The 55217-nt window shown below is 58.3% G+C and carries 64 protein-coding genes (2 of these 64 running past the window's edge); 23 read left to right on the top strand and 41 right to left on the bottom strand.

The genetic code is table 11. The features are described from left to right. Positions 1-85: the 5' portion of a peptidylprolyl isomerase gene (locus QQL78_RS05730; protein ID WP_284371489.1), read on the bottom strand. It extends 473 nt beyond the left edge of the window; the window shows 85 of its 558 coding nt (coding positions 1-85); the start codon lies at positions 83-85; its stop codon lies beyond the left edge, outside the window. After that, entirely contained in the window at positions 78-584 is a 507-nt protein-coding gene (locus tag QQL78_RS05725) for a peptidylprolyl isomerase (protein ID WP_284371487.1), read from the bottom strand. The genes QQL78_RS05730 and QQL78_RS05725 overlap by 8 nt, the downstream gene beginning before the upstream one ends. A gap of 126 nt (positions 585-710) precedes the next feature. On the opposite strand from QQL78_RS05725, the gene QQL78_RS05720 reads away from it, so the two are divergent. The 5 genes from QQL78_RS05720 (at position 711) to QQL78_RS05700 (ending at position 6214) form a co-directional block, all read left to right on the top strand. Further along, positions 711-1913, top strand: coding sequence for a phosphoglycerate kinase (locus QQL78_RS05720; RefSeq protein ID WP_284371485.1), 1203 nt, complete (start codon positions 711-713; stop codon positions 1911-1913). Positions 1914-2040: 127 nt separating this feature from the next. Further along, positions 2041-2340 (top strand): FtsB family cell division protein, encoded by a 300-nt coding sequence (locus tag QQL78_RS05715; RefSeq protein WP_284371483.1) that lies wholly within the window; start codon positions 2041-2043, stop codon positions 2338-2340. Positions 2341-2498: 158 nt separating this feature from the next. Beyond that, the gene (pdhA, locus tag QQL78_RS05710) at positions 2499-3512 is read left to right on the top strand and encodes a pyruvate dehydrogenase (acetyl-transferring) E1 component subunit alpha (RefSeq protein WP_284371481.1); all 1014 of its coding nucleotides are present in this window, start codon (positions 2499-2501) and stop codon (positions 3510-3512) included. Further along, positions 3512-4891, top strand: coding sequence for a pyruvate dehydrogenase complex E1 component subunit beta (locus tag QQL78_RS05705; RefSeq protein WP_284371479.1), 1380 nt, complete (start codon positions 3512-3514; stop codon positions 4889-4891). The genes pdhA and QQL78_RS05705 overlap by 1 nt, the downstream gene beginning before the upstream one ends. Before the next feature lie 12 nt (positions 4892-4903). Beyond that, positions 4904-6214, top strand: coding sequence for a pyruvate dehydrogenase complex dihydrolipoamide acetyltransferase (locus QQL78_RS05700; RefSeq protein ID WP_284371477.1), 1311 nt, complete (start codon positions 4904-4906; stop codon positions 6212-6214). Between the two features lie 88 nt (positions 6215-6302). Here the strand turns inward: QQL78_RS05700 and cysE are convergent, their stop codons facing one another. From cysE to fabD, 26 genes are all read right to left on the bottom strand, one after another. Next, complete coding sequence (cysE, locus tag QQL78_RS05695) at positions 6303-7115, bottom strand: serine O-acetyltransferase (RefSeq protein WP_284371475.1); 813 nt, start codon at positions 7113-7115, stop codon at positions 6303-6305. Positions 7116-7210: 95 nt separating this feature from the next. Further along, positions 7211-7513: a DUF7742 family protein gene (locus QQL78_RS05690; protein WP_284371473.1), complete on the bottom strand. Its 303-nt coding sequence runs from the start codon at positions 7511-7513 to the stop codon at positions 7211-7213. Next, positions 7513-11502: a baseplate multidomain protein megatron gene (locus QQL78_RS05685; RefSeq protein ID WP_284371471.1), complete on the bottom strand. Its 3990-nt coding sequence runs from the start codon at positions 11500-11502 to the stop codon at positions 7513-7515. Before QQL78_RS05685 ends, QQL78_RS05690 begins: the two co-directional genes overlap by 1 nt. Further along, the gene (locus tag QQL78_RS05680; RefSeq protein ID WP_284371469.1) at positions 11502-11942 is read right to left on the bottom strand and encodes an NlpC/P60 family protein; all 441 of its coding nucleotides are present in this window, start codon (positions 11940-11942) and stop codon (positions 11502-11504) included. Before QQL78_RS05680 ends, QQL78_RS05685 begins: the two co-directional genes overlap by 1 nt. Then, positions 11939-12826: a DUF2163 domain-containing protein gene (locus QQL78_RS05675; RefSeq protein ID WP_284371467.1), complete on the bottom strand. Its 888-nt coding sequence runs from the start codon at positions 12824-12826 to the stop codon at positions 11939-11941. The genes QQL78_RS05680 and QQL78_RS05675 overlap by 4 nt, the downstream gene beginning before the upstream one ends. Then, a complete protein-coding gene (locus QQL78_RS05670; RefSeq protein ID WP_284371465.1) occupies positions 12826-13458 on the bottom strand; it encodes a DUF2460 domain-containing protein in 633 nt (210 codons plus the stop codon). Before QQL78_RS05670 ends, QQL78_RS05675 begins: the two co-directional genes overlap by 1 nt. Before the next feature lie 45 nt (positions 13459-13503). Next, the gene (locus QQL78_RS05665; protein WP_284371463.1) at positions 13504-14163 is read right to left on the bottom strand and encodes a phage tail tape measure protein; all 660 of its coding nucleotides are present in this window, start codon (positions 14161-14163) and stop codon (positions 13504-13506) included. Then, positions 14156-14350, bottom strand: coding sequence for a rcc01693 family protein (locus tag QQL78_RS05660; RefSeq protein ID WP_284371461.1), 195 nt, complete (start codon positions 14348-14350; stop codon positions 14156-14158). Before QQL78_RS05660 ends, QQL78_RS05665 begins: the two co-directional genes overlap by 8 nt. 17 nt (positions 14351-14367) lie before the next feature. After that, complete coding sequence (locus tag QQL78_RS05655) at positions 14368-14682, bottom strand: gene transfer agent family protein (protein WP_284375464.1); 315 nt, start codon at positions 14680-14682, stop codon at positions 14368-14370. A gap of 2 nt (positions 14683-14684) precedes the next feature. After that, positions 14685-15107: a phage major tail protein, TP901-1 family gene (locus QQL78_RS05650; RefSeq protein ID WP_284371459.1), complete on the bottom strand. Its 423-nt coding sequence runs from the start codon at positions 15105-15107 to the stop codon at positions 14685-14687. Between the two features lie 25 nt (positions 15108-15132). Then, positions 15133-15543 (bottom strand): DUF3168 domain-containing protein, encoded by a 411-nt coding sequence (locus QQL78_RS05645; RefSeq protein ID WP_284371457.1) that lies wholly within the window; start codon positions 15541-15543, stop codon positions 15133-15135. After that, positions 15540-15878: a head-tail adaptor protein gene (locus QQL78_RS05640; RefSeq protein ID WP_284371455.1), complete on the bottom strand. Its 339-nt coding sequence runs from the start codon at positions 15876-15878 to the stop codon at positions 15540-15542. The genes QQL78_RS05645 and QQL78_RS05640 overlap by 4 nt, the downstream gene beginning before the upstream one ends. Continuing rightward, positions 15875-16474, bottom strand: coding sequence for a head-tail connector protein (locus QQL78_RS05635; RefSeq protein ID WP_284371453.1), 600 nt, complete (start codon positions 16472-16474; stop codon positions 15875-15877). The genes QQL78_RS05640 and QQL78_RS05635 overlap by 4 nt, the downstream gene beginning before the upstream one ends. A 159-nt stretch (positions 16475-16633) precedes the next feature. Next, on the bottom strand, positions 16634-17797 hold the full coding sequence (locus QQL78_RS05630) for a phage major capsid protein (RefSeq protein ID WP_284371451.1): 1164 nt from the start codon (positions 17795-17797) through the stop codon (positions 16634-16636). Then, positions 17794-18357 (bottom strand): HK97 family phage prohead protease, encoded by a 564-nt coding sequence (locus QQL78_RS05625; protein WP_284375462.1) that lies wholly within the window; start codon positions 18355-18357, stop codon positions 17794-17796. The genes QQL78_RS05630 and QQL78_RS05625 overlap by 4 nt, the downstream gene beginning before the upstream one ends. A gap of 113 nt (positions 18358-18470) precedes the next feature. Further along, positions 18471-18695 (bottom strand): GTA head formation protein, RCAP_rcc01685 family, encoded by a 225-nt coding sequence (locus tag QQL78_RS05620; protein WP_284371449.1) that lies wholly within the window; start codon positions 18693-18695, stop codon positions 18471-18473. Continuing rightward, positions 18688-19863, bottom strand: a complete 1176-nt coding sequence (locus QQL78_RS05615) for a phage portal protein (protein ID WP_284371447.1) — start codon at positions 19861-19863, stop codon at positions 18688-18690. Before QQL78_RS05615 ends, QQL78_RS05620 begins: the two co-directional genes overlap by 8 nt. 189 nt (positions 19864-20052) lie before the next feature. After that, positions 20053-21423, bottom strand: a complete 1371-nt coding sequence (locus tag QQL78_RS05610; RefSeq protein ID WP_284371445.1) for a DNA-packaging protein — start codon at positions 21421-21423, stop codon at positions 20053-20055. Further along, a complete protein-coding gene (locus QQL78_RS05605) occupies positions 21332-21676 on the bottom strand; it encodes a hypothetical protein (RefSeq protein WP_284371442.1) in 345 nt (114 codons plus the stop codon). Before QQL78_RS05605 ends, QQL78_RS05610 begins: the two co-directional genes overlap by 92 nt. Positions 21677-21921: 245 nt before the next feature. Continuing rightward, the gene (gene mltG, locus QQL78_RS05600) at positions 21922-23109 is read right to left on the bottom strand and encodes an endolytic transglycosylase MltG (RefSeq protein ID WP_284371440.1); all 1188 of its coding nucleotides are present in this window, start codon (positions 23107-23109) and stop codon (positions 21922-21924) included. A 3-nt stretch (positions 23110-23112) separates the two neighbouring features. Then, positions 23113-24369, bottom strand: coding sequence for a beta-ketoacyl-ACP synthase II (fabF, locus tag QQL78_RS05595; RefSeq protein WP_284371438.1), 1257 nt, complete (start codon positions 24367-24369; stop codon positions 23113-23115). 82 nt (positions 24370-24451) lie between these two features. Beyond that, positions 24452-24985 (bottom strand): GNAT family N-acetyltransferase, encoded by a 534-nt coding sequence (locus tag QQL78_RS05590; RefSeq protein WP_284371436.1) that lies wholly within the window; start codon positions 24983-24985, stop codon positions 24452-24454. 170 nt (positions 24986-25155) lie between these two features. Further along, entirely contained in the window at positions 25156-25389 is a 234-nt protein-coding gene (locus QQL78_RS05585; protein ID WP_025044456.1) for an acyl carrier protein, read from the bottom strand. 203 nt (positions 25390-25592) lie between these two features. Then, positions 25593-26330, bottom strand: a complete 738-nt coding sequence (gene fabG / locus QQL78_RS05580) for a 3-oxoacyl-[acyl-carrier-protein] reductase (protein WP_284371433.1) — start codon at positions 26328-26330, stop codon at positions 25593-25595. A gap of 16 nt (positions 26331-26346) precedes the next feature. Further along, the gene (locus tag QQL78_RS05575) at positions 26347-26910 is read right to left on the bottom strand and encodes a COG3904 family protein (RefSeq protein WP_284371431.1); all 564 of its coding nucleotides are present in this window, start codon (positions 26908-26910) and stop codon (positions 26347-26349) included. Further along, positions 26910-27842, bottom strand: coding sequence for an ACP S-malonyltransferase (gene fabD, locus QQL78_RS05570; RefSeq protein ID WP_284371429.1), 933 nt, complete (start codon positions 27840-27842; stop codon positions 26910-26912). Before fabD ends, QQL78_RS05575 begins: the two co-directional genes overlap by 1 nt. A gap of 141 nt (positions 27843-27983) precedes the next feature. Here fabD and QQL78_RS05565 point away from each other — a divergent pair, with 141 nt between their 5' ends. Continuing rightward, on the top strand, positions 27984-29186 hold the full coding sequence (locus QQL78_RS05565; protein ID WP_284371427.1) for a cytochrome b/b6 domain-containing protein: 1203 nt from the start codon (positions 27984-27986) through the stop codon (positions 29184-29186). Positions 29187-29326: 140 nt separating this feature from the next. Here the strand turns inward: QQL78_RS05565 and QQL78_RS05560 are convergent, their stop codons facing one another. Continuing rightward, positions 29327-29896 (bottom strand): YceI family protein, encoded by a 570-nt coding sequence (locus tag QQL78_RS05560; RefSeq protein WP_284371426.1) that lies wholly within the window; start codon positions 29894-29896, stop codon positions 29327-29329. Positions 29897-30117: 221 nt separating this feature from the next. Then, the gene (locus tag QQL78_RS05555; protein ID WP_284371424.1) at positions 30118-30612 is read right to left on the bottom strand and encodes a hypothetical protein; all 495 of its coding nucleotides are present in this window, start codon (positions 30610-30612) and stop codon (positions 30118-30120) included. Between the two features lie 316 nt (positions 30613-30928). On the opposite strand from QQL78_RS05555, the gene QQL78_RS05550 reads away from it, so the two are divergent. The 5 genes from QQL78_RS05550 to QQL78_RS05530 all read left to right on the top strand — a co-directional run bounded on the left by QQL78_RS05550 (position 30929) and on the right by QQL78_RS05530 (position 34240). Then, the gene (locus QQL78_RS05550; protein WP_284371422.1) at positions 30929-32305 is read left to right on the top strand and encodes an MATE family efflux transporter; all 1377 of its coding nucleotides are present in this window, start codon (positions 30929-30931) and stop codon (positions 32303-32305) included. Positions 32306-32459: 154 nt separating this feature from the next. Next, positions 32460-32822: a 30S ribosomal protein S6 gene (rpsF, locus tag QQL78_RS05545; protein ID WP_025044448.1), complete on the top strand. Its 363-nt coding sequence runs from the start codon at positions 32460-32462 to the stop codon at positions 32820-32822. Positions 32823-32851: 29 nt separating this feature from the next. Further along, the gene (gene rpsR, locus QQL78_RS05540) at positions 32852-33079 is read left to right on the top strand and encodes a 30S ribosomal protein S18 (protein ID WP_005852865.1); all 228 of its coding nucleotides are present in this window, start codon (positions 32852-32854) and stop codon (positions 33077-33079) included. Positions 33080-33090: 11 nt separating this feature from the next. After that, on the top strand, positions 33091-33729 hold the full coding sequence (gene rplI / locus QQL78_RS05535; RefSeq protein WP_284371351.1) for a 50S ribosomal protein L9: 639 nt from the start codon (positions 33091-33093) through the stop codon (positions 33727-33729). Between the two features lie 130 nt (positions 33730-33859). After that, complete coding sequence (locus QQL78_RS05530) at positions 33860-34240, top strand: hypothetical protein (protein ID WP_284371349.1); 381 nt, start codon at positions 33860-33862, stop codon at positions 34238-34240. Between the two features lie 48 nt (positions 34241-34288). Here the strand turns inward: QQL78_RS05530 and QQL78_RS05525 are convergent, their stop codons facing one another. The 3 genes from QQL78_RS05525 to QQL78_RS05515 all read right to left on the bottom strand — a co-directional run bounded on the left by QQL78_RS05525 (position 34289) and on the right by QQL78_RS05515 (position 36570). Then, the gene (locus QQL78_RS05525; RefSeq protein ID WP_284371347.1) at positions 34289-34606 is read right to left on the bottom strand and encodes a hypothetical protein; all 318 of its coding nucleotides are present in this window, start codon (positions 34604-34606) and stop codon (positions 34289-34291) included. A gap of 223 nt (positions 34607-34829) precedes the next feature. Continuing rightward, on the bottom strand, positions 34830-36164 hold the full coding sequence (tig, locus tag QQL78_RS05520) for a trigger factor (RefSeq protein WP_284371346.1): 1335 nt from the start codon (positions 36162-36164) through the stop codon (positions 34830-34832). A gap of 109 nt (positions 36165-36273) precedes the next feature. Continuing rightward, the gene (locus tag QQL78_RS05515) at positions 36274-36570 is read right to left on the bottom strand and encodes a DUF2312 domain-containing protein (protein WP_276149820.1); all 297 of its coding nucleotides are present in this window, start codon (positions 36568-36570) and stop codon (positions 36274-36276) included. Between the two features lie 116 nt (positions 36571-36686). On the opposite strand from QQL78_RS05515, the gene QQL78_RS05510 reads away from it, so the two are divergent. The 3 genes from QQL78_RS05510 to QQL78_RS05500 all read left to right on the top strand — a co-directional run bounded on the left by QQL78_RS05510 (position 36687) and on the right by QQL78_RS05500 (position 38367). Continuing rightward, positions 36687-36926: a hypothetical protein gene (locus tag QQL78_RS05510; RefSeq protein ID WP_284371344.1), complete on the top strand. Its 240-nt coding sequence runs from the start codon at positions 36687-36689 to the stop codon at positions 36924-36926. 81 nt (positions 36927-37007) lie between these two features. Next, positions 37008-37886 (top strand): MBL fold metallo-hydrolase, encoded by an 879-nt coding sequence (locus QQL78_RS05505; RefSeq protein ID WP_284371343.1) that lies wholly within the window; start codon positions 37008-37010, stop codon positions 37884-37886. 58 nt (positions 37887-37944) lie between these two features. After that, complete coding sequence (locus QQL78_RS05500) at positions 37945-38367, top strand: protein tyrosine phosphatase family protein (RefSeq protein WP_284375460.1); 423 nt, start codon at positions 37945-37947, stop codon at positions 38365-38367. A 4-nt stretch (positions 38368-38371) separates the two neighbouring features. On the opposite strand, the gene QQL78_RS05495 is transcribed toward QQL78_RS05500, so the two are convergent. The 5 genes from QQL78_RS05495 to QQL78_RS05475 all read right to left on the bottom strand — a co-directional run bounded on the left by QQL78_RS05495 (position 38372) and on the right by QQL78_RS05475 (position 44444). Beyond that, the gene (locus QQL78_RS05495; protein ID WP_284371341.1) at positions 38372-39529 is read right to left on the bottom strand and encodes a FliM/FliN family flagellar motor switch protein; all 1158 of its coding nucleotides are present in this window, start codon (positions 39527-39529) and stop codon (positions 38372-38374) included. Positions 39530-39670: 141 nt separating this feature from the next. Next, positions 39671-42376 (bottom strand): sensor histidine kinase, encoded by a 2706-nt coding sequence (locus QQL78_RS05490; protein WP_284371338.1) that lies wholly within the window; start codon positions 42374-42376, stop codon positions 39671-39673. Further along, on the bottom strand, positions 42373-42639 hold the full coding sequence (locus QQL78_RS05485; RefSeq protein ID WP_284371336.1) for a hypothetical protein: 267 nt from the start codon (positions 42637-42639) through the stop codon (positions 42373-42375). Before QQL78_RS05485 ends, QQL78_RS05490 begins: the two co-directional genes overlap by 4 nt. A 15-nt stretch (positions 42640-42654) precedes the next feature. Next, entirely contained in the window at positions 42655-43020 is a 366-nt protein-coding gene (locus tag QQL78_RS05480; RefSeq protein WP_284371335.1) for a response regulator transcription factor, read from the bottom strand. A 128-nt stretch (positions 43021-43148) separates the two neighbouring features. After that, the gene (locus tag QQL78_RS05475; RefSeq protein WP_284371333.1) at positions 43149-44444 is read right to left on the bottom strand and encodes a helix-turn-helix domain-containing protein; all 1296 of its coding nucleotides are present in this window, start codon (positions 44442-44444) and stop codon (positions 43149-43151) included. A 235-nt stretch (positions 44445-44679) separates the two neighbouring features. On the opposite strand from QQL78_RS05475, the gene QQL78_RS05470 reads away from it, so the two are divergent. From QQL78_RS05470 to QQL78_RS05450, 5 genes are all read left to right on the top strand, one after another. Next, a complete protein-coding gene (locus QQL78_RS05470) occupies positions 44680-46026 on the top strand; it encodes a substrate-binding protein (protein WP_284371331.1) in 1347 nt (448 codons plus the stop codon). Between the two features lie 105 nt (positions 46027-46131). Further along, a complete protein-coding gene (locus QQL78_RS05465; RefSeq protein ID WP_284371329.1) occupies positions 46132-47163 on the top strand; it encodes a branched-chain amino acid ABC transporter permease in 1032 nt (343 codons plus the stop codon). Between the two features lie 4 nt (positions 47164-47167). Then, positions 47168-48367: a branched-chain amino acid ABC transporter permease gene (locus QQL78_RS05460; protein WP_284371327.1), complete on the top strand. Its 1200-nt coding sequence runs from the start codon at positions 47168-47170 to the stop codon at positions 48365-48367. A gap of 11 nt (positions 48368-48378) precedes the next feature. Then, on the top strand, positions 48379-49143 hold the full coding sequence (locus tag QQL78_RS05455) for an ABC transporter ATP-binding protein (protein WP_284371325.1): 765 nt from the start codon (positions 48379-48381) through the stop codon (positions 49141-49143). A gap of 95 nt (positions 49144-49238) precedes the next feature. Beyond that, positions 49239-49991, top strand: a complete 753-nt coding sequence (locus QQL78_RS05450; RefSeq protein ID WP_284371324.1) for an ABC transporter ATP-binding protein — start codon at positions 49239-49241, stop codon at positions 49989-49991. 71 nt (positions 49992-50062) lie between these two features. Here the strand turns inward: QQL78_RS05450 and QQL78_RS05445 are convergent, their stop codons facing one another. Continuing rightward, positions 50063-51571, bottom strand: coding sequence for an AMP-binding protein (locus QQL78_RS05445; protein ID WP_284371323.1), 1509 nt, complete (start codon positions 51569-51571; stop codon positions 50063-50065). 143 nt (positions 51572-51714) lie between these two features. On the opposite strand from QQL78_RS05445, the gene accB reads away from it, so the two are divergent. From accB to aat, 3 genes are read left to right on the top strand one after another with little or no spacing between them, the layout of a single operon-like run. Then, positions 51715-52221 (top strand): acetyl-CoA carboxylase biotin carboxyl carrier protein, encoded by a 507-nt coding sequence (gene accB, locus QQL78_RS05440; protein ID WP_284371321.1) that lies wholly within the window; start codon positions 51715-51717, stop codon positions 52219-52221. 11 nt (positions 52222-52232) lie between these two features. Continuing rightward, the gene (gene accC, locus QQL78_RS05435) at positions 52233-53585 is read left to right on the top strand and encodes an acetyl-CoA carboxylase biotin carboxylase subunit (protein ID WP_284371319.1); all 1353 of its coding nucleotides are present in this window, start codon (positions 52233-52235) and stop codon (positions 53583-53585) included. Positions 53586-53591: 6 nt separating this feature from the next. Then, positions 53592-54227, top strand: a complete 636-nt coding sequence (aat, locus tag QQL78_RS05430; protein WP_284371318.1) for a leucyl/phenylalanyl-tRNA--protein transferase — start codon at positions 53592-53594, stop codon at positions 54225-54227. On the opposite strand, the gene QQL78_RS05425 is transcribed toward aat, so the two are convergent. Next, positions 54191-54568, bottom strand: coding sequence for a DUF2155 domain-containing protein (locus tag QQL78_RS05425; RefSeq protein ID WP_348540749.1), 378 nt, complete (start codon positions 54566-54568; stop codon positions 54191-54193). The two genes, aat and QQL78_RS05425, sit on opposite strands and share 37 nt — an antisense overlap. Further along, a complete protein-coding gene (locus QQL78_RS05420) occupies positions 54565-54948 on the bottom strand; it encodes an NADH:ubiquinone oxidoreductase subunit NDUFA12 (RefSeq protein ID WP_284371316.1) in 384 nt (127 codons plus the stop codon). The genes QQL78_RS05425 and QQL78_RS05420 overlap by 4 nt, the downstream gene beginning before the upstream one ends. A 177-nt stretch (positions 54949-55125) precedes the next feature. Between QQL78_RS05420 and QQL78_RS05415 the strand changes: the two genes are divergently transcribed. Continuing rightward, positions 55126-55217, top strand: partial view of an FkbM family methyltransferase gene (locus tag QQL78_RS05415; RefSeq protein WP_284371314.1) — the start only. The gene runs 1705 nt beyond the window's last position; 92 of the gene's 1797 nt are visible here — the first part of the coding sequence; it begins with the start codon at positions 55126-55128; its stop codon lies off the right edge, out of view.

The raw sequence follows: 55217 nt of genomic DNA, 5'->3' as shown, positions 1-55217 counted from the left end.
CCACTTCGATCTTGATTCCCGAAGCCGCAGCCGCAGATCCCATGAGCGCCGCCACGAGGCCGCCGGTCAAAGCCGATTTAAACATCTGCCGCAACCTTGACGCTGATCATACGGTCCGGGTTCGCAGGCGGCTCGCCCCGAGTGATGGCATCAACATGTTCCATGCCAGAAATAACCTGACCGTAGACCGTGTATTGGCCATTCAGGAAATCATTGTTCGAGAAGTTGATGAAGAACTGGCTGTTGGCCGAGTCAGGGTTGGCGGAACGTGCCGCGCCGATAGAACCCCGTGCGTGGGGCACTTTGGAAAACTCCGCTGGCACATTGCCAAGGTCAGAGCCACCGGTTCCCGCGCTGCGCAGGTTAAACCCGTCTTCCATGTTGCCGTGCTGCACGTCACCGGTCTGTGCCATGAAGCCATCGATCACACGGTGAAAGCAAACGTTGTCATATTTACCGGCACGGGCCAGCTCTTTCATCCGCGCCACATGCTTGGGGGCCAGATCTGGCATAAGCTCGATGGTGACGGTGCCATCTTTCAGCTCCATCAGGATGGTGTTTTCCGGGTCTTTGATCTCGGCCATGTGGCGCTCCTTTAACTGATTTCCCCCTAACTAGGCATGATCTGCCCAATTGCCAAGCGAGTGCATTGACCATTCGGCCCAGAAAGGCAAAACCCTTGGGTAAATATGCACAATGGGATGAATTCGATGGGCTGGAAATCGCTGGACGATCTGGAAATGGCAGAAAAGCGCGTGTTGGTGCGGGTGGACATTAACGTTCCGGTTGAAGATGGCCGCGTTACCGATGCCACGCGGATTGAGCGGATTGCGCCAACGGTACGCGACATTCTGGACAAAGGCGGCAAGCCAATGCTGTTGGCGCATTTCGGACGCCCCAAAGGACAGGTGAACCCCGAGATGAGCCTTGCGCAGGTTCTGCCCGCTTTGGAACAGGCGCTGGAACGCAAGGTTGTGTTGCTGGAAACGCTGGAGGCGGCAGAGACCCTCTCAGCCGAGGCAGAGGCCGCTGATGTGCTGCTGCTTGAGAACATCCGTTTCTATCCGGGTGAAGAAGGCAATGACCCTGATTTTGCCCGACGTCTGGCCGCGCTGGGTGACATCTATTGCAATGATGCGTTTTCTGCCGCCCACCGCGCCCATGCCTCGACCAGTGGCATTGCACAGCACCTGCCCTCCTGCGCGGGTCGCTTGATGCAGGCGGAACTACGCGCATTGGAGGCAGCCTTGTCCACGCCAGAGCGTCCCGTGGGGGCCGTTGTGGGCGGTGCAAAAGTATCGACCAAAATCGCCTTGCTGGAAAATCTGGTGAACCGTCTGGATACGTTGATCATCGGCGGAGGCATGGCCAATACCTTTCTGGGCGCGCTGGGTGCAGATATGGGTGCCTCGCTGCAAGAGCCTGATTTTTATGACACCGCCCGCGATATTCTGGCACAGGCAGAACGCGCGGGATGTCGTGTGATCCTGCCGCAGGACGGTTTGGTCACCCGTGAGTTCGCCGCTGGCGCCGCCCATGAGGTGGTGCAACTGGGCGCAGAGACAAAGCTCGACAGCGACCAGATGGTGCTGGATGCCGGCCCTGCCAGCGTCGAGATTGTACGCGCTGCTTTTGAGGGGCTCAAAACCCTGATCTGGAACGGCCCGCTTGGGGCCTTTGAAATTGCGCCATTCGACACCGCCACGGTTGCCGCGGCACAGATTGCCGCCAAACAAACCATTGATGGCGCATTGGTTTCGGTCGCCGGTGGCGGTGATACGGTTGCTGCCCTGAACAAGGCCGGTGTTGCAGACGATTTCACGTATATTTCCACGGCGGGCGGTGCCTTTCTGGAATGGATGGAGGGCAAAACCCTGCCCGGTGTCGCCGCATTGAACGGCAGCGCAGCCTAGACCCGCAAAAATGCGCCTAAACCCCGGAAAACAAGGGATTTAGGCGCAAAGGGGATTCACATGGCGAATCACCTGTGCCATACTGTCTAGACACGTCCATCAAGAGACGCATCAAGGCAGACCCATTATGAACCGCACCCCGCGCCCGGCATTTGGCACATTGTTTTTCTTTGCAATCGCCTTTGCGCTTAGTCTTTATTTTACCTTTGCCGCTGTGCAGGGTGATTTCGGTCTGTTCCGCCGAGCGGAGATTGTCGCCGAAAGCGAAGACCTGCGTCACAAGCTGGCACAGGTGGAAAGCGACGTTGCGCGGATGGAAAACCTGACCAAACGGATGTCGGATGACTATCTGGATCTTGATCTGCTCGACGAACAGGCCCGCCGTGTTCTGGGCATGGTGCGCAGCGACGAGATTGTAATCCGCTGATCCCACGCGCCCCGGATCACGGGGTCCGCCAAGGCTCTTTCCTCCCTGACGCATGGCGGATCAAAAGCCCCTACCCTTTGGTGTACGAATCCGATAGGATATAGTTTAACGCTAAACTATTTTAGTGAATACACCTGTATTTCGGGAGGATACGCCCCATGGCGGCAAAGAAAACCACCAAGAAGCCAAATGTCTCTGCTGACGAACTCAAGGCCTTTTACAAGGATATGTTACTGATCCGAAGGTTCGAGGAAAAAGCCGGCCAGCTTTATGGCATGGGACTGATTGGCGGGTTTTGCCATCTTTATATCGGTCAGGAAGCCGTTGTTGTCGGGCTAGAGGCAGCCGCCGAAGAAGGCGACAAGCGCATCACCTCTTATCGCGACCACGGTCACATGCTGGCGTGCGGCATGGACCCGAACGGTGTGATGGCAGAGCTGACCGGCCGCGAGGGGGGATACTCAAAGGGCAAGGGCGGCTCCATGCATATGTTCAGCAAGGAGAAGCACTTTTACGGCGGCCATGGCATTGTGGCTGCGCAGGTGCCTCTGGGTGCCGGGCTGGCCTTTGCGGATAAGTACAAGGATAATGGGCGCGTGACCTTCACCTATTTCGGCGATGGGGCTGCGAACCAGGGGCAGGTTTACGAAACTTTCAACATGGCCGCACTTTGGGGATTGCCCTGCATCTTCGTGATTGAAAACAACCAATACGCCATGGGCACCTCGCAACAGCGTTCGACCTCCTCTGCCGAGATCTGGGAACGTGGCAAGGCCTTTGGCATTCCGGGTGAAGCGGTGGATGGCATGGATGTGCTGGCGGTGAAGGCCGCAGGTGAGACCGCCGTGGCGCACTGCCGGTCCGGCAAGGGGCCCTATATTCTGGAAATCAAAACCTACCGCTATCGCGGCCATTCGATGTCTGACCCGGCGAAGTACCGCACCCGCGAAGAAGTACAGAAGATGCGCGATGAACGCGATCCGATCGAAGCGGTACGCAGCCTGCTGCTGACCGGCAAACATGCCACCGAAGATGACCTGAAAGCCATCGACAAGGACATCAAAAAGATCGTCAACGAAAGCGCCGATTTCGCCAAGGAAAGCCCGGAGCCGCATCTGGATGAGCTTTGGACCGATATCTATGCAACCGAAGTCCCGCAGGAGGCTGTGTAATGGCTACTGAAATTCTGATGCCCGCCCTGAGCCCGACTATGGAAGAAGGCACCCTGGCCAAATGGCTGGTCAAAGAGGGTGACACTGTCTCCTCTGGTGACATCATGGCAGAGATTGAAACCGACAAGGCCACGATGGAATTCGAAGCCGTCGATGAAGGGGTGATTGGCAAGATCCTGATCGCAGAAGGCACCGAAGGGGTGAAAGTGAACACCGCCATCGCCATTCTGCTGGAAGACGGCGAAAGCACCGATGACATCGACACGGCCAAACCGGAAAAGGCCAGTGCCCCCGCCCCTGCGGAAAAAGCGCAATCCTCCGAGGATGCCCCTGCCGCCGGGATGAGCCACCCGGAACCACAGGTCGACACATCGCCTGATTGGCCGGAAGGCACCACATTGAAACAGCAAACCGTGCGCGAAGCCTTGCGTGACGGCATGGCCGAAGAAATGCGCCGTGACGAAAGCGTTTTCCTCATGGGCGAGGAGGTTGCCGAATATCAGGGGGCCTATAAAATCTCCCAGGGGATGCTGGACGAGTTCGGCCCCAAGAGGGTCATCGACACGCCCATCACCGAACATGGTTTTGCCGGGATCGGTGTCGGTGCAGCCTTTGGCGGTCTGCGCCCGATTGTTGAATTCATGACCTTCAACTTCGCGATGCAGGCGATCGACCATATCATCAACTCTGCGGCCAAGACGCTTTATATGTCTGGCGGTCAGATGGGGGCACCGATGGTCTTCCGTGGTCCCAATGGTGCCGCCGCCCGTGTAGGCGCCCAGCACAGCCAGGACTATGCCGCATGGTATATGCAGATTCCCGGCCTCAAGGTTGCGATGCCCTATTCCGCGTCAGACTATAAGGGTCTGATGAAGACGGCGATCCGTGACCCGAACCCGGTGATTTTCCTTGAAAATGAAATCCTCTATGGGCGCAGTTTTGATGTGCCTGAACTGGACGATTACACCGTTCCCTTCGGCAAGGCCCGGATCTGGCGCGAGGGCGATGATGTCACCATCGTCAGCTTTGGCATCGGCATGAGCTATGCTCTGGAAGCGGCGGATAAACTGGCCGAAGACGGGATCAACGCAGAGGTCATCGACCTGCGTACCCTGCGCCCGATGGACACTGGCGCGATCCTGAAATCAGTGATGAAAACCAACCGTCTGGTGACGGTTGAAGAAGGCTGGCCACAAGGCTCTGTCGGTAATTATATCTCTTCGGTCGTGATGCAGGAGGCGTTTGATTACCTCGACGCGCCGGTCATCAATTGTACCGGAAAGGATGTGCCGATGCCCTATGCAGCGAACCTTGAAAAACATGCCTTGCTGACCACCGACGAGGTCATCGAAGCGGTCAAAAAAGTAACCTATAAATAAGGAGCGGACACGATGCCTATAGAAATTCTCATGCCCGCACTGTCCCCCACAATGGAAGAAGGCACGCTTGCCAAATGGGTGGTTAAAGAAGGGGACACCGTTTCCTCCGGCGATGTCATGGCCGAGATCGAGACCGACAAGGCCACGATGGAATTCGAGGCGATTGACGAAGGGGTGATTGGCAAGATCCTGATTGCCGAAGGCACCGAAGGGGTAAAGGTCAATGCCGTTATCGCCATATTGCTGGAAGATGGCGAAAGCGCGGATGATATCGGTGAGACCTCCACACCTGCTGCTGCGCCCAAACCCGAAAGCAAGGGTGAACCAGCAACAGAAAATGCAGCCCCTGCTGAAGCGAGCAAACCCGCCCCCGCAGCACCGGTTGCCTCGGATGGCAGCCGGGTATTCGCCTCTCCGCTCGCACGCCGCATTGCTGCCGACAAGGGCCTTGATCTGAATGACATCAAGGGCTCCGGCCCGCGTGGACGGATCATCAAAGCAGATGTTGAAGGGCTGTCGAAATCGGATGCACCAAAGGCAGCAGCAGCGGCACCTGCCGCCGCAGCACCCGCAAGCCCTGCGATGGCTGCTGGCCCTGCCACCGACACGATCCTCAAGATGTATGAAGGCCGTGAATTCGAGGAAGTCAAACTGGACGGTATGCGCAAAACCATCGCCGCCCGCCTGACCGAAGCCAAACAAACCGTGCCGCATTTCTATCTGCGTCGTGACATTCAGCTTGATAATCTCATGGCGTTTCGCGGCCAGCTGAACAAACAACTTGAACCGCGCGGCGTGAAACTTTCGGTGAATGATTTCATCATCAAAGCCTGCGCTTTGGCTTTGCAACAAGTGCCGGAAGCCAATGCTGTCTGGGCCGGTGACCGGGTGTTGAAACTCAAACCATCGGACGTCGCCGTTGCGGTGGCCATCGAAGGTGGATTGTTCACACCGGTCTTGCAAGACGCTGAAATGAAAAGCCTTTCGGCACTTTCGGCTGAGATGAAAGATCTTGCTACCCGGGCCCGTGATCGCAAGCTTGCCCCTCATGAATATCAGGGCGGCAGCTTTGCAATTTCCAATCTCGGTATGTTCGGCATCGACAATTTCGATGCGGTGATTAACCCGCCGCACGGTGCCATTCTGGCCGTTGGGGCTGGTACCAAGAAACCGGTTGTTGGGGCAGATGGCGAAATGGCAATTGCAACGGTCATGTCTGTCACCCTCTCAGTGGACCACCGGGTGATTGACGGCGCTTTGGGGGCAAATCTGCTGAATGCGATCAAGGACAACCTTGAAGCACCAATGACGATGCTGGCCTAGCGCCCGCCGGCGTCACAACATAAAAACACCAATGCAAAAAAGGCCGGGGAGTATGCCCCGGCCTTTTTCCGTTTAACTGATAAATATGTTACTTTTCTTTAGGACCAAACATATGGTTCATCGAAATCGACGGCTGGTCGCAGCCCGCTTCACCCACGATCCGCGCCGGTATCCCGGCCACGGTCTTGCACGGCGGCACCTCTTCCAAAACAACCGAACCAGCGGCGATGCGGCTGCAATGGCCAACCTTGATGTTGCCAAGGACCTTGGCACCCGCCCCGATCAACACCCCATCACCAATCTTGGGATGGCGGTCTTCCTCTTCCTTGCCGGTACCACCAAGGGTTACGGAATGCAGCATCGATACATTGTCACCGACCACTGCGGTCTCACCGATTACCACCGAATGCGCGTGATCAATCATGATGCCTTTGCCGATCCGCGCGCCCGGGTGGATGTCCACGCCAAAAATCTCGCTGACCCGCATCTGCACAAAATAGGCCAGATCTTCGCGCCCCTTGGCCCAAAGGTGATGACCCACGCGATAGGCCTGAACCGCTTGATATCCTTTGAAGTAAAGGATCGGCTGAACCAGACGGTGGCAGGCCGGGTCACGTTCGTAAATCGCCATCAGATCCGCGCGGGCGGATTCGACCAATTCAGGATCTTCGGCAAATGCCTCTTCCACCATCTCGCGCACAACCACCATCGACATCTCGTTTGATGCCAGTTTTGCCGCGATACGATAAGACAGGGCTTTTTCGATGGATTTGTGATGCAGGATACAGGCGTGAACAAACCCGCCGATCAGCGGCTCGTCATGAACCGCCTGCTGGGCCTCGCGGGTGATCTGGTCCCAAACCGGATCCAGCGCGGTGACATTTCTTTCTGGTTCTGGCATCGGTCACATCCTTTTTGCTTGCCTCTCTTTAGCCCATTCGTCTGAGGGTTTCAAAACGCAAACCTGTGATGCACCACATTTCTGATGTTGATGTGTCAGTTGTTCTTACATCCGACACTGGACAAAGGACCGTGTAGCGTGGCCAATACCTGCTGGAAACAGGCACAATACTCAGGATCACTAAAACTCGGCTCACGGCCCAATCGTCGGCGCCGCGCTGTTGCCAGCAAGGTGCCATTGCCCCATTTCGGGTGCAGCTTGCCCAGTCGTTTTGCGAACCTGTCAGCATTTTCGGCTTCCCGGATCATCCCCAGACAAACCTGCGCCCGAAAGGCCGGTGGCGTGACCAGCAGAACACGCGCCGCCGCCGAAACATCGCTATACCGTAAGCTGCGCATCAGCCCAGCTGCACCTGAGCGAATAACCCGGTGCCATAGCCCGCAGATACCTGCGCCACGGCAAAATCAAACGGTCCAACCACCCCATCAGCCGCCCGCATGGCTGCGGTATAATCCCATTGCGCCACCCCAACCTGCGTTTCGCGCAGCACCGATGATCCCTGTCCGATCCGCACGAGATAGCTTTCGCTTTCCTCACCCAGCGGCACTTCCGGGACTTCCCAGCCGTCCCCGTTGATCCGTGTCCGACGGATCCAACTCAACACGTAATCCCCGCCCGGCTGTCTCACACCGCGCAGATGGCACGGGCTGTAGGGACGCATTCCATTGCCGTCAAATGCCTGCACCAGATGACCATAAGCGGGGTCGTCGATGCTGCGCTTGGCGGGCCCGATCCGGAAATTCTGGGCCACCCGGCGCAGGTTCGGGCTTAGCTCGATCTGATCCGGAATACCGTTCAATAGGACAAATCTCGATCCCACCGGCCAATTCCCCGGCATCAACCCATCCGATCCCGCCTGTCCCCGCAACCGCGTCTTCAGCCAATAGGTGCGTGGACCAACCAGCTCTGCCTGTGCAAACTGGAAAATCTCCCATTGATCGGAGCTGCCATCACCAATCGCGGCCATATTCGCACCCGCCAACAGCGCATCCTCATCAACGGATGACAATTCCCCGCTGATCAATTCAACCTCCAGCACCTCTCCGCGGTCAATTACGCCCGGGCTGGAGTATTGCATCACCGTCCGGGTCACCCCGATGGTCGAACGCGCGCCGATGATCTTGTTGATCTGGTAGTTTGCGTCGGTGCTGGATTGATACAATGCAACCGGCCCCGGCCAGGGCTGTGCGGTTGCGGCAATATGCGGAGCATGCGGCACCTCATCCCCGCGCAGCAGCGGGATGTCCAGAAAATGCGAAACCACAGGCGTCGGAGCCACAAACTGGCGGGCCTTGACCACGTTGTCAAAAATGTCAGCGACATCATAGACCTGCGGTTCAATACGCACCCCCTCGATCAGGTGAACATCAGATTGTTCAACCCGGTCAATGCGGTAGAGGGCGGGACGCTCCTCCTTATCCCCCGGTAGCTCCACCACATCCCCGGCACCAAGCGCCAGTTGCGAAGGCGGCAAGGCAAGACGCAGACGATCTCGCGAAACCCGCGCCTCGGTCAGCCAGCGCTCCGCAATTTGTCGGCCCTCACCACGTGTGAGTGCCATGTTAACCTCGGACCCCGCAACCGCATGGGTCGCTTCATCCGCCAGCACCGCCTCTTCGGCGTTCACTTCGAAATCCGCGTCCGCCTGCACAAACCGCACCCGCATCCGGCCGGAAACCTCGGCCTCTGCTTCACGCACCTGCTCTGCTGTGCCATCCAGCTCATCACTCATCGCCAACCGCTCAGGGTCTAGCTTTACCGGCTCCAACCCGTCCCGCATCCGAAACTGCAGAATCCCGTGGCGTTCAATCGCATCAAACCCGTAGCGGATCATCAAAGGCTGCAGCGCCGACCGCGCATCTGTCACCTGTTCAACAGCATAGCCCCGCACATAGCCATAGAGCCCTTCGGTACTGAATGCCTCCAGCCCAGCGCGCCGGCAAATCTCGTGAACAACCGATGCCAGCGACCGCCCCGCCGTGCGCCCGTTGATCCAATGACCGCGGGTGTAATTCTCTCCGTCGCTCCATTTCTCAACGTTGTTGGGGAAAAACGGATAGGGTCGTGTGTCAAAGGCCCAGACATAGGCGCGCCTCATGTCCAGCATCCGGCCCTCATATTCGGTGGACATCGGATTATGTGCGGGGTCATCCCAATAAGAAACCATGGCCCGCAAATATTGCATCTGCATCAACTCGTCCCGCGCACCGGTTGAATAATAGGGCAGTTTGCTTTCCGAGCTTTTACGATCCAGAAACTTGTTCGGTTGATTGGCCCCTTTGTTTATGGCCGCGCAACCATATTCGGTAAACCAGATCGGCTTGGACATGGGTTCCCATGCAGTCGGGGCTGCTTGACGCACGCCGTTGATCCGCTCGTGATGAAAATTTTCCCACCACCCCCGAATGTCCTTGTAGCGATACACCCAAGGTTCCAGATGCGCCCCGTCTGTAATCTCTGTGCGGATTTGCGCCTCCCGTGCCTCGACAGAATGGTAATACCAATCATATCCCTCTCCCCCCTCAATATTGCTCTTGAGGTAGTCGAGGTTATAGATCGCATCCCATTTTTGCCCGTCCAAATGTCCGGGCGTATCGCGCCAATCGGCCAGTGGCATGTAATTGTCGATACCAATAAAATCGATATTCGGATCAGCCCACAGCGGATCAAGGTGAAAATACCGATCCCCGCTGCCATCCTGTGGCTGATATCCGAAATACTCTGACCAATCAGCCGCATAGCTGAGCTTGGTTTCCGGTCCCAGAATACTGCGCACTTCAGCGGCCAGCGCTATAAGGTGCTGTACCGCAACAAATGCGCCTCCCGTTCCGCGGATCTGGGTCAGCCCCCGCATCTCCGATCCGATACAAAACGCCTCAACCCCACCGGCAAGGGAACACAACATTGCATTATGCAGGATGAAACGGGAAAAAGACCAATCCGCCGGATTATCCTGATCGGCTTCGCCCTCACCTTCCCCTTCTTCTCCTTCTTCCGATCCCTCCGTGTCGAGATAGACAACCTGCCCCTCCACCACATCAAAACTGGCCGCAGTCGACGTGCCAAAAAACGCCGCGACCTGTTCATTTGCCAAGGCTGTTCCATCCGGGCTGCCCGGCTGACCCGGCGCTTTCGACAGGGTGATCCTGCCGCGCCATGGCAGGTTGGGTTGATTTTCCGCATCGCTATAGGGGTCCGGCAGGCCGTTATCGACATATTGATCCATCAGGATAAACGGGTAAAACATCACCTCGTTGCCCGCCGCTTTCAAAGACTGGATCGCTTCAATCACAGAGGCATCCGTCGGGGTGCCGCCATAGATCGGTCGTTCGGCGTCATCCTGCACAATCACCTGCGCATTCTCGCGTTCAAGACCCGAAGACACCCAAGGCATGTTATCTGCCTCCTGATAGGTGTTTTCGACCTTAGGGCGGATGGTACAACTACCGCAGCGCAGGTCATCGCCGAACCAGGACACAACCAAAGAAACTGCCTTGAGGTTGGGCAATTCCTCGTTCATCGCTTCTCTCGCAACCGAGAAATCCGGTTTTCCAGCGGGGGTGGATACATTTGCGCTTCTGAACACCCCAGTCTCGGCCGCAATGTTAACCGCTGTGGTCGCGAGCGCATATTCTCCCGTTCCGGGGATCAGAGCGGCCCCTTCTATCCCAAACGCTGGCGTATATTCCCATCCCGGCGCATATGATTGCTCAGGGCGTAGCACCTCGAATGAAAACTGCGGGATCCGGTTGCCAAAGGGAGCCAGGCCAAGGTTCTCCAGAACAACATAGGCTGTGCCGCGATAGGCTGGCACCTTGCCTGCGCCCTCTATCGCCTCGATCACCGGATCAGGCAATTGATCCTGCGACCCGCTGTAAACCCGCATGTTCAGATCATCACGCGCAACCTCTTCGCCGTCCGCCCAGACCCGCCCGACCCGCGTTACTTCCCCCTCACACAGCGCAATCGCGACGCTGACGGTATAACTGTATTCGGTCGTGGTCGGCCGCGAACGACTCCCCTTACCGCCGCCTGTGGTCTGGGTAGTCTCTAGAAAGTCGGAGGCCCAGATCACATGTCCCCCCAACCGCATCCGCCCGTAAACCTGCGCAATCGGATCACCCTCACCCGCACTGGTGATCCTGAAGCGATCCACCTTGCCGGTCTCGATCGCCTGACCGCCCTGCCCCAACAGACGCTGATCGATAACCCGCCCCAGTGTTGCACCAACCGCGCGCCCAATCGCAACCGACGACAACCCCGCAAGGGTTCCCCCGACAGAGCCGCCAATGGCCGCACCCGCGACCGAAAATAGGACCGTAGCCATCAGCTGCCCTCCTTGGGAAATTCAAATCTTGCCACAATGCGCCGCCGCCAGGGTGCACTCAGCGGGCTCTCGACCACACCATGTCCGGTATAGGCGTGGATAAAGCTCGCCTGCTCACCAATGCGTCCCTGCACACCCAGATGTTTGGCCACCCCCTGATCGCGCATGCGAAACAGGAGGACATCACCGGCTGCCGCTTCTTTACGATCCTTTGCCACCAGATACCGGGATGCCGCCGCCCACAGGCGCTCTTCACCTTGCGGTTCGGACCAATCCATCGAATAGGCCGGGATCACCTCCGGCTCCTCCCCGCGCAGCTCTCGCCAGATACCGCGTAACAAGCCCAGACAATCGCACCCCGCGCCCCGCGTCGCGCTTTGATGCACATAGGGTGTGCCGATCCAGCCACGCGCCGCCGCGACAATCTGCACGCCGCTCATCGCAAGGATCCACCTGTGTTGGTACCACTGGATTTGGGCACCGCAATCACCCAATCCTCTCCCGGAAGATCAGGAAAGCCCTGAAAGTTCAGCACATTATTGAATTTTAACCGACAGGTCTCGAATTGCTTGTTACACCCGGCAATCAGCTTGACCTGTGTGCCGCGGCTGACATCCCCCTTGATCGGCTCCCACAGATCAATGATCCGCTTCTTACCCTTAACCCGGTCATGTTTGATCAGCCCGAACAGCCCCTGTGCCGGCCCGTCCACCACATCCAGTCGCCCGCGAATGAAAAACTGCTCGTCAAACCCCGGCAGGCCGTCCCAGATGAACCGCCGCCCGCCTTCCTCAACATCTACCGCTATGGTCAAGGTGTAACCCGGTAAACCAAGATCAAAACGGCACTGTTTGTCCCCCAACACGGCTGTACAAGGTTTTTGATAGACTCGACCCAACGTCCGGTTCAACGCCTCAGTCAACCCGCGCAGTTCTGCACGAAACGCACCGTCGACGCGCCGCATCTCGCCAATCGTACCGCGAAACTGCAACCAGCGTTGATCCACGTCGCCCCAGTTCACCAACCATGCCACCACCTCGGCACTGTCAAAGCGACCCTGTTCAATCTCGTCCTCACGGATCGACGCATCGCTCAACGCCCCAATCGCTTCGGTGTTGTCCACCGACAGCCCTGTGGTCTGGGCAATCGCCTTGGCCGACAGCCCTGCATCCGCGCGAAATGTGCAGCCATCAAAACTCAGCGGCAAATCATGATCGGTAAAGGCAAAAACCTTCCCGTCCTTGCGGGAGATTTTCCATGCATGGCAGACCGTGGTCAGCCCACCTGCAAGATGCGCCTCCAGCGCAGGATCCAGCCCGCCCATCAGATCCGCACCTCGATCACCGGCACCGACGGCACCTGTCCTGCCTGAAAGCTCTCGACACTGGTCAGAATACGATCCGTATCAAACCGTACGGGCACATCAAATTCATATCCCGCATAGATTTCCATGTGGGGGTCAGGTGGATGCGCAAAGGTAATGATGCCAGTATTGGCATCCACCTCATAGTCCAAACCCTCTTGCAACTCGTCCTGTTCCACCCCGACCTTTACCGATCCCGCAACAGGTTTCTTGATGGGACGCCGATAGAGATGCTCTCCCGACCGATAGGTTTTCATGATCTGGAACGCGCTTGTCTCACCATCCCCGTAACCGATGCTCTGATCATCAAAGACCGGGTCCAGCGTGGCACGCCCCGATTTGTAATCTGCCCAGTCTTTCCAGCGAAACGCATGCATCTGCCCCATGCGCGCCTCAAAAAACCCGATCAGCACCTGCAAATCATCAATCGACCGCATGCCAAGCCCGGCATCATAACTGCGTCTTGAGTGCGCCCAAGGTGTGTTGCGCTCTTCAAAACCGTTGGCCAGCGTCACCACATCCGTGCGCCGCTGTGGACCACCCAGCGACCCGAAACTCAAGGTGGGCGGAAATTGTACCTCATGAAAAGCCATCAACCTGCTCCTGACATCTATCCTGTTTCAACACGTGTCCCGGTTTCACCGGTTCCGATTGCCTGCGCTCAACGCCCGGCTCATCTGTGCTGCGATCTGGCTTTGAGAACGTTGAAACCCCGCCACATCCGGCGTCGTGATATACATCACCACCTGCGGTGCCTTGCTGCCCCCACTGCGCACCCCCAGCTTGCCATCCGGGCCGCGGGCCAACGGCATGATCGCCTCGGGCCCGGCCTCACCCATCACCCCGGTGCCACCGCGCATCGGAAATGTCGTGGCCCCACTGACCACGCCACCCTGCGCAAAAGGCATCACCTTGCCCTGCGAAAACGCCGCCCCATCGGCAAAGGGCAAAATGCCTTGCACCAACGCCCCAACCCCTTGAGAGATCAGCCCGCCGAAATGATCCGTCACCGGCTTCATCGCCGCGTTATACGTCGTGTTTGCCAAGGACTGCGCTACCGTCTTCAACGCATCCGACATCTTCATGCCGTCGAAAACCACCCCGTCAAACGCGCGCCGCAACCCCCTGCTCAACCCCTTCTCAAGCGTCTGAATGTCCTTGCCAGTCGCCGCAAGCGATCCGCTCATCCGGCGCAGCTCGCTGTCAAAACCCGACACCAGTGCACCTGTGGTTGCCAATGTCGCATTGAGATCCTCGGCATGACCCTCAAGCCCGCCATGATCGTCGAAATCACCCATTATTCGGCCCCTTATCCTTGTCAGGATAGGCAGCCATTAGCGCCGCCAACCCGTTGCTTAACATCGGCTTTTGCTGTGCCGAATTGCCCAGCATCACCTGCAACTCAACCGGCGTCAGCGCCCAGAAGATATCCGGTGCCAACCCCAATCCATGCAGCCCCACCTGCATCAGTGCCGGCCAGTCCAATCCCTTGGCCGCCGGCCTCACTGCGGCACCACAAACGCCCGTGCCAGCAACTCCGCTGCCGCCTTGGCCGCCGCCATTGGTCCACCCTCGATCTTGGCCTGCGCCAGGTCAGCATCCGTGATCTCTGCCCCGCCACCGCGCAGCCCCGCACCCAGCAAGGCAATCACATCACGGCTGGCGAACCGGCTTGCCTCAAACCGTTCGACCAGCCCCACGAGCGAGGCCTCACCCAACCCCTCCTCAAGCTCAGCCAGCGCCCCAAGGCTCAATCGGGCGGTGCACCGTTTCCCATCGATCACAAGGGCCACATCCCCTCTCCACCGGTTGACCATGCTCACGGGGCCAAATCAGGGGTAAAGATCAAAACGCCCGCAGATTGCAGGCTCAGCTCATAGGTCGCTTCACCATTCAGCTGCCCTGCATATTCCAGCGACGTCACCTGAAACGGCCCCTCGACCACACCAAAAGCGGGGATCACAATCTGGAAATCCGGCGTCAGCCCGTCAAAGAACAGCTGACGCGCCCGTTCATCCGTCCCCGCGTCACGAAACACACCCGATCCGCTGATGGCCGCTGATCGCACACCGGCCCCCGCCAGCAATTCGCGCCAGCCCCCCTCGCTGTCCAGCGTTGTCACATCCACCGCCTCGGCGTTGAAACTCACCCTTGTGGCCCGCAGCCCTGCGATGGTTTCAAACTGACCATCACTCGTCATATCCACTTTGACCAAAAGGTCCTTACCTGCCTGAACAGCCATCGCTTATCTCCTGTAAATCCAAAATTCAGTCGTCCTGCACACGTGCCGCAAAGCGCAGATCAATCTGACGCGTCGCAGCCGCTTCAACCCGTCTCGCCCGCGCCCGCTCGAAGCGCAGGCTTACCAGCCGCCCACGGCTCAGGGTCAAATCACCATTGTGCAACACATCGCTGATCGCAGCGGCGGCCTCCTTGGCCTGCGCGAATCCGGGGCCTGATGTGATCACCGACACCGTGAACCGGTGCACCGCGCCCGCACCGCTGCAATCAGACGCATCCCGCGCCTCTTCACTGCCCAGACGTACATAGATCAGCGGCAAGGTCCCGGTCGGCACCGCATCATAAATCGCGCTGCCAACAACCCCGCTCAAGGCGCTATCCGCGCTCAGGGCATCGTAAACGGCCCGTTGCAGCGGCCCTGACATGGCAAAACTCATACAACGACCTCCTCTTCGGCAAAGCAGGTCAGATAACGCCCCTCGGGATCCCGTTCCGCCACTGCCTCAATTGCAAAAACCCGGTCGCCATGGCGGAAACGCTGCTGCGGTTTGGGGCGTTCCGGTGTGCCAAATGGCGCGCCACGCACCACGATCTTGAACCCTGTGCGGCTGACCGCTGTGCCGATCTGCGTGGCCTCGCGCCCGCCACGTGCCGTGATCTCGGCCCATAAGGTTCCTAGCGCAATCCACCCCTCGACAAAACCACCAGCCCCGTCACCGACCCGCTCGGGCGCTTCCAGCACCAGCGCCTGATTCAAGCGCGGCACATTCATCTGCCTGCTCCCGCGCCCATGCGGATGTGTTTATGCCGCTCGATCAAGCTCGATACGCCAAATGGCATACAGCCATCATTCAACCCGGTATCATGCCGGTATTCGTAATAATGCGCCGCCAGCATCAAAACCGCCTGACGCAGATCACTTGGCACCCCACCCCAATCCGCAGCAAAACCCGCAACAAAGGAAATCACCACCGATCCTTCGGATGGCACCTCGGGCAGACTGGCCCCCGTGGCCCGCAGCTTTGGTGCATGGGTGTCCCGCTCCAGCCACCAATTTTCGGCGGGCACTGCGACGCGGGTGCCACTGGCATCGACCTGCTCCACCGCAGTCACCGCATCAACAGGTGCGACCGGCAGTCCATGCGCCCGGCAATTGCGCCACCTGGCAACCGAGGTCGAAAACCCGTGTTTTAACAACACCTTCCCCGTGCGCCCCTCAACGGCAGCAATCGCAGCCCGAAGGAAAGACAGCAAAACCACGTCCTGCACATCCCCCGGAGCAAAACCACTGCCCAATCGCAGATGTGCCTTAAACGCCTCCACCGGCAAATCCGCGTCGGGAATGGGTGTTTCTTCGATCAACATCATGGAACTCTCCAATATTCGGTCCCCGGCCCGCGGGTCAGATAAACTCGGACGCGCGGCCACCTGCCCTGCTCGGTCAGAGGGGAGCAGCTAGGCAAAGCAAGCATCACAGACGCGCGCCCGAACCGGGGCCAAGTTCCCCCGGTTCGTTGTCGGTGCGCCTTAGGCCACGCCGAGTTTCATCAACTTGATTGCCGAAAAATCGCTGACATCACCGCCCACACGTTTGGTCGCATAGAACAAGACATGCGGTTTGGCACTGAACGGGTCGCGCAGGATGCGCAGATCAGGGCGTTCGGCCACGGTGTACCCAGCACGGAAATCACCAAAGGCAACCGAGAAACTGTTGCTGGCCGCATCCGGCATGTCCTCGGCCACCAGCACCGGATAGCCCATCAGCATCGCCGGCTCCCCCGCCGCCAGACCATCCGACCACAGGAACCGCCCATCCGCATCTGTCAGCTTGCGCACCAGCCCCGCCACTTTGGAGTTCATCACAAAAGAGCCATTGGCGCGGTACTGCGCCCCCAGCGCATATACCAGATCCACAATCGCTTCCGCCGTCACCTCCGCGTCAACCTCAGAAGGCACATAGCCAAGGTTGCCCCAGGTCCAGACGTCATTGTCCACCGCCGGATGAGTCAGGAACCCCATGGGCTTGTCGATCCCGTCACCGTTCACAAAGGCACCCGCCTCGGCACGGGCAAACTTGTCTGCAATCCGCCCGGCAAGCCAACCCTCAATGTCAAACGCGCTGTCGTCCAGCAAACGCTGTGACGCTTTCGGCAAGGCGCTCAATTCATGCAAACCGATGGTAATCCGGTCAATCTGCGGCGTGTCTGTCTCGGCCTGTGGCCCTGCTTCCGTCGCCCAACCGGCCCCCACCTCCGTGTGATCCACCAGCACATCGTAAGACGTCGCCTCAACTTGTACGACGCTCGCAATCGCCCGGATCGACGCAGTTGCATTCAGTACGGATTGCACCGTCGCACTGGTTTGCGGATCAACCAGATAACCCCCATCGGAATTTACCGCCGTCGACAGTGATTTCCCTTCCAGCTCAAGCCCGCGCAGCCCGTCATCATCGCCATTGCGCAAATAAGCATTAAACGCCTTTTGATGCGGTGCGCCCGTGTCAGCGGCTCCGCCCAAAGGTGTACGCGCAGGCAGTGTCATTTTTTGATCCAGCATGGTCATCCGCTCTTCCGTTTGTTGAAGTTTTGTCTCAATTTCAGCCTGAAAGCCCTTGAAGTCAGTGACAAATCCCGTCACCGCCGCACGTACTTCCTCCGCCGGGGACAGCGCCCCCCGTGTTGTCTTGCTCATCCGTCACTCCCGAATTTGCCTCTGTTCAGCGCAGGGTCCTGCCGCGCCAATTCCGCGCGCGCCCCCGCAAAGGACGCCGCCATGTCACGCAGCATGTCACCAACAGCGATCTCATCGCCCTTGCCTGCCACCCGCGCACTGGGCAGCATCGGGAATGTCACCAGCGACACCTCCCAAAGCTCCAGTTCCGACAAGAGCCGCTGGCCCTTGGTGTTCTTTGTCGCCTTCACCGTGCGGTACCCAATCGACAGCCCGTCAATCGCCCCCGCCGCAATCAGGGCCGCCGCCTCACGCCCTTTCTCGACAGAATCCAGAATGCGTCCCTTGACGAACAATCCCTTGCCGTCTTCGCGGACCTCATCCCAAACCCCAATCGGCAAGGTCGGATCATGCTGCCACAGCATCTTGATGCTGCGCCCGGCACTCGCCACGGCCTTCAGCGACACGCCATAGGCCCCCGGCTCAACCACATCACCACCCTGATCCACCGTGCCAAACAGGCTGGCATAGCCACTGATCTCAGTGCCGCCATCGACTTTGGCCACCTCCTGAAACGCCATGAACTTGCGCTCCAGCACAGGCAGGCCAACAGACAGATCTTTCCCGCTCTCCGGCGCAAAGCCGAAGTTACCCACGTCATATCCCATGACAGCTCCTCTTGAATTTCAGTGCCTTACGGGGTCACCGCCAGAACGCTCTGCACCGCCTGCGCCAACATCAACGCCACCACCCCGTACACGGTCAGCCACAAACGCCGCTCCATGCGTTCCATCATTTCATCCAGCCGGTCCATGCGTCTGGCCAGGTTTTCCTGCTGGATCGCCGTCAACCGCTCATGCGCCTCCAACTTTAACCCCGGCGCGCAATCGAACCGCTCATACATCGCCAGATCACCCATCATTCGCCACCACAGGCAGGCCCAACAGGCTGCGCTTCTCCGCTTCCGTCAGGAAATCCGCCTGCGTCACACGGGCCCATTGCGCATCTCTCTCGGCGGCCAGGGCTGGCACCTGATCCAGATCGGGCCGCACCTCCACCGCCTCGCCAGTGAACCCCTCCAGCCAGGACGCCAGCGTCGCCGTCACACGGGTCGCCAGTGGCAAGACCGTCAACCGGTAAAACGCCCGATGCGCTTCCTGATAATTTGCGTAAGTCGCATCCCCCTGAATGCCCAACAACATCGGCGGTACACCATAGGCCAGCGCAATCTCCCGCGCGGCGGCTTCCTTGGTCTTGTGAAATTCCATATCAGAGGGCGAGAACCCCATCGGTTTCCAATCCAGCCCCCCTTCCAGCAACATCGGTCTCCCTGCATTACGCGCACCCTGATGATGGCTCTCCATCTCTGCCACCAGCCGCTCGTAATGCTCGGTACTCAGATGCCCCTGTCCCTCGGCCCCTTTGTAGACCATCGCACCGGAGGGCCGTGCCGCATTGTCCAACAGCGCCTTGGACCACCGCGAGGCCGCATTATGCACATCCATCGCCATGGCCGCCGCCTGCATCGGGGCAAAGCCGTAATGATCATCCTGCGGGTGGAAGTTCTTCAAATGGCAGACCGGTTTCACCGCGCCTGACACGTCAAACCGGTGCTTCTTGCCACCAACCGCATATTCATAGGCCACTGGCCACCCATCCGCCCCCGGCACCACCGACATCCGGTCAGAGCGCAGCACATGCAGTTCCTGCGGCAACCCCTCGCCCACAGCCTCAACATATGCGTTCCCGCTCAACAGCAATTGTGCGTAAAGCGCCTCCAGCAGCTCCGCCTTACCCTGTGCCCCATTCGGCATGGCCAGCAAAGAGATCACCGGATGTGTGTCATAGCGCCTTTCACAATCCTGAACGATCAATGGCAAGGCCGCCGCCGCCTCCGCAATCAGCTTGACCGATCTAAACCCCACCGGATTGCCGCAAAACCCCAGTTTGGTCAGGCTCACCGTATCCCTTGGGCTCCAGGCGATCCGGCCTGAGGTTTGATAGGCAACCACAGGCCCCGTCGCAGAGGTCTTCACCTCAGGCACTGATGCCGCCGCTGTGCCCCGCCGCAAAAAATCAAACATCAACCGCAACTCCTATCAGCCCATCCGTCTTGAAGATAATTTGCCTGAAAGAGTTTAATTCCGCGCGACCCTACCGTGCGCAGGGCCACGCAACACTGCAACGGTGCCACGCGGCCCCGGTTTCTTTCAAAGAAACCAATCCCGGCTTTTCAAAAAACCCGCCCCAAGTTCTTCAAAAGAAATTGCACCCTCTCACAAGCTCCGAAGCGCCGGACGCCGCCATTTCGCAGCCGGTTCAATCATCAGTTCGTGCAGCGCCCAGACCAGCGCATCCACCCGGTCCGGTGAACCGCCGCCCTCATAGCCATGCGCGGTCATCCGGCACATCTGATCCTCTAACTGGTCCAGCCCCCGCAGATGACCAACCCGTCCCTGCTCGTACAGTGCCGCCACAGGCTCCGCCCGTGCCACCTTGCCGCGCGACGCATGCACCGATTTCAGCGGCACCAGCGGGTCAATCTGGCGCAATACCTCGCCAACCATCGCACCGCCCTGATTGACCTCCGCCACCAGCTTGTCCGCCCCGAACCGCTCCATCGCAGCAATTGCGGCCTTGGCCCAACCGTTCGGCGTGGCCCCCTGAATCGTGCAATCAGCCAGCACAACCGCGCGCCAGTCCTGCACCGGTCCCTGTGTCACCGCCCCGACAACCACAATCCCGCATTCATCCGCGCCCATGCCTGCCGATGCCGCCGGATCCAGCCCCACAACGATGCGGTCAAACGCGGGCGGAGTCTCAACACGCTGTGCCTCCAGCGCATCCGAAGTCCACAACGCGCCCTCAGCATCAGCCAGCAACACACCGTCCAGCTCCTGCCGGCCCAGCCTTGTGCCTTTGTATCGCGCCTTGACCTCCTCCAGAAACGAGGACGCCAGATTGGCCGCGTTGGCCTCAGTCGGCGCATGGGTCTGAACCGTTGACGGCGATGCCAACAACCGCTTCAACACATCCACATTGCGCGGTGTTGTCGTCACGCAGACCCGCGGATCATCGCCGAGGCGCAAGGCAAACTGCAACTGATCCCAGGTCTCCTGCCCCCGTTTCCACTTGGCCAACTCATCCACCCAGGCCGCATCAAACTGCGGCCCGCGCAGCCCTTCGGGATCATGGGCCGTATGCACCGTGGCAATCGCGCCGTTGGGCCAGATCAGCCGCTTGCGCCCCGATTCCCATACAGGTCGACGATCTTCCGGCGAACAGGCCAGAATGCCACTGTCGCCAAACACCATCACCTCGCGCACCTGTTCAATGGTCTCACCCACCAAGGCGACCCTACGAGACTTGCCGGGGTCCAGCGGCTTTGACCCTTCGACCATCGCGCGGACCCACTCCGCACCGGCACGGGTCTTGCCCGCACCGCGTCCGCCCAACACAACCCATGTGCGCCACGCACCTTCAGGGGGCAGTTGATGATCCATCGCCCAGAAATCAAACAGATAGGGCAGCGCCAACAGCTCCGTATCCTCCATTTCATTCAGGAACTGCTCTTGGACGGCCGCATCGGCGCAGGCGATCCAGTTTGCACCCGATCTCAACCCGCGCTCTGTCAAGATCAAGGGCATACCCCCCTCTTGCGACTCCATCCTGCTTGCTCTTGCATTCATTGAGATAATTCTCCGCCTTGACGCATTGCATCACCAGATCCTTGAGCTTGCCCAGGGACTGCTTTGCTGCTGTTTCACTCATGTTGTTTTCGGACTGCGCCTGCTGCGTCAGCCCCTCGATCTCTCTCCTCAGATCGGTGATCGCATCATGTACGGAAGCAAGCAGTTCGCTGCCGCGCGCAATGTCTTGGTCTTGGGTGTCTATTGCCATCGTCGCCCCTACCTCTCACAGGTCCCCCGACCGAGCAGACATGAAAAAAGCGGCCCTTGGGATTCCTCCCAAAGCCGCTTTCCCACGTCTTCTAGCATGCCGAAATCTATAGCTCAGAGCGTTCGCAAAGTCAAGAAAAAGAGGGTTACCAAACCCCTGTAACACCGTGCGATCATTGGTAAATTTTTCGTTACTACCACCCCCGCCGGCCCACTATCGGGGCCGGCAGGTGACCTTGGTCAGCTTTAGTTGCCGCTGCCCGAGGTGGTTTCTTCACTTTGCGCGGCTGCGCGTTCGGCCTCAATCTGACGCCACCGCGCAACATTTTCATTATGCTCTGCCAGGGTCTTGGCAAAAGCATGTCCGCCGGTGCCATCCGCTACGAAAAAGATGAACTCACTCTCGTCTGGCTGCGCCGCGGCCATCAGGCTGGCACGTCCGGGGTTGGCAATGGGCGTGGGCGGCAAACCATTGATAACATAGGTGTTCCACGGCGTTTCCGCCCGCAGTTCAGAGCGACGTAAACCACGCCCCAGAACACCTTCCCCCTTGGTGATCCCATAGATCACCGTTGGGTCAGTCTGCAACCGCATGCCTTGGTTCAACCGGTTTACGAACACGGCCGCCACTTGCCGCCGCTCTGCTGCCACGCCAGTCTCTTTCTCAACAATCGACGCCAGCGTCAGCAGTTCTTCGGGGCTTTCGATCGGCAGATCAGGATCACGCGCTTCCCAGGCCTCCGCAATACGGGCCTGCTGCGCGGCTGCCATCCGTTCCAGCACCGATGCACGTCCGTCACCGGGGCGCACCTCATAGCTGTCAGGGGCCAAAGTACCCTCTGCTGGCACCTCACCCGCCTCACCTTCCAGCACATCCATGGCCTGCATCGCATTGACCACCTGCCAGCTGGTCACACCTTCGGCCAGCGCAATGCGAAACCGCGTGTCCGCCTGTGCCTTGGTCTCCACATAGACCTCTGGCACCTCATCTGTGCCGGGCACAAACTCAGCACGCTCTTCAAAACGGTTGCTCACCGGGTCCAGCTCGCGCACCTGTACCGACACGCGGTTCACCCCGATGCGGTACACCACTTCGGTGCCGCAGGTACTTGCGCCGCCTTTGGTCACGGTCTCGACAATATCCGACATCGACGTACCCGCTTCGACCAGAAAACTACCCGCCTTCAACTGGCTGGTTTTTTCCTCGTAATCCGCACCCATCCGAAAAATCGCAGCAGAGCTTACCGCCCCTTGTTCGGCCAGATCCTGCGAAACCCGCCGCATGTTGGATCCCGGTTTCACCTGCAAACAGATGGCGTTCTCCAGCGGCCCTTCAGCCTTATAGGTGGACTGCCCCCAAATAATGATCCCGCCCAACAGGAACAGGATCACGACCAGAAAACTGAACGCGTTAGAGGCAACATTGCGCCACATGTATCAGACCTTTCCGAACAGAACGCTGGCGTTGGTGCCACCGAACCCGAAGGAGTTGCTCAGCGCGACGTTAATCTCGCGTTTCACAGCTTTATTTGCGGCCAGATCGATTTTGGTTTCAACCGCAGGGTTGTCCAGATTGATCGTGGGCGGTGCCACCTGATCACGGATCGCAAGGATCGAAAAAATCGCCTCAATCGCGCCTGCCGCCCCCAGCAAATGCCCAGTGGCAGATTTGGTCGAGGACATGGTCACTTTCGACGCATGCTCCCCCATCATCCGCTCAACCGCGCCCAATTCGATGGTATCGGCCATCGTTGAGGTGCCATGCGCGTTGATATAATCAATATCCTTGGGCTCTTTGCCCGCACCGCGCAGGGCCGCCCGCATGGAACGCTCACCACCCTCACCGTCTTCGGAAGGTGCGGTGATGTGATAGGCATCCCCGGACAGACCATAGCCAATCACCTCAGCGTAAATCTTGGCACCACGTGCCTTGGCATGTTCATACTCTTCCAGCACCACAATGCCGGCACCCTCACCCATGACAAAGCCGTCACGGTCCGCGTCATAAGGACGTGATGCCTTCTGCGGCGCGTCCCCACGTTTGGTGCTCAGCGCCTTACAGGCATTAAAACCAGCAATCCCGATTTCGCAAATCGCCGCTTCCGCCCCGCCTGCAACCATCACATCCGCATCACCATGCTGGATCAACCGAGAGGCATCACCAATCGCATGGGCACCCGTGGAACAGGCGGTCACCACCGAATGGTTCGGCCCACGGAAACCGTATTTGATCGAGACCTGACCCGAGATCAGGTTGATCAAGGCACCCGGCACAAAGAACGGGCTGACGCGGCGCGGGCCCTTCTCTTTCATCATCACAGCCGTATTCGCGATGGAGTTCAGCCCGCCAATGCCAGAGCCGATCAAAACGCCGGTGCGCTCCAGATCTTCGCGATCCTCCGGCATCCAGCCGGAATCCTCAACAGCCTGCTGGGCAGCGGCCATACCGAACAGTATAAAGGTATCCACCTTGCGCTGTTCTTTCGGGGCCATGTATTTATCGGCGTTGAACGTCCCGTCGGTCCCATCGCCCAAAGGCACCTCGCAGGCGTATTGCGTTACCAATGCCGAGGCATCAAAACCGGTGATCGGCCCGCCGCCGGATTGCCCGTCCAGAATACGGCTCCAGCTTTCTTCGACCCCATCGGCCAAAGGTGTCACCAGCCCCAACCCTGTTACAACTACTCTGCGCATAAACCTGCCCCTTAATTCGCTTTGTTCCGCCTATACCTTGCTGGCGGGCAAGTATTCAAGACTTCTGGTGCTTTCGCCCACCTCAAACCGGCGGCCCCTTGCGCGTCATCAGGCACAGCTTGTCACCCTCCAGCTCGACCTCACGCAGCAAACCATAGCCAAGCGCCTCGGCAATTTTCAGCGAAGGTGTATTGTCTGGTGTGATCATACAGACCGTGCGCCCCGCGATCACCCGATCAAACCAGTCATGTGCCGCCTGCACCGCATCCAGCCCCAAACCTTTGCCCTGCATTTCCGGCGACATCACCCAACCGGCTTCGGGAAAAGGATCGAAGTCCGCGCCAAGCCCCCGTGAGCCAAAGAAAAAACCGCACTGGCCCGCCATCTGTGAGGTGCCACGGGGCTGTACCGCCCATTGCCCAAAACCGCTGATCTGCCAATGGCCCGCGTTGCGCAGAAAGGCATCCCAGGACTCGGGCTTGCTGCGCGGCTTGCCGGTGATATGGGTGACAACTTCCGGCATGGCCCAGATCTCGGCAAAGCGGGCAAAATCCTCTGCGCGCATGGCACGCAGGGTCACGCGGGATGTGTTGATGGTTGGTATGGTTCGTGACATTGCTCAATCTGCCTTCACGCTTTTTTGTGGCGTTTAGCATACTGTGCGAAGAGCGCCAGCGATGAGCAACCCCCGTCAAACCGACCGAAAATGAAAACGGCGTCATTCCGCTTGGAACAACGCCGTTTCACATGATTTCTGCCGATGCCACCCGCGGCGGCAATCCGGTCTTAGGAAGCTTCGGAGATGAATTTCACCGCGTCGCCAAACGTCTGGATGTTTTCGGCCGCGTCATCAGGAATTTCGATGCCGAACTCTTCTTCAAACGCCATCACCAGCTCTACAGTATCAAGGCTGTCAGCGCCCAGATCGTCGATGAATGACGCATTCTCGACAACTTTGTCCTCTTCAACACCAAGGTGTTCTACAACGATCTTTTTAACGCGGTCTGCGACGTCGCTCATAATAAAGTCCTCATTCTTCCGGGCCAACCGGCCTATTTTATATCCGCACGCCCTGTCGGGCAGTTGGAGGATGCCCCCGGATCCCGGAGGCGGCTCTTACCCTTGTTTGCACAAGGCCGGGTCGACACAGCAGCCTCCCCGTTTTCGATTCTGCGCCCCCTTTAGCACATGGTACGCCATGCGCAAACGGTATCGGATGCGCTTTACAACATGGCCATGCCGCCATTGACATGCAAGGTAGCACCCGTGACATACCCCGCCTCCGCACTTGCCAGATAGACCACAGCACCGGCAATTTCCGCCGGATCACCCATCCGTCCTGCCGGAATTTGCCCCATAATGCCAGCCTTTTGATCATCCGTCAGCTTGTCCGTCATCGCCGTTGCAATGAAACCCGGGGCCACGGCATTGACCGTGATGCCACGGCTTGCCACCTCATAGGCCAGTGATTTCGACATGCCGATCATACCCGCCTTGCTGGCCGCGTAATTCGCCTGTCCGGGGTTGCCCGTCGCCCCAACGATGCTGGAAATATTCACAATCCGCCCCCAACGCGCCTTCATCATACCGCGCATCACAGCTTTGCACAGTTTGAAGGTCGCTGTCAGGTTAACGTTGATCACCGCATCCCATTCCTCATCCGACATCCGCATGAACAGGTTGTCGCGGGTGATGCCGGCGTTATTGACCAGAATATCAACTGACCCCATCACCTCCGCCGCCTGCTTGGGCAGCGCCGTGACCGCCTCCATATCGCTCAGGTTGCAAGGCAGCACATGCGCCCGCTCACCCAGCTCTGCAGCCAGCGTTTCCAGCGGCTCTACCCGCGTGCCCGACAGGCCCACAACCGCGCCCTGCGCATGCAACTGGCGCGCAATCTCCGCCCCAATGCCACCGGATGCGCCGGTTACCAGCGCATTTTTCCCTGTCAGATCAAACATATCCGTTCCTTTACTTTCATTCCGTCACCAACCCGAAACCTTTAATCTCGGCCTGCGTTAATACATGTATCCCGTCCGACGGGGCTGCCTGCAAGGTAAACCAGTAAAATGCATCGCTGCCCAGCATGTCGCGGGTATAGGCCACATTGCCCCGATGTTCGCGCGCATCGCGTGGATAGCTGCTGCCCTCGCCAAAGCCGTCTGCCCAGGAATGCACCCCCATGATCGCCCCGCGTTCCATGCTCCGCCGATTGCCCGCCAGAAACAGGTTCACCGCCCCTGAATAAATCTCGCTGTCAGCTGTCAAATATGTGTCCAGCCCGCGCGCGCGAATGGCATCCCCCATCCGGTAAACCGCCATTTCATCCACGGACCCGGGCATATCAAAAGGCACAATAACCTGTACCCGTGGATTGGCATCCAATACCGCAATGAAATTTGCCGGCGTGCGGCTGGTAATTTCCCCGCTCAACACCAGCCACCTCCCGTCCAGCTGCATCGTGGTGCGGTCCACCGCATTGTCAGCAACCGCACAGCCCAGCATCGCAAGGGTCAGCCCAAGGACAGCGCCCAGCCGCATCACGCGCCTTTCAAGGCCACCACATCTTCTGGCGTACCGATCGCGCGCATGGTGCTTTCCTTGGCAATGCGGCGGATCATGCCCGACAGGGCCTTGCCTGCACCGATTTCCCAGAACTCGGTCACGCCCTGCGCGGCCATCCACTCGACAGAAGAGCGCCAACGCACCCGCCCTGTGACCTGTTCTACCAGCAGGGCCTTGATCCGCGTCGCATCTGATTCCGCATCCGCCAGAACATTCGCCACCAATGGCACCGCAGGGTTGTCAAACTGCACCCCCTCCAGCGCTTTCGCCATTTCATCCGCTGCCGGCTGCATCAGCGCACAATGGAACGGTGCGGAGACCGGCAAGGGCAGCGCCCGCTTTGCACCGGCCTCTTTCGCCAGCACAACTGCACGTTCAATCGCCGCCTTGCTGCCGGACAGTACATTTTGCGTTGGGTCGTTTTCATTGGCCAATTGACAGACATCGCCCTGTGCGGCGTCCTCGGCCACTTTGGCGGCTGTTTCTGCGTCCAGCCCCAAAACCGCCGCCATCGCGCCCTGCCCGACCGGCACCGCCGCCTGCATGGCCCGTCCACGGATGCGCAACAGACGCGCCGTATCGGCAAGCGATACCGCCCCCGCCGCGCATAGCGCCGAATATTCCCCCAGTGAATGCCCCGCGACAAAGCTGGCGCGGTCCAGACCGATGCCTTCGGCCTGCATCGCCGCCAGCGCCGCCATGGATGTCGCCATCAGGGCCGGCTGTGCGTTTTCGGTCAGGGTCAGCGTCTCGATTTCGCCAGTCCAGATCAGCTCGGATAGTTTTTCCCCCAGCGCCTCGTCAACCTCGTCAAATACCGCGCGGGCTGCCGGATAGGTCTCGGCCAAAGCCTGCCCCATGCCGATGGTTTGGGCCCCTTGACCCGGAAAAACAAATGCGATGCTCATGAATGGCCCTTTCACTGATTTGACACTTGGTCTAGCCCGCCGTGATTATGGGAACAAGAGCGCAGAACACATGTGCAGAAAACTGAGATTGCCCTTACCCGTGCCAGCAATAACTATAGCCAGACATCGCAGGAGTAACTGATGGCCTTTACCAATACTGAAATCCGCTATGGCGGCGTGACCAAGGGCTTTCATTGGTTGACCGCCCTGCTGATCCTCACTCTGATCCCGCTGGGGCTGATCGCCAACTGGCTGCCCTATGAAACCGATGCCCAATTGGCGCAAAAAGCATGGCTGTTCTCGCTGCATAAAACCCTTGGCGTAACCGCCTTTTTCGTCGCGGTGTTGCGCATCCTCTGGGCCATATCCCAACCAAAACCGGGCCTGTTAAATGCGGATAAACCCGCCGAAAGCTTCGCCGCAGAGCTGGTCCACTGGCTGCTTTACGCTGCCCTTGTGATTGTGCCCCTGTCGGGCTGGATTTCCCATGCTGCGGCTGCGGGTTTCGCGCCGATCTGGTGGCCTTTCGGGCAGGATCTGCCGCTGGTGCCCAAATCCACCAATATCGAACATATCTTCGGATCACTGCACTGGGTCGCCACCAAACTGCTCGCCCTGTCAGTGGTCCTGCACATTGCAGGGGCGCTGAAGCACCATGTCATCGATCGTGACGCCACATTGCGGCGCATGCTGCCCGGGGAGCCGGTCATTGGCCCCCTGCCCGCACAGACCCACAGTAAAACGCCGATGCTGGCTGCCAGCGCGATCTGGGCAGTCGTCATCGCCATTGGCACAATCATGGGAACATCTAGTGACACCGCGGAAAAAGCAGAGGTTGCCCTTGCAGATGTCGCCTCCGAATGGGCTGTTCAGGACGGTTCCATCAGCATTACCGTGGTGCAATTCGGCAATGAGGTCTCCGGCAGTTTCGCGGATTGGACCGCCGCGATCCGTTTTGATGAAGCAATTCCCAGCGGCGAAGTTGGTCAGGTCACCACCACAATTGCCATCCCCTCACTGACCCTCGGGTCTGTGACCCAACAGGCGATGGGTGCTGACTTCTTTGACGCGGCCACCTACGCCACGGCGGTCTTTGACGCAGTGATCCGCCATGGGGTCGACGGGTTTGAGGCGGCCGGCACGCTGACCATCAAGGACCGCAGCGTCCCGATGGTGATGCCGTTTAATCTGGCCCTGAACGGGGATGCCGCTGAAATGCGGGCGGACCTGACTTTGGACCGGCGGGACTTTGGCATTGGCGACAATGTCGGTGATGAGGGCAGCCTGGCCTTTGCGGTCAAGGTGGCAATCAAGCTTACCGCATTGCGCGACACATCCCAGTAGGAAATTGGGCCAGTAGGAAAATCGGCCAGTAGGAACACGGGCCAATAAGGATCAGGGCCTGCGATTACCCAGACCCGTGAACATGAAAAAGCCCGCCAGATGATTGGCGGGCTTTAACAAAATACGCAGCTTGGGCGAAGTTACTCGGCCTTCATCGCCTCAACTGAAATATTCAGCGCAACGTCATCGCTGACCGCCGGAGCAAAGGCACCCAGACCAAAATCCGAACGCGTCACTGTTGTGGTCGCGTCAAAGCCCATCCAAGGCTTGCCCGCCATCGGATGATCGCCGGATTTGTTCAGCTTGGCATCCAGCACCACAGATTTGGTCACTTCATTCAGCGTTAGATCACCTGTGATCTTGGCCGTGTCATCGCCGGTCACTTCAATACCGGTCGAGACGAAGGTGATCATGTCACCCTCTTTCGCGTCAAAGAAATCCGCCGTCATGAAGTGGCCCTTGCGCTGTTCCCAGCCGGTGAACATTGACGCCAGCGGCATGGATACATTTACCGAGGAATTTTCAGGGGCGTCGGCGTCAAACATGATCTCGCCTTCAAAGCCGGAGAACATCCCATACGTTGTTGAATAGCCAAGGTGGCTATAGCTGAACAACACTTGGCTGTGGCTGGCGTCCAGAACATATTTTTCAGCAGCAAAAGCGCTGCTTGCACCAAATGCAAGCGCAGCGGCAAGGATCATTGATTTCATAGGGTTCACTCTCTGTTTGATGTGCATCCTGCCAAACTTCGCTACCCGGCGGCTGCTTTTCAACCCTATAACTGTCAACAGGACTTGCGCACCAGCGCACAATCAACAGGCAACAGACCGCCTATCTGACAAAAATGCACTGAATGAGATTTATATGTTCTGAGGCAACCGGACCTTCGACTGGAACATGCAACAGCAGCAAAACCCGCCGCAACGCATGCTTATGCCAACTTGTCTGCGTCGCGCAGCCCGGTGACCAGACTGCGCAGGGAGGCGCGGTCCGTCAGCTTGACCTCGGCCAGAAACCGGCCGGCCTGATCCCACAAGCGCACTGTATTGCCGTCCTGTTCTGCATGGGCCAGCTTGGCAAAGCTACAGCTTTGCAAGATCTGATCCGCCGCACCGCGTTGACGGCGCACAAGGCGAACCTCACGGCGGATGGTGTCAATCTCGATTTCAGGTGCGCGCTGTCCCGCGCTTTGGCTGATCAGACCAAGACCAGCAATCACCGCAGACAGAGATAGGATCAGCTTGAACAACATGATGTCACTTTCCCAGGTCGCTCCGGGGGCCAACCACAGACCCAATGCTGCAAGGGTCAGAGAAACGCCAACCAGACGCTGTGTGCCGCGGATGATCATGCGACCACCGTCCACCATGCTAACCGGTTCGATGGCCTTGGGCTGGGTATTCATGTATTCAGCTGTCTCGGTCATTGTCTTTTTCCCTGGTCTTCTTTTGTAGTTGATCAACCATTGCTTCGGGAAAAGGGCGCAAATGCGGCGCCAGAGCGGCGGGTCCGCGTCGATGTCGGGGTTTTACCATGCCGGAGTCTGCCAGACGCCCCCTAAACCGGGTTGCGTGGTGCCAAAGGAAAGGTTAACGCCTGCGCCTATGGTTCGACCGCCAGCCGCTCGCAGGTATATCCTTGGTGAAGTGTCGATTAGAATAATCTGACCTTTTTCTTCTGTTCCCGCCGGTCGGCAATGCGAGCTCCTCCTGATATGCGGAATATCTGAAAAGAGGTTCACGATGTCGCAAACCAATAGTTTCACCCATGGGCCACTGGGCCCTATCTTTTTGAAAACCGCACTGCCGATCATCTTTGTGATGGGCATGAACGGATTGCTCGCAGTGGTCGATGCGATCTTTCTGGGGCGCTATGTCGGGGCGGGTGCCCTGAGCGCGGTCACCCTGATCTTCCCCTTTTATATGTTGATCGTCGCCCTGGCCACTATGGTATCAGGCGGCATGTCCAGCATCCTTGCACGGCAATTGGGCGCGGCAGATATGGAAGGTGCCCGCGCTACCTTTGCCGGGGCACATGGCTTTGCCCTCTTCGTGAGCGCGGCCCTGATCCTTGGCTACCTGCTGTTTGGGCGCATGCTCAGCCTTGGGCTTGCTTCCGGCTCAGAACCGCTGGCGGATATGGCACAGACCTATCTGGCCATTACTGCCTTTGTCTCTCCTCTTGCCTTTCTGCTGTCCGTCCATTCGGATGCACTGCGCAATGAAGGGCGTGTCGGGTTCATGGCCGCGATGAGCCTGCTTGTCTCAATCTCCAACATCGGGTTCAACTATGTGCTGATCGCCCTGATGGGCCTTGGCGTCGCGGGATCGGCCTATGGCACCGCTCTGGCGCAACTGCTGGCTTTTGCGATCATCATTGCTTACCGCATGACAGGCCGCGCCGATTTGCACCCGCGGGTGTTGTTGCACAGCCCCCTCACCCGCGGGTGGTCACGTATCCTTGCGCTTGGGGCACCACAAAGCCTAAATTTCATCGGCATCGCCCTTGGATCTGCTGCAGTCATCACCGCGCTTCAAATGTTCAACGTGGCGAACTATGAAGTCACCGTATCCGCCTTCGGGATCGTTACGCGGGTGATGACGTTTCTGTTCCTGCCCTTGCTGGGCCTGACCTTTGCCCTGCAATCAATCGTTGGTAACAACTACGGCGCACAGGAATGGCGTCGGTCGGACCAAAGCCTGCGACTGGGGATCTGGATCGCCTTCATCTACTGCACGATCTTCCAAATCGTGCTGATGATGTTCCCCAAAGCCATCGCAAAGGTCTTTGTCGATGATCCGGCAGTGATCGCGGCCTTTGCGCATATCATGTCGCTGACTGTCGCCATGTTGTGGCTGGCCGGCCCGTTGATCATCATCGCCAGCTATTTCCAAGCCATCGGCAATGCGACGCGCGCGGCAATACTCGGCCTGACAAAACCCTATGCATTTGCCCTGCCGCTTACCTTTGCCCTGCCTGCGCTCTTGGGGGAACCGGGCATCTGGCTGGCAGGTCCGCTAGCCGAAATCCTGATGGCTGTGCTGACTGTCGCCGTGCTGCACCAAACCGCAAGGGCGCTGAACCTGCGGTGCGGGCTTTTCGCAGCTGCAACAAGATAACAAACTGGCGGGCAGTGCCCCTTGCCCTGCCCGCCATACCGTGTATATGGGCAGTTCCTTTGCAAGACGATTGAACCGCGCAGTCTCTCGTGGTGGGGCCGCAAAGGATACTGCCCTGCCTATGAAATGCGCCTTGATATAAATAGGAGTGCACATGCCACTATATGAGCATGTTATGATTGCGCGTCAGGACCTGTCCAACACGCAAGCCGAAGGCCTTATCGAACACTTTGGTGCCGTCCTTGCCGACAATGGCGGGAAACTCGTGGATAGCGAGTATTGGGGCGTCAAAACGATGGCCTATAAGATCAACAAAAACCGCAAGGGCCACTACGCCTTCCTGCGTTCGGATGCACCTGCACCGGCCGTTCAGGAAATGGAGCGTCTGATGCGCCTGCATGACGACGTAATGCGCGTTTTGACCATCAAAATGGACGAGCACAAAGAGCTGCCATCCGTTCAGATGCAAAAGCGTGACGAGCGTCCCGAGCGCGGCGAACGCCGCGAGCGCCGTTGATCATCAGCTTGAAGAAAAGGACTTAAACCATGGCTGCAAAACCATTTTTCCGCCGTCGCAAAGTCTGCCCTTTCTCGGGCGACAATGCACCTGCGATCGATTACAAAGACACACGTCTGCTGCAACGCTACATCTCTGAGCGCGGCAAAATCGTTCCTTCCCGTATCACAGCCGTATCGGCGAAAAAGCAGCGTGAACTGGCCCGTGCCATCAAACGCGCCCGCTTCCTCGCCCTGCTGCCATACGCCGTTAAGTAAGGAGAACCATCATGCAAGTTATCCTTCTCCAACGTGTGGCCAAACTGGGCCAGATGGGCGATGTCGTTGACGTAAAGCCGGGCTTTGCGCGCAACTTCCTGTTGCCACAGGGCAAGGCGCTCTCCGCGTCCAAAGCCAATATCGAAGCTTTCGAGGGCCGCAAGGCACAACTCGAAGCGCAGAACCTTGAGACCAAAGCAGAAGCAGAAGCAATGTCTGCCAAGCTGGACGGTCAGCAGTTCATCGTGATTCGCTCCGCGTCTGACGCCGGTGCGCTTTACGGTTCCGTCACCACCCGTGACGCGGCTGATGCGGCAACCGCCGAAGGCTTTACCGTGGACCGCAAACAGGTTGTCCTGTCCGCGCCCATCAAAGAGCTGGGCCTGCACGACGTTTCTGTTGTTCTGCACCCAGAAGTCGAAGCCACCATTCAGCTAAACGTTGCACGCTCCGTTGAAGAGGCCGAACTTCAGGCATCCGGCAAGTCCATTCAGGAACTGGCCGCTGAAGAAGAAGCCGCAGCCGACTTTGAAATTGCTGAACTGTTTGACGATATCGGTGCCGCGGCATCCGAAGACGATGATCTGGTATCCACTCCAGAAGAGTCTGCCGCTGAAGCTGGCGATCAGGACGACACAGCAAACGCCTAAGCCTTTTGCATTAGGTTAGAAGCTTGAAACGCCGCGCAGCTCTCTGCGCGGCGTTTTGCGTCATGGCCGTCGAGATATCCGTGAAGTAAAATGGTTCATATCGACCGTATTTCGCCACAGGACGCGTCTCATGCTATTTAATGTCACCATTTTCGCCGCCATCTCAGCGCTTTGTACAACCGCTGCGCTGCATTCTTGGGCAGGCGAGGCATATCTTATACGGCCCCTGCTCAAATATCGCGGGAACCGGGTGCTGGAAAATCATCTTGCCCGTTCTGTGCTGAGGTTTGCCTGGCATATCACCTCATTTTTCTGGCTGATCCTTGCCGGATTTCTCTATGCCACTGCCTTTCATCCGCAGGCACTGGTGCCCATCCTGCTTGTCACGATCGGATCATCATTCCTGGCTGTTGGGGTGTTTTCATTGGCGTTTAGCAAGGGCCGCCACATAGGTTGGCCCCTACTGGTCCTGACAGGCGCATTAACGCTAATGGCGTTCCGCCTAGCCTGACTGATCTGCCTTGGTCAATCAGGTCATCCGTTGAACCTGTTAACGGCGTCAGCCACCAAACAATCTTTTCAAAAATGAACGCTGCTTTTTCGCGCCTGACTGTGCTGCATCTGCGCCATCAGCTGCGCAAAGCGGGGGGAACTGATCCGATTTACTGACGGGGGGCTGCGGCGCGGGGCTGGTTTGCTCTTGCACCCGCTGCTGATCTGCGGAACGAGGTGTCGGCCCCTGTCCGCCAGAAGAGCGTTTCAGTTCTTCCAGATCGGTTCCCTCCTCAGCCAGAAGCTGAGCAATTGATTTCATCGTTAATGATGTTTTCTCATAGCCATTTTCGCCTTCAATAGGCTTAATACGTCCATATTCCATATATCTACCCTCCAGAAATAGATGTCCAAGGTCACGCAGCCTGTGACCTCTTCCAAGCAAGGAAATAGCGGCAGATTATGGTTACTTAGAGGAAGGTATTAGGCGATTAATGGGCATATGGTTGCATCAAAAAATGACAATACACTTATAGCGAGAACATCAAAGCCATAAAAAAGGCCGCGTCTTTCAACACGGCCCTTTCAATAACGGTAAAATGCAGGTCTTATTCGGCCTCTTCAAGCGCCTCAACAGCTTTCTGCAGATCTTCTTTCGAAACGGTTTTCTCGGTCACTTTCGCACCTTCTGCGATGTGATCCACAACCTTGTCTTCGAACAAAGGTGCACGCAGCTGCTGCTGCATCTGCTGGTTTTGCTGAACGAATTCAAAGAACTGGCGCTCCTGACCCGGGTACTGACGCGCCTGGTTCATGATTGCTTGTGTCATTTCGGCGTCGGTCACTTCAACTTCGGCTTTCTGACCCAGTTCAGCCAGCAACAGGCCCAGACGCACGCGGCGTGTGGCCAGTGTCTTATGCTCGTCGGTGGTTTCGATTTCTGGGTGGTCGTGGCCCTGAACCTCTGGGTTGTCTTCATGCCACAGCTGATGCGCAATCTGGCCAGCTTCGGCGTCAACCAAGGAAGGTGGCAGTTCGAAATCAACCATCTTGTCCAGCGCGTCCAGCAGGCCACGCTTCATGACGGCACGTGATGCGCCGGCATATTCCGCCTCCAGACGCTCAGCGATCTGGGTTTTCAGCGCGGCCAGATCTTCGGCACCGAACTTCGTCGCCATTTCGTCGTTGATCTCTGCGGCAACAGGCTCTTTCACTTCTTTGATGGTGCATTCAAAGGTCGCTTCTTTACCCTTCAGATGCTCGGCCTGATAGTCATCCGGGAACTTAACAGTCACCAGCTTTTCTTCTTCGGCCTTCACACCAACCAGCTGGTCCTCGAAACCGGGGATGAAGTTGCCCGAGCCCAGCACCAGTGGGAAATCTTCGGCGGCACCACCTTCAAAGGCTTCACCATCAACCTTGCCCAGGAAATCCATGACAACCTGATCACCGTCTTTGGCTTTAGAACCTTTCTTGCGGGCTTTGAAGTCCTGCGCGGTCTCGGCCAGATTGGCCAGTGCTTCATCAATGGCCGCATCGTCTGCTTTGACAACCAGCTTTTCCAGCTTGATCTTGGACAGGTCCAGCTCGGGAATCTCTGGCAGCGCCTCATAGGACATTTCGACGTTGACGTCGTCGCCCTCTTTCCAGTCTTCGTTGGTCATTTTGACCTCAGGCTGCATCGCAGGGCGGTCGCCGGATTTTTCAAAATGCTCGGACATGGCACCGTCAATGCTTTCCTGCATTGCTTCGCCCATAACACGCTGGCCAAACTGCTTTTTCAGCAGCGCCATCGGCACCTTGCCTTTGCGGAAACCCTTCATCTCGACTTCGGGCTGTGCCTCGGCCAGCTTTTCGTTGACCTTGGCTTCCAGTTCTGCGGCGGTAACCACGATGGAATATCCGCGTTTCAGACCTTCGTTCAGCGTCTCATTGACCTGCATGTGTGCTCCATAGAAATATGCCGCGCGGGGCCCGCGCGGGGTAAAATTTGCATCCTTCTATTGGGGTGTGTGCCAAGGTGCAAGGCCCGTTTGGCACCACCCCCAAAGGCTACATGCCCAGTGCTTCCTTATACATTTCCATCACCGCCTCTTCTTCGGCGATATCATCCTTGTCGCGCTTACGCAGCGCAATCACCTTGCGCAGCACCTTGACGTCGTAGCCGCGTGATTTTGCTTCGGCCATGACCTCTTTTTGCTGCTCTGCAAGATCCTTCTTTTCGGCATCCAGCCGTTCGATCCGCTCGACAAACTGGCGCAGCTCATTGGCGGTGACACGATAGGTCGCGTCGCCCTGCGCTTCGACGACATCGGATTGCGGGGCGGGATTGGTGGAAAAATCGCTCATCTGTATAGGGTCCTGCGGTTGGGGAAGGTCAGTATTTCCCTGACTGACTACCGCCCCGCCCAGCGACCTGCAAGCCGCCCTTGCCCTGCCAAATCATTTGTCGTAGCCAAGCGCCCATGGAACCCAAAACAACATCCGTTTTTGACATCATCATCTGGTCCGGTGCCGGATTGTCCCTGCTGGGCCTGCTGGGGCTGGTCTGGTGCATCGTACGGGTTGGCCGCGCAAAACGCGCAAAACTGGATGATGAAGCGATGCGCAAGGCGATCCAGTCGGCGATGCCACTGAACCTGGGTGCGCTGTGTTTGTCGGTCATCGGTTTGATGATGGTGATCATCGGAATTTTTCTGGCCTAAGGGCCGCAGGAAGCAAAGCCGCCGCTTGGCGGGTTGCACAAAAACCGCTAGCCTGAGCGCAACCCAACAAGAGGTGCGCCCATGTCACTGTCCCTTCCCGCCCCGATTGTCACCGCGTTCTTTGACGATGCGACCAATACCGTCAGCTATGTGGTGCAGGACCCGCAGGGCTCTGCCTGTGCAATCATCGATTCCGTGCTGGATTTCGATCACGCCGCGGGGCGTACCGATACCCGATCCGCCGATAGAGTCGTCGCCTTCATTCAAGATAAGGCGCTGAATTTGCAGTGGATATTGGAAAGCCATGTGCATGCCGACCACCTGTCTGCCGCCCCCTATCTGCAAGAGAAACTTGGCGGTAAAATCGGCATCGGCAATCAAATCCGCGTGGTGCAGGATACCTTTGGCAAGGTCTTTAACGAAGGCACGGAATTTCAGCGCGACGGCAGCCAATTTGACGCGCTGTTCGCAGATGGTGACAGTTTCCACATCGGTCAGATGCGCGCGGATGTGATGCACACGCCGGGGCATACGCCGGCTTGCCTGACCTATGTGATCGGCGATGCGGCCTTTGTTGGCGATACATTGTTCATGCCGGATTTCGGTACTGCGCGTTGTGATTTCCCGGGGGGTTCGGCGCATGACCTCTATCAGTCGATCCAGCGGATCCTGTCCCTGCCAGATGAAACGCGCATCTTTGTCGGCCATGATTACAAGGCACCGGGCCGCGAAGATTTTGCCTGGGAAACCACTGTTGCCGCGCAAAAGGCGGCCAATGTGCATGTCGGCGGTGGCAAGGACGAAGACAGCTTTGTCGATCTGCGCGAAACCCGCGATGCGCAACTGGCGATGCCCAAACTGATCGTGCCCTCCCTGCAGGTCAACATGCGTGCGGGCCATATGCCCCCCGCCGAAGAGGATGGCACGGTGATGTTGAAGCTGCCCATTAACAAGCTTTGAGATACTCATGGCAAAGACGGCTATGGACAGGCCGGATGGGCTTTCGTACATCTGCGCCATGGATATCCGACAGTTAACCCCCCGCTATTTCGTGAGCCCCCAGATCGCTGCCGAAGACATGGCCGATCTGGCAGCCGCTGGCATCACCCGTATTCTTTGCAACCGCCCTGACAGCGAAGTGCCGCCCAGCCACTCCGCCGAGGCCATCCGCACAGCGGCAGAAGCTGCGGGCCTAACCTTCGGCGAACAGCCGCTGACCCATCAGACGATGACCCCCGATGTAATTGCACAGAACCGTGCCCTTGGCGTGGAAACCGGTGACGTTGTTCTGGCATATTGCGCATCGGGCACCCGTTCGACCATCGCGTGGGCGCTGGGACAGGCTGGCGACATGGAACCAGATGCGATTGTTCAGGCGGCGCAGGACGGCGGGTACGACCTGTCCAATTTGCGTCAGGCACTGACCCAGCCCTTTGTCTGACAGTTCACCCGACGTTTAACTCTGGCAGCTCTGGCAGATCCGGCGCCTCATCAAAATCGGGCAGATCAGACATATCCGGCAAATCGGGAAGGTCCGGCAAACTGTCTGCCGGGGCTGTCGCGCCCTCGCCCTCACCGCCGGTGAGGTCTGGCAGATCAGGTAATTCCGGCAGGTCCGGCATCCCGTGCGGTTCATCGGCTTCGGCTGCGGGGCCGGAAATATCCGGCAAATTCATATGATCACGGTCGCTTGCCCGACGTTGCAGATTTTGTGTGACATCACTGGTCGCGGCGACCTGCACCGCGCGCACCCCGTCCAGCTGACCAAGAGTGCCGCGCCCAATCGCGCGCCCCGCCAGCGTCTGAACCCGCACTTTGGAGAAATCCGCCGCCCCAAGGTCAAGGACATCCCCCACTGCAAGTTTGCCCAGATCCCGCAGCGGCATGCGCATTTTCGCGAGGGAAATCCGTAAATCGACCGTCAGCTTCATCACTGTCTCTGACAGGGTCACCCGCTGAGGCGGATCAAGATCCGGTTTGTCCTCTGCCGGTGAATCCCCCGGTTTTGCAGCGCTTTCAACCTCCTGCCCCAGCGGCATGCACATCATAATGCGGCCCTGCCGGATGCCGCCGGAAATATCGACGTCAATATGGATCAGCTGGTAATCCGGCGCATCCAGCGACATAGCCAAGACCCGCGCGTCTTCGACCCAGGCCCCGAAACGAAACCCGGAAATCAGTTTCTGATCATCCGGGTCTTCGGGAACAGGTGCGGCACGTTGCAGAAGCGCATCCAGAAACGGCGCGGCAATCGCGGCATCGGTCGGCGTCATAGGACGGTCCGCGCTGTCATTCACCGCCAGAACCTTGCCCATGGTTTGTTGCTGAATCAGCGCCCCGACCAACGCAGGATCCATCATCACAGCCGCGCGGCGGCCACCAGGGCCGTCAAATAACATCAACAGATCAGTTTCGGACAAATGTTGATCGATCTTTTCGCCCGGACACGTTTGGTTGCGCAGGCTTAGCGCGGCCATCGACATTTCAAATTTGTCTTCAGCCACTTTGGCCAGCGTCAGCCGCAGTGCCTTGGCAAGCGACATCGCCCGCGCCTGATGCTCGGCACGGCCCGCTTGCGCCTTGCGATGCAAGGTCGTGTCCATGGGTGCATCGCCCTTCTGAGCGGTGCCTGCCGACCCTGCCATGTCCTGTTCTGATCCCATTAACTTTACCCGCGGTTGCGGTCCTAAGTCAGAGATATAGCGGATTAAGTATTACCAGAGCCTTTAGGCAGGACGGAGAAGTCAGGACGCAGCCGCCGTTTCCACCACCAATGCGCTATGGGGCAGTGATACCTGAAACGCCGCCCCCGCCTTACCTTCGAGATAGCGGATCTCTCCCCCCAGTCGTTCCATGATTTCTTGGCAAATCGCCAGCCCCAGCCCGGCACCATCCCCTTGTGATCCGCCGACACGGTAGAACTTCTCAAAAATCACCACCCGCTCATCCACCGCGATGCCTGTGCCATTGTCGATAAAGTCAATGGTAAGCCCTGTCGGCGTCAGACAAGGGGTGATCGTCAGCTTGGGGGTTTCTGCCTGACAATATTTCTGCGCGTTGCTGATCAGATTGATGAAAACCTGCACCAAACGATCCAGATCAGTGTTCAGCACCACATTTTTCGCCTGCGGGGTGATCTGCACCTGCAAGCCGCCTTCGCCACCAGAGACCACTGTGGTCACTGCCCGCTCCAGAACCAGATGCAGCGGCTCTTGCGCCAGATGCAGGGACACCTGACCATTCTCCAGCACAGACAGGTCCAGCAGATCGTCCAGCAGCCGGGTCAGGCGGATGGTTTCCGCGTGGATGATTGACGCATAGCGTGTTTTATCCGCCTCGCTCAGGCTGCCAGTGTCGCGCAGGATCTCCGAAAACGACCGGATCGAGGTCATCGGCGTGCGCAGCTCATGGCTGATTTGGCTAAGGAACCCGTCTTTTTGCAGTGACAGCTGCGTCAGCTTTTCATTGGCTGCCTGCAACTTGGCCGCTGTTTCTGACAATTGGCGTGATTTTTGTTCCAGCTGGCTGGAGTATTCCAGCATCTGTGCGGATTCATCCGCCACCGCCAGCAGGTCCTGCACTGAAATCGCGCTGCCGCCGACAATCTGGCTGACCATCGCGTGGGCCGTCGCCGCCCCGACCGAGGCCGCCAATTCACGTTCCAACGCTTCGATAAAGGCCGGTGTCGGTTCCGGCAGATGCCCGGACAGCCCCTGTGCCTCTGTTTGTTTCTGAAAGAAAATCTGCGCCTCGGATGCGCCCATGATGCGCTGGCTCATGATCATCAGATCTTCGCTGCCAGCCACTGAAGCGGTCCAGACCCGCGAAGGGCCCGCATGGTCCGACACGTTGACAAATTGCGCGCCCTGCAACCGTTCAATCGGTTCGGGGAAGGAAAAGATCGACACAAGGGTGAAGGCAAGCGTGTTAAGCGACAAGCTCCAGACAACCGCATGTACAGTCGGATCCAGCCCCTCAATCCCGAAAAGCGCCTGCGGGCGCAGCCAGCTTAGCCCCATAAGCCCGTGTTCAAACGTGTCTTTTGACAGGGCAACATCCATCCCGAAGCTGGGCAATAACATGGTGAATATCCACAGGGCAAAGCCGGTGCCCAACCCGCAAAGCGCCCCGGCCCGCGTGGCACCGCGCCAGAAAATCCCCCCCAGAAGCGCAGGCAAAAACTGCGCCACACCGCCAAAGCTGATCGTCCCTATCGCCGCCAAAGCCCCGCTGCCGCCGGATGCACGGTAGTAGAGAAACCCTAGCGCGATGGTTAACAGGATACAAAACCGCCGCGACAGGATGATCACGCCGCGCACATCCCCCGATTGCGTCGCCCCGCCCTGACGCAGCGCCAGCCAGACCGGCATCACAATGTGGTTGCTGACCATCGTGCTCAGCGCCAGCGTGGCGACAATGACCATCGATGTGGCCGAGGAAAACCCCCCCAGAAACGACAGCGTCGCCAGACCGTTCTGGTTCTGGCTAAGTGGCAGACTCAGCACAAAGAGATCAGGGTTTGATCCAGCCGGCAACAGATCAAGCCCAACAACCGCAATGGGCACCACAAACAGGCTCATCAACATCAGATAGGCAGGAAAGGCCCAAGAGGCGATTTGCAAATGACGTTCGTCGTCATTCTCGACCACCATCACCTGAAACATCCTTGGCAGGCAAAGGAACGCGGCAGCGGACAACAGGGTCAGCGCGGTCCAGCGGCTGCCCTGCACCTCCCATTCGCCAATGTCGGAAGCATCGATACGGGCCAGTGTTTCGGTCAATCCACCGGCCAACCCCCAGACTACAAAGATGCCGACCGCCAGCAGGGCCACCAGCTTGACCACCGCCTCGACTGCAACGGCGATGACGATGCCGTGGTGGCGTTCGTTGACGTTCAGGTTTCGCGTGCCGAACAACACCGTAAACAGGGCCAATCCGGTCGCCACCCAGAAGGCCGCAGGCGTGGCGTTGAACCCCTGTCCACCTGCCCCTTCAGCCGTTGCAAAGATCGAAAGTGACAAGACAACCGATTGTAATTGCAACGCAATATAAGGGGTAACCCCGATAACCGCCATCAAGGTCACAACAATCGCCAGCGCGTTCGATTTGCCATAGCGCGATGAAATCAGGTCGGCAATCGATGTCACCCTTTGACTGCGCCCGATGCTGACCAAGCGACGCAGAATCCACCACCAGCCGATCATCACCAATGAAGGGCCAAGATAGATGGTGACATATTCCAATCCCGAGCGCGCGGCATAGCCAACCGCGCCGTAGAACGTCCAGGCGGTGCAATAGATCGACAGGGATAAGGTATAGATCAAGGGCGAGCGCAGAATCGCGGCAAAGCGTCCCTGCGCCGAAGCCCGTTCTGCCAGAAAAGCGACCGCGAAGAGGAACACCACATAGGCCAGACAGACAAAGATAAGTTGGTTAATGCCAACATTCATTCAGGCGCATCCTGTGGTGGTGTGACCTGTGGCCGCGTCTTGCGCCACAGGAGCGCGCGCATCACTACCAGCAAAAGCCAGACGCCAAAAAGGTAGCGCAAGGCGGTGCTCATGGCGATGCCGCCACCTTCCGCATCAGGCAGGGGCCACATCAGGGGCACCATCCACAGCGCAACACCCAGCAGGGGCAACAGGCGCACTGCGTCCATCAACCGGCGCATCCGGTAGGTTTGACGTTCCAGAAAAACGGGACCGTTCGCCATCGCTGTGCCCCTTGCTTAGCTAGTCAACTCGCGCACCGCGTCCAGCATGTCGGAATTCGAGAACGGCTTGGTCATAAACCGGCTGACACCTGCCTTTTCCGCCATTTCGCGGTCTCGGGCCTGTCCTCGCGCGGTCAGCATCAGGATCGGCAGCGCCTGCATCGCCGGGTCGGCCCGCAGATCGTGCAGGATTTCAAACCCCGATTTGCCCGGCAGCATCACATCCAGCATCACCAGATCCGGTGATGCCTTGCGGATCACCTCGACAGCGGTCGCCCCATTGGCGAGCGTTTCGACCCGCCACCCTTCGTTGGACAGTAAAAACCGGATCGCCTCTGCGATGTTCAATTCGTCCTCGACCAGCACAACATGTTTGCTCATGCGCGACGCGCCCTCCCCCTAGTCCCGCATGCCGCCCGTCTGTTGCGAAAGGTCATACAGTGGCGCACAGAATGCACGGGACTTGGGGGGCTGTCAAAAGATGTTCTTCGCCACTGCCCTCTGGCACACTAAATACCAGCACTGATCACCGAGGGCTCCCGCCGTGCCCGACATTGGTCCTGCGGGCAAACCCGGCAGGTAGAGCCCATCGCAACAACCTCTCCTGCCGGCGCATCAGCTGGCAACAGTAACATGACCGCTTGCATCAAAGGGGTGCTGTTATAACCGGTGTTTGCCATGGTCCCCGCTGCCGCATAGCCCTCAAAGGGCGCATCCGCGCGGCCCAATTGGGTGACGCGACTGCGGATCACACTGCCGGGCTGACCAAGCGCCGAAAACAGCGGCCACAACGGGCAACAGGCCCCATGGCGCGGCACGGTGAACCCTTCAACAGATTTGCGGAAAATCACCGTACCTGAGCGGTCACAGACCACCAGCCCCGCGCCAAGCTCTGGCAGGGCGGCCATGCGGCGCAACAGGCAAGGCATTGCACAATGTAGATGATTGGCCAGTGACAAAGGGTCCATTCCGATCTCTTCAATGGCGGCGCGCAGTTCCGCCAGCTTGAGCACGGCAGCATCCTCCACCACCTGCCGCAACACTTGCCCGGCAATGAATTTCGCAGCCTGCGATGCCAGCTGCGGGGCGGCCTGCACCATCTGGTCAATCAGATCCTCGCCCACGGTGCCTTTTTCAAGTTCGGCAAAGCTGAACTCCTGCGCCGCGAGATACAGCTCGACCTCCTCTTGCGGGGAGCTGGCCGCATCAGCAGCATCGGCATCGGCGTCCAGATAGGCGACAATGGCCTCGGCGCTGTCAGACAAGCGGCGGCTGTCCTCATTGATGTTGGCATGGAACCGGTTGCGCCATTCAGGCTGCAATGCCTCGTTCTCAGCAAGGATTGCCGCGGTCGATCTGATCGCCGCCGCGGTTGACAAAAGTTCGTGCATGGAGGCCGCCAGATGCGGATCATGGGCCAGACGGTCGTTCAATGCCTCAACAGTCTGTTCCAGAGCAGCCGCGCGTTTGGCGGTGCCAGCCAGCACATCGGCCCAGCCCGGAAAGCGCCCGGCGAACTCATCTGCGCGGGTGGCCTCATCACCGCTCAGCCCCGCCGCATCCGCCGCCTCGCGCAGGGTCGCGATCAATGCCGCCTCTGCCCCATCGGTCAGGGCCTGCGCCTCGACACCCAGCGCAGCGGCAATGTTCAACAACAGCTTGCCACCGATTCTACGCCGGTTGTGCTCGATCAGATTGAGATAACTGGGCGAGATCCCAGCCAGCCGTGCCAGTTCCGCCTGCTTCATCCCGGCCATCACCCGCCGTTCGCGGATCCGACTGCCTGTAAGTGCTTCACGTGCCATCAATACAACCTTTGGTAAAATGAGCAAAACCGCGTAATTTCAATGCGTTTCTGCGCTGCAACATTAGAAAATTTACAGAATTTCAAATCTCCCTGCTAAGATATTTACAAATTTAGCGTGACGTTCAAGGGGGTTATTGATCAATTTTCCTTCTTTCGGCGATAGTGCCTTTGCACATTTGTGCCGCACTGTCCGGGAGCAAGGGACAGGCGATTTACAAATCCGGGAGGAATTCATGTCATTTTCGAACCCCACACGTCGTGGTCTGATTAAAACAGGTGCTGTCGCAAGTGCCGGTCTGGCGCTGCCAACATATCTGCGCGCCGACGGCCATGCCGGTTTCACCAATGCGCCACAGGGCAGCACGGTCACACTGGGCTTTAACGTCCCACAATCCGGTCCCTATGCGGACGAAGGCGCTGACGAATTGCGCGCCTATGAGCTGGCGGTCGAACACCTGAACGGTGGCGGCGACGGCGGCCTGATGAACACCTTCAGCTCCAAGGCCCTGCAAGGCAACGGCATCTTGGGCAAGAAAGTCGAATATGTCACCGGCGACACGCAGACCAAATCAGACGCCGCGCGGGCCTCTGCCAAGTCGATGATCGAAAAAGACGGTGCCGTTATGGTAACCGGCGGGTCTTCCTCCGGTGTGGCCGTTGCTGTGCAGGCGCTGTGCCAAGAGGCCGGCGTTATCTTCATGGCCGGCCTGACCCACTCCAACGACACCACCGGTAAGGACAAGCGGGCCAATGGCTTCCGCCACTTCTTCAACTCCTACATGTCCGGTGCGGCCCTCGCGCCCGTTCTGGCCGCCAACTACGGTAAAGACCGCAAGGCCTATCACCTGACCGCGGATTACAACTGGGGCTACACAACCGAAGAAGCGGTACGTTCCTCAACTGAAGCCATGGGCTGGGAAACTGTTGCAGCTGTTAAGACACCGCTGACGCAGACCGACTTCTCTGCCTATATCGCGCCTGTTTTGCAGTCTGGTGCCGACGTTCTGGTTCTGAACCACTACGGCGGGAACATGGTGAACTCGCTGACCAACGCGGTGCAGTTCGGTCTGCGTGACAAGCTGGTTAACGACAAGAACTTCGAAATCGTTGTGCCGCTCTACTCTCGCCTGATGGCGAAAGGTGCGGGTGCCAACGTTAAGGGCATCTTCGGCTCCACAAACTGGCACTGGTCGCTGACCGACGAAGGTTCAAAAGCATTTGTTAAATCCTTCGGCACCAAATATGGCTTCCCGCCCTCACAGGCGGCACACACATGCTACGTTCAGGCGCTGCTTTATGCAGATGCGGTTGAGCGTGCAGGTTCCTTCAACCCATGTGCGGTTGTGGAAGCGCTGGAAGACTTCGAGTTCGACGGCATGGGCAACGGCAAGACGCTTTACCGTGGCGCGGATCACCAGTGCTTTAAGGACGTGTTGGTTGTGAAGGGTAAAGAGAACCCGACCTCCGAATTCGACCTTCTGGAAATCGTGGAAGTGACACCTGTCGAGCAGGTGACATATGACCCCGATCATCCACAGATGGCTGGCGGTTCCCTGGGTTCCTGTAACCCCGGCGCGTAAGCGACACTCAGCTAACTTACTTAATTAACTGAACTTTCAGGGCGAAGATATTCTTCGCCCTGACCTTGGCCCATATGGGCTGACCGCGCTTGGAGGTGGGGCACCATGGACGCAATTATCCTGCAAATTCTCAACGGTCTGGACAAAGGATCCGCATATGCGCTGATCGCTTTGGGTCTGACGTTGATCTTCGGCACGCTCGGGGTGGTGAACTTCGCCCACGGCGCGCTGTTTATGATCGGTGCCTTCTGTGCCGTAACCTTCAGCAAGATGCTGTCGTTCAGCCACACGATTATCGACGAAACCCAAAAGGACTTCCTTGGCAATCCGCTGAAAGTCGAAGTCCCCTATATTCACGAAATTTTCGGACAGGCGACCGGCGACTTTGTGATTGACTGGGCCGTGCCCCTTTCAATCCTGTTCACCATACCTGTCATGCTCGCCATCGGCTTCATCATGGAGCGCGGGTTGATCAAACACTTCTACAAACGCCCCCATGCTGACCAAATTCTGGTGACCTTTGGTCTGGCAATCGTCTTGCAGGAAGTGATCAAGTATTTCTACGGTGCAAACCCTATTCCGACGCCCGCCCCTGCGGTCTTTGCCGGCTCCTTTGATTTTGGCGCGATGCTGGGGTTTGATGCCAATACAATCATCTATCCCTACTGGCGCTTGGTCTACTTCGCCTTTTCGGCGGTGATCATCGGGGCAGTCTTTGCCTTCCTGCAATTCACCACCTTCGGCATGGTTGTGCGTGCCGGTATGGCGGATCGTGAAACGGTAGGCCTCCTTGGCATCAATATCGACAAACGCTTTACCATCATGTTCGGCATTGCCGCTGCGGTGGCCGGGCTTGCCGGTGTGATGTATGCGCCCATCAACTCGCCCAACTACCATATGGGTATGGATTTTCTGGTGCTCAGCTTTGTGGTTGTGGTTGTCGGCGGCATGGGTTCCCTGCCCGGTGCGGTGCTGGCGGGCTTTCTGCTGGGTATCCTTGAGAGCTTTGCCTCTATGGCGGTGGTGCTGGAGCTGATTCCCGGTATCAACCAGATCATCATCTACCTTGTAGCGATCATCATTTTGCTGACCCGACCACGCGGCCTGATGGGGCGCAAAGGCGTGATGGAGGAATAAGAACATGTTTGGACTTAACAAAAAAGACGCAGGGCTGCTGCTGATCGTGGCATTCCTTGCCCTGGCCGCTCCCTTCATCCTCAACCCCTTCCCCGAGGGCTCTGCCATGGCGCAGTTCAACGCGGGCTATCCTGACCTGATGCAGCGACTGGTGATCTTCAGCATCTTCGCCATCGGCTTCAACATTCTGTTTGGCCTGACCGGCTACCTCAGCTTTGGGCATGCCGCCTTTCTGGGTGTGGGGTCTTACGCTGCAATCTGGATGATGAAGCTGCTGACCATGAATGTGGTGCCTGCCATCATCGTTTCGGTGCTGATTGCCGGGGTGTTCTCGCTGCTGGTTGGCTGGATCTCCCTGCGCCGCTCGGGCATCTACTTTTCGATCCTGACACTGGCCTTTGCACAGATGTCCTATGCGCTGGCCTATTCGGTGCTGACACCCATCACCGGTGGTGAAACGGGCCTGCAGCCGAAATATGACGATCCGCGTATCCTTGATGGGGCGCTGGAAGCCGGGAAATCACCACGTGCCAATCTGTTTGGTCTGGAAATGAATGCCGGGTTTGAACTGTCGATGGGCAACTGGGTGTTCACCTTTAACGCCGGTTACTACATCGCAGCGATTGTCATGCTGATCGCATTCTATCTGTCGATCCGCATCTTCCGTTCGCCTTTCGGCATGATGCTGCGGGCGGTGAAATCCAACCAACAGCGGATGAACTATACCGGCCTCAACACCAAACCCTATACGCTGGCCGCCTTTGTAATCTCTGGCATGTATGCCGGTCTGGCCGGTGGGCTGCTGGTGGCGATGGACACACAGGTGGGGGCGGAACGCATGTTCTGGACCGCATCGGGTGAGGTTGTTCTGATGACCATCCTTGGCGGTGCCGGCACGTTGATCGGGCCTGTACTGGGCGCAGGTTTCATCAAATACATGGAAAACATCGTTTCCAAGATCAACAAATCGGTTCTGGAACAATGGTTTGCCTTTATGCCCGACGGCATTGAGGATGTGATGATCGCACTGGTTTACCCCTTTGTGGGCAAAGGCTGGCACCTGACGCTGGGACTGTTGTTCATGCTGGTTGTGATCTTCCTGCCCGGTGGTCTGGTCGAAGGCGGCCAACGCATCGCCAAATTGTTCCGCGGCAAAAACGCTTCGGACGATACCACTGACGCCACCAAAACCCCCGCAGAATAAGGAAAGACATCATGGCTATTCTTGAAGTTAAAAATGTGGGCAAGCGGTTTGGCGGCCTTCAGGCATTGGGCGACGTGAACCTCAACATCGCGGAAAACTCCTGCCATGCGATCATCGGGCCCAACGGTGCGGGAAAATCCACCCTGCTGAACTGTCTGGTAGGCAAGCTGATCCCCGACACGGGTTCAGTGATGTTTGACGGGCAATCGGTGCTGGGGCGCAAACCCTATGAGATCAACCAGATGGGCATCAGCCGGGTGTTTCAAACGCCAGAAATCTTTGGCGATCTGAGCGTCATGGAAAACATGATGATCCCCTGTTTTGCCAAACGCGACGGTGCGTTCCGCATGCATGCGCTGGAAAGCATCGGCCAGGAGCGCGACATCATCTCCAAGGCTGAAGAGATGCTGGTTGATATGAACTTGATCGACAAACGCGAGATGATGGCCTCCTCCATGTCGCGCGGTGATAAACGCAGGCTTGAGATTGCCATGTGTCTGGCGCAGGATCCCCGACTGTTGCTGCTGGATGAACCCACCGCCGGCATGGCGCGGGCCGATACCAACAACACCATCGACCTGCTGAAGCAGATCAAGGAAGAGCGCGACATCACCATCGCCATCATCGAACACGACATGCATGTGGTGTTCTCGCTGGCGGACCGGATCACGGTTCTGGCGCAGGGCACACCGCTGGTCGAGGACACACCGGACAAGATCAAGGGCCACCCGAAAGTGCGCGAAGCCTATCTGGGCGAAGTGCAGGAAGCCGCTTAATATCCGGGGGCGGTTTTTGCCCCCCATTCCCCTACCCCTCTGTGGCCCCGCAGGGTCGGCTTTGGCCCACCCCGCTGTCAAAAAGGATCAAGACAATGACCACCCAAACGCTTGAGAAAAACGCAAATCATGCGGCCACGGCACCGGCCTTTCTGTCGGTCTGGAACCTTGAGGCCTATTACGGCGAAAGCTACATCGTGCAGGGCATCAGCTTTAACGTGCATGAGGGCGAGATCCTCGCGCTCTTGGGGCGCAACGGGGCAGGCAAGACCTCGACCCTGCGGGCCATGGCGCGGATGTCCTCGCCGGAAGTGCATAAGGGTGAAATCTGGCTGGACCATCAGCCATTGCACAACATGCAGTCCTTTGAAGCCGCGCAGGCGGGTTTGGGACTGGTCCCCGAAGACCGTTCGATCATCCCCGGCCTGACGGTTGAGGAGAACCTGAAGCTGGCACAAATCGCCCCCCCTATCGGCTGGTCGCTGGAACGCATCTACGATCTGTTCCCGCGCCTGGGGGAACGTAAATCACAGGACGGCATCACCCTGTCGGGCGGCGAACAGCAGATGCTGGCCATCGCCCGCGCCCTGGCGCGCGACATCAAGGTTTTGTTGCTGGATGAACCCTATGAAGGTCTGGCCCCGGTGATTGTCGATGAGATCGAAAAGACATTGGGAATCATCAAGGAACAGGGCATCACAACGATTCTGGTGGAACAGAATGCGGTGCGGGCACTGAAACTGGCGGACCGTGCGGTGATTCTGGACACTGGCGGGATCGTCTTTGACGGCACAGCACAGGAAGTTCTGGACAATGCGGAGCTGCGTGCGGAATACCTCGCGATCTGATCCACCCTGCTTGCAAACGGGATCGGACTTTTTTTTGGAAAGTCCGTCCCGAAAATTTTAAGAACTTTCGCCTACCCTCGCGAAAGTAAGGCGCGCAGTTCAGTTTTCAAAACCTTGCCGTAATTGTTCTTGGGCAGCGCATCGAGCCGGACATATGCCTTGGGCCGTTTGAACCGCGCGATGTTTTCCAGACAAAGCCGGTCAAGGGCCGCCTCCTCCGCGTCTCCCACAATAAAGGCAACAACCTCTTCCCCCCAGACGTCATGGGGGCGGCCAATCACCGACACCTCGCGCAGGGCGTCATGCGTCAACAACACCTCTTCCACCTCGCGCGGATAGACGTTTGACCCGCCAGTGATAATCACATCCTTGCTGCGGTCCTTCAGGGTCAAATAGCCGGCCTCGTCCAGCACCCCGACATCCCCTGTCATCAACCACCCATCGCGCAGTGTGGCAGAGGTCGCCTTTGGGTTGCGCCAATAGCCCGGCATCACCGTCGCCCCGCGCACCATGATTTCGCCTGCCGTTCCCGCGGGCACGGGCATCCCGTCAGCCCCTGCTATCCGCAACGTGATTCCCGCTTGTGCCCGTCCGACCGATCCCAGTCGGCTGCGCCAATTAGGATGGCTGCGTTCGATCACATCTGAACGGGAGAGCGCGGTGATCCCCATCGGGCATTCACCCTGTCCATAAATCTGCACAAAGACCGGTCCGAACCAGTCAGAAGCCTCAAGGATATCAGCAAGATACATCGGCCCACCCGCATAGACGACGGTGCGCAACCCAAGACCCTTTGCACCAAGTTCTCGCGCCCGTTGCGTCAGGCGTTTGACCATCGTGGGCGCGGCAAACATGTGAATTGAACCGTGATGTTCGGCCAGATCCAGTATCTCTTCGGGTTCAAACCCGCCGGATGCCGGACAAATATGGCGCGCCCCCGCTTGCACATGCATCACCGCATATAACCCGGCACCATGGCTAAGCGGGGCCGCATAAAGTGCCGCATCCTCGGCGCGCACGATATCCACATCCATAGCATAGCTCCGTGCCATGGAGGCCAGCATCCCATGGGTGATGATCACCCCTTTGGGCTGCCCCGTGGTGCCCGAGGTATAGAACAGCCAGGCCAGATCATCACCGCCGCGCGGCACGACGTCCTTGACCGGAGGCGCAGCGCGGACATCTTTCTGAAACCCATCACTTTCGATGTCCACTACCCGTGTGTCACCACCGTTTTCATCCAATGCCGCGGCCTGCACCCCGCTGGCCAGCACCAGATCCGCCCCGGCATTATGCACAATGAAAGCGGCCTCGCGGGCGTGCAGCTTGGCGTTGATCGGCACAGCCGCCGCACCTGCAGCCCAGATCCCGTAGAGCAGCACCAGAAAATCCGGTGTATTCTTCATGAAAATCGCCACCCGGTCACCGGGGGTCACGCCCTGCATCTGTAGCCAACCGGCACAGCGGCGCACCTGATCCGCAAAATCGGCATACTCTGCCACCATATGCCTGCCGGAAAACAGCGCCGGAGCCTTGGGGGTCTTCTCTGCCGACCGGATCAGCCAATGTGCCTGATTCATCTTGCCTCTCCTTGCAGGTGCACCATGCATGCCAAGTCTGCCCCAGACAACTGGCGGCTTTTCACGCAGGGCACATTGGCCTATAAGCGACCCTGACGTCACGGCGCATGAAACCGCCGGACAAGGGACAAGTCGAGGATAATATGACTAAAAATACCCATGACGCGGATGTGGCTTTCATCCGGGCACTGGCCGAGTTGTTGAACGAAAATGACCTGACGGAGTTGCAGGTCAAGCGCGACTATGCCGAGGATGACAGTCTGAACGTACGCGTCAGCCGCAAGCCGCCACAGCAAATCATGGCGGCACCGCAGCAGATACAGGCCAGCGCCCCGGCACCCGCCGCCGCGGCCCCAGCAGCAATTGCCGCCCCGGCAGCCGCCGCAGCTGACGATGCCGCGGACCCCGCCAGCCACCCCGGTGCCGTGACCTCACCAATGGTCGGCACCGTCTATATGCAGGCGGAACCGGGTGCGCCCGCGTTCATCTCTGTCGGGGCTGCGATCTCTGAAGGGGATACGCTGTTGATCGTTGAGGCGATGAAAACCATGAACCACATCCCCGCCCCGCGCTCAGGCACAATCAAGCGCATCCTGGTCGGTGACGGCGATGCGGTTGAGTTCGGCGCACCGCTGGTCATCATCGAATAGGGTGGTCGCAAATGTTCAATAAAATCCTTATCGCCAATCGGGGTGAGATTGCCCTGCGGGTGATCCGGGCTGCCCGCGAGATGGGCGTCGGCACTGTCGCTGTGCATTCCACAGCCGACAGCGATGCGATGCATGTGCGCATGGCGGATGAATCGGTCTGCGTTGGCCCGCCATCGTCGACACAATCCTATCTGTCGATCCCTGCCATCATCGCCGCCTGTGAAATCACCGGCGCCGAGGCGATCCACCCCGGCTATGGGTTTCTGTCTGAAAATGCAGGTTTTGTGCAGGTGGTGCAGGATCACGGGCTAACCTTTATCGGCCCCACAGCCGAACATATCCGCGTGATGGGTGACAAGATCACCGCCAAGGAAACCATGAAAAAGCTGGGCGTGCCCTGTGTGCCCGGTTCTGCTGGCGGCGTGGCCACCCTTGAGGAAGCCAAGGCGCTTGGCGAGGAAATGGGGTATCCTGTCATCATCAAGGCCACAGCTGGCGGCGGTGGCAAGGGCATGAAAGTGGCCGAAACCGCCAAGGATATGGAACGTGCGTTCCAGACTGCGCGGGCTGAGGGTAAATCAAATTTCGGCAATGACGAAGTCTATATCGAGAAATATCTGACCACGCCGCGCCACATTGAAATTCAGGTTTTCGGTGATGGCAAGGGCCGCGCGGTGCATCTGGGGGAGCGCGACTGTTCACTGCAACGCCGCCACCAGAAAGTGTTCGAAGAAGCCCCCGGCCCGGCGATTTCACCCAAGGAACGTGCGCGTATTGGCAAGGTCTGTGCCGATGCCATGGCCGACATCAACTATATCGGCGCCGGTACAATCGAGTTTCTTTATGAAAACGGCGAATTCTATTTCATCGAAATGAACACCCGTTTGCAGGTCGAACATCCGGTGACCGAAGCCATCTTTGGCGTTGATCTGGTGCGCGAACAAATTCGTGTGGCATCAGGCTTGGACATGTCGTTCCAGCAGGACGACCTCAAGATCAACGGCCATTCGATAGAGGTGCGCATCAACGCCGAAAAACTGCCGAACTTCACCCCCTGCCCCGGTCGGATCACGCAATATCACGCACCGGGTGGATTGGGTGTGCGGATGGACAGCGCCCTTTATGACGGCTATTCGATTCCACCCTATTACGACAGCCTGATTGGTAAGCTGATCGTACATGGTCGCGACCGCACAGAGGCGCTGGCGCGCCTGCACCGCGCTTTGGGCGAATTGATCGTCGACGGGGTGGATACCACCGTTCCGCTGTTTCACGCGCTTCTGGCAGAGCCGGACATCCATTCAGGGGATTACAATATCCACTGGCTGGAACATTGGTTGGAAACCAATCTTGGCAATGCCTGACCGGCAATGTCGGATCTAACACCGGAACTCTTGCTACAGGGCTATGCCGTCGGGATTTTCCCGATGGCAGAGCACCGCGATGATCCGGAAATTTTCTGGGTCGACCCTGAACATCGCGGGATCCTACCGCTGGACGGTTTTCACATTTCCCGCTCCCTTGCCCGCGTCATGCGGCGCAGCCCCTTCACGGTACGGATCAACAGTGATTTTGATGCGGTGGTTGCGGCCTGTGCGGATCGTGCAGAGACTTGGATCAATGCCGAAATCACCCAGCTTTACACAGCCTTACATGCCAGAAGCAAAGCACATTCCTTTGAAATCTGGGACGGGGAAGAACTGGTTGGTGGTGTCTATGGCGTTACCTTGGGCGCTGCGTTTTTTGGGGAAAGCATGTTTTCGCGCCGCAGCAATGCCTCCAAAATGGCTTTGGCCGGTTTGGTCGATCACCTGAACCGGGCGGGTTTCCAGCTGTTTGACACACAGTTCCTGACGGCTCATCTGGCCTCCCTCGGGGCCATCGAAATCAGCCGCCGCGCCTATCACACGCGGCTGGCGCAGGCGACATCGCAGCATGCCAGCTTCACATCCGTAGAGGTTTTACCACTTCACGAGGTGGTGCAGCGAATGACCCAAACGTCATAACGTTGGTGTTCCAGCGCAGATAACGCCGGCGCAGAGGCAATCATCCAGCCCGAGAACAACACCCCCTCTTTGCCATTCTCCGAAATCTCCAACCCGGCATAGGCATTGCCCGAGGGGTTGCCCGCAGGGTAGCGGCATTCTTTCATCACAATCTGCAATGATCCCATGCGAAACGCCTGACCCGCGCGCATTTCAAAATCGGTGGTCTGGCCCGACGTCTTGTCAAGCGCACGCAAAACACCGCCGGGCGCATTGCTGACTTCCTGCGCAGCCAATGGCGCAGCAGCCAGCCCGCCAAGGGTTACAAGCACAGCCAGAAAGGAACGCATCGGCGTGGTCACTCCGGGCTCCATGCCTCGTAGTCAGAGCGGTCTTTTGGTGATTCCTTACGCAGCGATCCCGCCGGCGCATAGGCCAACATGGTGCCGGTCAGATTCTCGACATGTGGTTTTTCCCATGGCTTATGCACCATCGGCTTGTCCGTGGGCGGTTCATCCCAGGTGTGGTGCAGCCAGCCGTGCCAATCAGGTGACACGCGGCTTGCCTCCATCTCGCCGTTGAACATGACCCAACGACGGGTGTTATCGGCGTTACGGAAATAGGTATTCCCCTGCTCGTCCTCGCCCACTTTAACACCTTTACGCCAGCTCCAAAGCTGGGTGTTCAGGGTGTTGCCGTGCCACCAGGTCAATCCCCGGAAAATAGTGTTCAGAATGCCCATGATGCTCTCCGCGCTCAACTTGCTCCGGTTATGCACCACTGCGCGGGCCGCGTCCAGCAGACCTGTACAAGTGTTGCGGCAAAGACTCGTGTCAGCAGTGCAAATTTCGCAGATTTCGCAAAGCCATTGGCCCTAGACGCCCGGAAAGCTATTGTTTCAAAAACGGAGACAATTCCCATGCCTGCCAAGACAGCCAAACCCAAAGCTGCATCTGCCAAAGCAGCGGCTGGCAAACATGTAGCCGAATGCCACGGGGTAAAGGTGCCTGA

This window comes from Sulfitobacter pacificus (genome assembly GCF_030159975.1).
Classification (GTDB): domain Bacteria; phylum Pseudomonadota; class Alphaproteobacteria; order Rhodobacterales; family Rhodobacteraceae; genus Sulfitobacter; species Sulfitobacter pacificus.
Note: the sequence above shows the minus strand (reverse complement) of the source record. Positions and strands in the feature narration are given on the sequence as shown.

Coding starts and splice junctions, on each gene's coding strand:
- QQL78_RS05725 (WP_284371487.1), bottom strand. CDS start 584: ATGGCCGAGATCAAAGACCCGGAAAACACCATCCTGATGGAGCTGAAA.
- QQL78_RS05720 (WP_284371485.1), top strand. CDS start 711: ATGGGCTGGAAATCGCTGGACGATCTGGAAATGGCAGAAAAGCGCGTG.
- QQL78_RS05715 (WP_284371483.1), top strand. CDS start 2,041: ATGAACCGCACCCCGCGCCCGGCATTTGGCACATTGTTTTTCTTTGCA.
- pdhA (WP_284371481.1), top strand. CDS start 2,499: ATGGCGGCAAAGAAAACCACCAAGAAGCCAAATGTCTCTGCTGACGAA.
- QQL78_RS05705 (WP_284371479.1), top strand. CDS start 3,512: ATGGCTACTGAAATTCTGATGCCCGCCCTGAGCCCGACTATGGAAGAA.
- QQL78_RS05700 (WP_284371477.1), top strand. CDS start 4,904: ATGCCTATAGAAATTCTCATGCCCGCACTGTCCCCCACAATGGAAGAA.
- cysE (WP_284371475.1), bottom strand. CDS start 7,115: ATGCCAGAACCAGAAAGAAATGTCACCGCGCTGGATCCGGTTTGGGAC.
- QQL78_RS05690 (WP_284371473.1), bottom strand. CDS start 7,513: ATGCGCAGCTTACGGTATAGCGATGTTTCGGCGGCGGCGCGTGTTCTG.
- QQL78_RS05685 (WP_284371471.1), bottom strand. CDS start 11,502: ATGGCTACGGTCCTATTTTCGGTCGCGGGTGCGGCCATTGGCGGCTCT.
- QQL78_RS05680 (WP_284371469.1), bottom strand. CDS start 11,942: ATGAGCGGCGTGCAGATTGTCGCGGCGGCGCGTGGCTGGATCGGCACA.
- QQL78_RS05675 (WP_284371467.1), bottom strand. CDS start 12,826: ATGGGCGGGCTGGATCCTGCGCTGGAGGCGCATCTTGCAGGTGGGCTG.
- QQL78_RS05670 (WP_284371465.1), bottom strand. CDS start 13,458: ATGGCTTTTCATGAGGTACAATTTCCGCCCACCTTGAGTTTCGGGTCG.
- QQL78_RS05665 (WP_284371463.1), bottom strand. CDS start 14,163: ATGGGTGATTTCGACGATCATGGCGGGCTTGAGGGTCATGCCGAGGAT.
- QQL78_RS05655 (WP_284375464.1), bottom strand. CDS start 14,682: ATGGTCAACCGGTGGAGAGGGGATGTGGCCCTTGTGATCGATGGGAAA.
- QQL78_RS05650 (WP_284371459.1), bottom strand. CDS start 15,107: ATGGCTGTTCAGGCAGGTAAGGACCTTTTGGTCAAAGTGGATATGACG.
- QQL78_RS05645 (WP_284371457.1), bottom strand. CDS start 15,543: ATGAGTTTTGCCATGTCAGGGCCGCTGCAACGGGCCGTTTACGATGCC.
- QQL78_RS05640 (WP_284371455.1), bottom strand. CDS start 15,878: ATGAATGTGCCGCGCTTGAATCAGGCGCTGGTGCTGGAAGCGCCCGAG.
- QQL78_RS05635 (WP_284371453.1), bottom strand. CDS start 16,474: ATGATGTTGATCGAAGAAACACCCATTCCCGACGCGGATTTGCCGGTG.
- QQL78_RS05630 (WP_284371451.1), bottom strand. CDS start 17,797: ATGAGCAAGACAACACGGGGGGCGCTGTCCCCGGCGGAGGAAGTACGT.
- QQL78_RS05625 (WP_284375462.1), bottom strand. CDS start 18,357: ATGGCGTTTCAGGAGGTGGCCAAAGTCGATGGCGGCACTGAGATCAGT.
- QQL78_RS05620 (WP_284371449.1), bottom strand. CDS start 18,695: ATGGGTGATCTGGCGATGTATGAGCGGTTCGATTGCGCGCCGGGGTTA.
- QQL78_RS05610 (WP_284371445.1), bottom strand. CDS start 21,423: ATGCCCTTGATCTTGACAGAGCGCGGGTTGAGATCGGGTGCAAACTGG.
- QQL78_RS05605 (WP_284371442.1), bottom strand. CDS start 21,676: ATGGCAATAGACACCCAAGACCAAGACATTGCGCGCGGCAGCGAACTG.
- mltG (WP_284371440.1), bottom strand. CDS start 23,109: ATGTGGCGCAATGTTGCCTCTAACGCGTTCAGTTTTCTGGTCGTGATC.
- fabF (WP_284371438.1), bottom strand. CDS start 24,369: ATGCGCAGAGTAGTTGTAACAGGGTTGGGGCTGGTGACACCTTTGGCC.
- QQL78_RS05590 (WP_284371436.1), bottom strand. CDS start 24,985: ATGTCACGAACCATACCAACCATCAACACATCCCGCGTGACCCTGCGT.
- QQL78_RS05585 (WP_025044456.1), bottom strand. CDS start 25,389: ATGAGCGACGTCGCAGACCGCGTTAAAAAGATCGTTGTAGAACACCTT.
- fabG (WP_284371433.1), bottom strand. CDS start 26,330: ATGTTTGATCTGACAGGGAAAAATGCGCTGGTAACCGGCGCATCCGGT.
- QQL78_RS05575 (WP_284371431.1), bottom strand. CDS start 26,910: ATGCGGCTGGGCGCTGTCCTTGGGCTGACCCTTGCGATGCTGGGCTGT.
- fabD (WP_284371429.1), bottom strand. CDS start 27,842: ATGAGCATCGCATTTGTTTTTCCGGGTCAAGGGGCCCAAACCATCGGC.
- QQL78_RS05565 (WP_284371427.1), top strand. CDS start 27,984: ATGGCCTTTACCAATACTGAAATCCGCTATGGCGGCGTGACCAAGGGC.
- QQL78_RS05560 (WP_284371426.1), bottom strand. CDS start 29,896: ATGAAATCAATGATCCTTGCCGCTGCGCTTGCATTTGGTGCAAGCAGC.
- QQL78_RS05555 (WP_284371424.1), bottom strand. CDS start 30,612: ATGACCGAGACAGCTGAATACATGAATACCCAGCCCAAGGCCATCGAA.
- QQL78_RS05550 (WP_284371422.1), top strand. CDS start 30,929: ATGTCGCAAACCAATAGTTTCACCCATGGGCCACTGGGCCCTATCTTT.
- rpsF (WP_025044448.1), top strand. CDS start 32,460: ATGCCACTATATGAGCATGTTATGATTGCGCGTCAGGACCTGTCCAAC.
- rpsR (WP_005852865.1), top strand. CDS start 32,852: ATGGCTGCAAAACCATTTTTCCGCCGTCGCAAAGTCTGCCCTTTCTCG.
- rplI (WP_284371351.1), top strand. CDS start 33,091: ATGCAAGTTATCCTTCTCCAACGTGTGGCCAAACTGGGCCAGATGGGC.
- QQL78_RS05530 (WP_284371349.1), top strand. CDS start 33,860: ATGCTATTTAATGTCACCATTTTCGCCGCCATCTCAGCGCTTTGTACA.
- QQL78_RS05525 (WP_284371347.1), bottom strand. CDS start 34,606: ATGGAATATGGACGTATTAAGCCTATTGAAGGCGAAAATGGCTATGAG.
- tig (WP_284371346.1), bottom strand. CDS start 36,164: ATGCAGGTCAATGAGACGCTGAACGAAGGTCTGAAACGCGGATATTCC.
- QQL78_RS05515 (WP_276149820.1), bottom strand. CDS start 36,570: ATGAGCGATTTTTCCACCAATCCCGCCCCGCAATCCGATGTCGTCGAA.
- QQL78_RS05510 (WP_284371344.1), top strand. CDS start 36,687: ATGGAACCCAAAACAACATCCGTTTTTGACATCATCATCTGGTCCGGT.
- QQL78_RS05505 (WP_284371343.1), top strand. CDS start 37,008: ATGTCACTGTCCCTTCCCGCCCCGATTGTCACCGCGTTCTTTGACGAT.
- QQL78_RS05500 (WP_284375460.1), top strand. CDS start 37,945: ATGGATATCCGACAGTTAACCCCCCGCTATTTCGTGAGCCCCCAGATC.
- QQL78_RS05495 (WP_284371341.1), bottom strand. CDS start 39,529: ATGGACACGACCTTGCATCGCAAGGCGCAAGCGGGCCGTGCCGAGCAT.
- QQL78_RS05490 (WP_284371338.1), bottom strand. CDS start 42,376: ATGAATGTTGGCATTAACCAACTTATCTTTGTCTGTCTGGCCTATGTG.
- QQL78_RS05485 (WP_284371336.1), bottom strand. CDS start 42,639: ATGGCGAACGGTCCCGTTTTTCTGGAACGTCAAACCTACCGGATGCGC.
- QQL78_RS05480 (WP_284371335.1), bottom strand. CDS start 43,020: ATGAGCAAACATGTTGTGCTGGTCGAGGACGAATTGAACATCGCAGAG.
- QQL78_RS05475 (WP_284371333.1), bottom strand. CDS start 44,444: ATGGCACGTGAAGCACTTACAGGCAGTCGGATCCGCGAACGGCGGGTG.
- QQL78_RS05470 (WP_284371331.1), top strand. CDS start 44,680: ATGTCATTTTCGAACCCCACACGTCGTGGTCTGATTAAAACAGGTGCT.
- QQL78_RS05465 (WP_284371329.1), top strand. CDS start 46,132: ATGGACGCAATTATCCTGCAAATTCTCAACGGTCTGGACAAAGGATCC.
- QQL78_RS05460 (WP_284371327.1), top strand. CDS start 47,168: ATGTTTGGACTTAACAAAAAAGACGCAGGGCTGCTGCTGATCGTGGCA.
- QQL78_RS05455 (WP_284371325.1), top strand. CDS start 48,379: ATGGCTATTCTTGAAGTTAAAAATGTGGGCAAGCGGTTTGGCGGCCTT.
- QQL78_RS05450 (WP_284371324.1), top strand. CDS start 49,239: ATGACCACCCAAACGCTTGAGAAAAACGCAAATCATGCGGCCACGGCA.
- QQL78_RS05445 (WP_284371323.1), bottom strand. CDS start 51,571: ATGAATCAGGCACATTGGCTGATCCGGTCGGCAGAGAAGACCCCCAAG.
- accB (WP_284371321.1), top strand. CDS start 51,715: ATGACTAAAAATACCCATGACGCGGATGTGGCTTTCATCCGGGCACTG.
- accC (WP_284371319.1), top strand. CDS start 52,233: ATGTTCAATAAAATCCTTATCGCCAATCGGGGTGAGATTGCCCTGCGG.
- aat (WP_284371318.1), top strand. CDS start 53,592: ATGTCGGATCTAACACCGGAACTCTTGCTACAGGGCTATGCCGTCGGG.
- QQL78_RS05420 (WP_284371316.1), bottom strand. CDS start 54,948: ATGGGCATTCTGAACACTATTTTCCGGGGATTGACCTGGTGGCACGGC.